Annotated in this window: 29 protein-coding genes and 2 pseudogenes; 26 read left to right on the plus strand and 5 right to left on the minus strand. The window is 46.3% G+C overall.

Features of this window, described 5'->3' with window-relative positions; translation table 11 throughout:
• The first annotated feature begins 374 nt into the window (after positions 1-374).
• Both ACEW9J_RS08445 and ACEW9J_RS08450 read left to right on the plus strand, forming a co-directional pair.
• Positions 375-569 (plus strand): hypothetical protein, encoded by a 195-nt coding sequence (locus ACEW9J_RS08445; RefSeq protein WP_373544694.1) that lies wholly within the window; start codon positions 375-377, stop codon positions 567-569.
• 5 nt (positions 570-574) lie between these two features.
• Positions 575-5,560, plus strand: coding sequence for a choice-of-anchor I family protein (locus ACEW9J_RS08450; protein ID WP_373544695.1), 4,986 nt, complete (start codon positions 575-577; stop codon positions 5,558-5,560).
• Positions 5,561-5,715: 155 nt separating this feature from the next.
• On the opposite strand, the gene ACEW9J_RS08455 is transcribed toward ACEW9J_RS08450, so the two are convergent.
• Complete coding sequence (locus ACEW9J_RS08455) at positions 5,716-6,312, minus strand: hypothetical protein (RefSeq protein ID WP_373544696.1); 597 nt, start codon at positions 6,310-6,312, stop codon at positions 5,716-5,718.
• Positions 6,313-6,915: 603 nt separating this feature from the next.
• On the opposite strand from ACEW9J_RS08455, the gene ACEW9J_RS08460 reads away from it, so the two are divergent.
• The 4 genes from ACEW9J_RS08460 to ACEW9J_RS08475 all read left to right on the plus strand — a co-directional run bounded on the left by ACEW9J_RS08460 (position 6,916) and on the right by ACEW9J_RS08475 (position 17,184).
• Positions 6,916-10,302 (plus strand): alkaline phosphatase, encoded by a 3,387-nt coding sequence (locus ACEW9J_RS08460; RefSeq protein ID WP_373544697.1) that lies wholly within the window; start codon positions 6,916-6,918, stop codon positions 10,300-10,302.
• Positions 10,303-10,743: 441 nt separating this feature from the next.
• Entirely contained in the window at positions 10,744-11,409 is a 666-nt protein-coding gene (locus tag ACEW9J_RS08465; protein ID WP_373544698.1) for a MotA/TolQ/ExbB proton channel family protein, read from the plus strand.
• Positions 11,387-11,791, plus strand: a complete 405-nt coding sequence (locus ACEW9J_RS08470) for an ExbD/TolR family protein (protein WP_373544699.1) — start codon at positions 11,387-11,389, stop codon at positions 11,789-11,791. The genes ACEW9J_RS08465 and ACEW9J_RS08470 overlap by 23 nt, the downstream gene beginning before the upstream one ends.
• Positions 11,792-12,432: 641 nt before the next feature.
• Positions 12,433-17,184: an SdiA-regulated domain-containing protein gene (locus tag ACEW9J_RS08475; protein ID WP_373544700.1), complete on the plus strand. Its 4,752-nt coding sequence runs from the start codon at positions 12,433-12,435 to the stop codon at positions 17,182-17,184.
• Between the two features lie 35 nt (positions 17,185-17,219).
• On the opposite strand, the gene ACEW9J_RS08480 is transcribed toward ACEW9J_RS08475, so the two are convergent.
• The 3 genes from ACEW9J_RS08480 to ACEW9J_RS08490 all read right to left on the minus strand — a co-directional run bounded on the left by ACEW9J_RS08480 (position 17,220) and on the right by ACEW9J_RS08490 (position 21,701).
• Positions 17,220-18,392, minus strand: a complete 1,173-nt coding sequence (locus ACEW9J_RS08480) for an RNA-guided endonuclease InsQ/TnpB family protein (protein ID WP_373544701.1) — start codon at positions 18,390-18,392, stop codon at positions 17,220-17,222.
• Between the two features lie 73 nt (positions 18,393-18,465).
• Positions 18,466-19,278, minus strand: coding sequence for a WecB/TagA/CpsF family glycosyltransferase (locus ACEW9J_RS08485; RefSeq protein ID WP_373544702.1), 813 nt, complete (start codon positions 19,276-19,278; stop codon positions 18,466-18,468).
• Between the two features lie 77 nt (positions 19,279-19,355).
• On the minus strand, positions 19,356-21,701 hold the full coding sequence (locus ACEW9J_RS08490) for a GumC family protein (protein ID WP_373544703.1): 2,346 nt from the start codon (positions 21,699-21,701) through the stop codon (positions 19,356-19,358).
• 74 nt (positions 21,702-21,775) lie between these two features.
• Here ACEW9J_RS08490 and ACEW9J_RS08495 point away from each other — a divergent pair, with 74 nt between their 5' ends.
• The 20 genes and pseudogenes from ACEW9J_RS08495 (at position 21,776) to ACEW9J_RS08590 (ending at position 48,895) form a co-directional block, all read left to right on the plus strand.
• Positions 21,776-21,934 carry a hypothetical protein gene (locus ACEW9J_RS08495; protein WP_373544704.1) on the plus strand — a complete coding sequence of 53 codons (159 nt, stop codon included), beginning with the start codon at positions 21,776-21,778 and terminating at the stop codon, positions 21,932-21,934.
• A 394-nt stretch (positions 21,935-22,328) separates the two neighbouring features.
• A pseudogene (locus ACEW9J_RS08500) lies at positions 22,329-22,547 on the plus strand (hypothetical protein); the annotation flags it as partial.
• Positions 22,548-23,074: 527 nt separating this feature from the next.
• Positions 23,075-27,541 carry an NPCBM/NEW2 domain-containing protein gene (locus ACEW9J_RS08505; RefSeq protein WP_373544705.1) on the plus strand — a complete coding sequence of 1,489 codons (4,467 nt, stop codon included), beginning with the start codon at positions 23,075-23,077 and terminating at the stop codon, positions 27,539-27,541.
• Positions 27,542-27,635: 94 nt separating this feature from the next.
• A complete protein-coding gene (locus tag ACEW9J_RS08510; protein ID WP_373544706.1) occupies positions 27,636-28,562 on the plus strand; it encodes a hypothetical protein in 927 nt (308 codons plus the stop codon).
• A gap of 132 nt (positions 28,563-28,694) precedes the next feature.
• Entirely contained in the window at positions 28,695-29,615 is a 921-nt protein-coding gene (locus tag ACEW9J_RS08515; protein ID WP_373544707.1) for a glycosyltransferase, read from the plus strand.
• A 28-nt stretch (positions 29,616-29,643) separates the two neighbouring features.
• On the plus strand, positions 29,644-30,705 hold the full coding sequence (locus ACEW9J_RS08520; RefSeq protein ID WP_373544708.1) for a glycosyltransferase: 1,062 nt from the start codon (positions 29,644-29,646) through the stop codon (positions 30,703-30,705).
• A gap of 128 nt (positions 30,706-30,833) precedes the next feature.
• Positions 30,834-32,648 carry an ABC transporter ATP-binding protein gene (locus tag ACEW9J_RS08525; RefSeq protein ID WP_373544709.1) on the plus strand — a complete coding sequence of 605 codons (1,815 nt, stop codon included), beginning with the start codon at positions 30,834-30,836 and terminating at the stop codon, positions 32,646-32,648.
• Between the two features lie 41 nt (positions 32,649-32,689).
• Positions 32,690-33,853, plus strand: a complete 1,164-nt coding sequence (locus ACEW9J_RS08530) for a glycosyltransferase family 4 protein (protein ID WP_373544710.1) — start codon at positions 32,690-32,692, stop codon at positions 33,851-33,853.
• Entirely contained in the window at positions 33,850-34,905 is a 1,056-nt protein-coding gene (locus ACEW9J_RS08535) for a glycosyltransferase (protein WP_373544711.1), read from the plus strand. The genes ACEW9J_RS08530 and ACEW9J_RS08535 overlap by 4 nt, the downstream gene beginning before the upstream one ends.
• 34 nt (positions 34,906-34,939) lie before the next feature.
• A complete protein-coding gene (locus ACEW9J_RS08540) occupies positions 34,940-36,043 on the plus strand; it encodes an acyltransferase family protein (RefSeq protein WP_373544712.1) in 1,104 nt (367 codons plus the stop codon).
• 3 nt (positions 36,044-36,046) lie between these two features.
• Positions 36,047-37,249, plus strand: coding sequence for a glycosyltransferase (locus ACEW9J_RS08545; protein WP_373544713.1), 1,203 nt, complete (start codon positions 36,047-36,049; stop codon positions 37,247-37,249).
• A 54-nt stretch (positions 37,250-37,303) separates the two neighbouring features.
• Positions 37,304-38,617 carry a DegT/DnrJ/EryC1/StrS family aminotransferase gene (locus ACEW9J_RS08550; protein WP_373544714.1) on the plus strand — a complete coding sequence of 438 codons (1,314 nt, stop codon included), beginning with the start codon at positions 37,304-37,306 and terminating at the stop codon, positions 38,615-38,617.
• 82 nt (positions 38,618-38,699) lie between these two features.
• Positions 38,700-39,755: an acyltransferase family protein gene (locus ACEW9J_RS08555; RefSeq protein WP_373544721.1), complete on the plus strand. Its 1,056-nt coding sequence runs from the start codon at positions 38,700-38,702 to the stop codon at positions 39,753-39,755.
• Positions 39,756-39,812: 57 nt separating this feature from the next.
• Complete coding sequence (locus tag ACEW9J_RS08560) at positions 39,813-41,477, plus strand: GMC oxidoreductase (RefSeq protein WP_373544715.1); 1,665 nt, start codon at positions 39,813-39,815, stop codon at positions 41,475-41,477.
• A gap of 11 nt (positions 41,478-41,488) precedes the next feature.
• The gene (locus ACEW9J_RS08565; protein WP_373544716.1) at positions 41,489-42,295 is read left to right on the plus strand and encodes a family 2 glycosyl transferase; all 807 of its coding nucleotides are present in this window, start codon (positions 41,489-41,491) and stop codon (positions 42,293-42,295) included.
• The gene (locus ACEW9J_RS08570; RefSeq protein ID WP_373544717.1) at positions 42,295-43,434 is read left to right on the plus strand and encodes a glycosyltransferase family 4 protein; all 1,140 of its coding nucleotides are present in this window, start codon (positions 42,295-42,297) and stop codon (positions 43,432-43,434) included. Before ACEW9J_RS08565 ends, ACEW9J_RS08570 begins: the two co-directional genes overlap by 1 nt.
• 508 nt (positions 43,435-43,942) lie before the next feature.
• The gene (locus ACEW9J_RS08575; protein ID WP_373544722.1) at positions 43,943-45,181 is read left to right on the plus strand and encodes a glycosyltransferase family 4 protein; all 1,239 of its coding nucleotides are present in this window, start codon (positions 43,943-43,945) and stop codon (positions 45,179-45,181) included.
• A gap of 14 nt (positions 45,182-45,195) precedes the next feature.
• Positions 45,196-46,323 (plus strand): glycosyltransferase family 4 protein, encoded by a 1,128-nt coding sequence (locus ACEW9J_RS08580; RefSeq protein ID WP_373544718.1) that lies wholly within the window; start codon positions 45,196-45,198, stop codon positions 46,321-46,323.
• Positions 46,324-47,652 (plus strand): hypothetical protein, encoded by a 1,329-nt coding sequence (locus ACEW9J_RS08585; protein WP_373544719.1) that lies wholly within the window; start codon positions 46,324-46,326, stop codon positions 47,650-47,652. It abuts the gene before it with no gap.
• Positions 47,653-48,013: 361 nt separating this feature from the next.
• Positions 48,014-48,895, plus strand: a complete 882-nt coding sequence (locus ACEW9J_RS08590) for a class I SAM-dependent methyltransferase (RefSeq protein WP_373544720.1) — start codon at positions 48,014-48,016, stop codon at positions 48,893-48,895.
• Between the two features lie 85 nt (positions 48,896-48,980).
• Here ACEW9J_RS08590 and ACEW9J_RS08595 read toward each other — a convergent pair.
• A pseudogene (locus tag ACEW9J_RS08595) lies at positions 48,981-49,287 on the minus strand (IS4 family transposase); the annotation flags it as partial.
• Positions 49,288-49,428 lie beyond the last annotated feature (141 nt).

Raw genomic sequence — 49,428 nt, forward strand, 5'->3', positions numbered from 1 at the left:
CAAAACTATCCGTAAACCCAATGTTAAGTTGATTATTGCCCCTTTTCCTGAACACAGGCATCCTGACGACCCGTTTTTCTTCCAACCAGCTTCTCAAACTCTCTTGACAGTTAGCTTACAGGCTTAACTTGTCACTGATGCACTACGGGCGTTTATCTCTCGGCGATCGGTACGGCTCCAGATAATCGAATAACGCTCAGAGTCGCTAGCTACCGATCGCGCTCAGATTTTCTAATCGATCGCTCCGAAAAAGGGGATGCGATCGGAAAATTCTCTTTTCATTAGTAACGTTACCTATTAGCACATCTTCTCTAAGTTTAACTCTCATCGATCGTCCAAAAATCTAGCGGTTTCTATCCTTTTGGGAACATCTTGTGACATTATTTACTCCGATCCGCTCTGCTGAAGTGATATATCTCTTACAAGCGATGTTTTTAGATCGAGCAAACAGCGATACGTTCGATGCTGCTGATGCTTCAAGCCGATCGGCTTCCGGCGGTGCGGGTGACGATACCTTTTCTCTCTATACGTTTACTGAAAAAATCCAGATTTTCAACCAAATAATTTAAGACTTATGAATGTCGAACCCTTACAAAGAATTGGCAGTATCACCAGTACCAACGGAGCCGAAATCCCCGCCTTTGATGCCGCAAGCGATCGATTATTTGTGGTAGCTGGGTCGATTATCGAAATTCAGCAAATTAGCAGTACTGGGGCAGTTACCGCCAGTGGTTCCCTCATCGCCGGATTTACACTAACAGCGGGTACCCAAGCACTTCCCAACAGTGTCGCTACCAAGAATGGGATCGTGGCGGTAGCCTACGCCATTCAAAACACCACTACCAACGCGCAACAACCAGGTCGAGTTAGTTTTTATAATGCGGCAACTGGCTCATTTATTAACTCGGTGGTCGTCGGCGCACTGCCCGATATGTTGACATTTACGCCCGATGGTACCAAAGTTTTGGTTGCCAATGAAGGCGAACCCAATAGCTACGGACAACCAACATCCTTCGATCCTGAAGGTTCGGTGAGTATCATTAATATTGCTGGTGGCGTGGCTGCGGCGACAGTCCAGACGGCAGATTTTACTAGTTTCAATAGTCAGGCGGCAGCACTAAAAGCTGCCGGAGTACGGATTTTTGGGCCAGGAGCGACACTCGCTCAAGATCTAGAGCCGGAATACATCGCTGTTTCGCCTGATGGTTTGACTGCCTGGGTAACGCTCCAAGAAAATAACGCGATCGCGATTTTGGATATTGCGACTGGGAAGATTACCAGCATCGCCCCACTGGGAGCGAAAAATTACAATTTACCAGGGAATGGCATCGATGCTAGCGATCGCGATTTAACTGCCTCAACTGGTAAGATTGACATCAAAAATCAGCCCGCATTTGGACTCTATCAACCCGATGCGATCGCGAGTTTTAGCATTGCGGGTAAGGCTTATTATATTACTGCAAATGAAGGTGATGCTCGCGACTACACGGGATTTTCGGAAGAGGCGCGAGTCGGTGCGACCAGCTATGTTCTCGATCCTGTCAAATTTCCCACCGCTGCAACACTCAAACAAAATGCTAACTTGGGCAGGTTGACAGTAAGTACTGCCACAGGAGATACCGACGGTGATGGCGATTTCGATCGCATCGAGTCGTTTGGAGCGCGTTCGTTCTCGATTTGGGATGGGACTGGGAAGCAAATCTTTGATAGTGGCGAACAGCTAGAACAAATTACAGCGGCTCAAGCTCCGACTCTGTTTAATTCTGATGGCACGGCGGCTACTTTTGATACTCGCAGTGACAATAAAGGGCCAGAACCAGAAGGTGTCGTGGTTGGGGTAATTAATAATCGCACTTACGCTTTTATCGGTCTAGAGCGGACGGGTGACGTGATTGTCTATGATGTCACCACGCCTACTCAGCCTCAATTTGTCCAATACCTAAATACGCCTGAAGATCTTGGGGTAGAGGGATTGACGTTTGTATCGGCGGCGGATAGTCCGACTGGAAAACCACTATTGATTACAGCGGCGGAAGTTAGTAAGACAATCAGTGTATTTGAGATATCCTTGGGAGATCGATCCACATTTAGCGCGAGTTTTATCGGTCAAAAGACGTTCCTGACGGGACTAGTACCCACAGGTGCGGCAGGTAAAATCGATGGTGTCGATGTGCCGTTAGGCGGTCTATCTGGGGTGGCTTACGATCCTACTAGCAAGAGCTACTACGCGATTTCTGACGATCGATCTCAATTTGGCGCAGCACGGTTCTACAACTTCACCCTCGATCCGAACACACTCACGACTACCGGAGTCACCTTTAATAGCGTCACCGCGCTCAAAGACTCTACAGGTAAAACTTTCGCCCTCAATAGCCTCGATCCAGAAGGGATTGCTCTCTCTGGTAAAGGGACGATTTTTGTTTCTTCTGAAGGTGAAGTCCGACCCGATCTCGGTGCGAGTCGGGTGACGAATCCGTTTATTAAGGAATTTTCAATTGCTACTGGACAGGAAATTCGTTCCCTGACGATTCCGACTAAATTCTTGCCCAAAGTAGCGGACACGAATGGCAATGGTATCGTCGATACTGGCGATACGCAGACAGCAGGTGTCCGCAACAATCTCGCCTTCGAGAGTTTGACGATTTCGCCCGACCAAAAGACGCTTTATACTGCGACTGAGAGTGCTTTATTCACAGATGGCGCAACCTCGACCGTTGCGGCAGGTACGCAGGCGCGGATCGTCCAATTTAACTTGGCAACCGGACAGCCAGAAAAAGAATACTTATATAATGCTGACGCGATCGCCAAGGCTCCAAATCCGGCGACTGGCGGGGCTGATAGTGGTTTGGTCGATTTACTGGCGATCGACGATAGCGGTACCTTCTTGGCTCTAGAACGCTCCTTTGCGGTCGGTCAAGGCAACACGATTAAGATCTATGAAGTCAAGCTCCAAGGCGCGACCGATATCAGCAAGATCGAATCGCTCAATAGTTTGACTGCGGCGCAATTACAAGCAATCGCCCCCGCGCAAAAACGCCTGCTGATAAATCTAGATGGGCTAAATCTACCCAACAGCGATGGCAATCATCCCACAGGCACAGACAATATCGAAGGGATCGCCTTCGGCCCCAAACTCGCCGACGGTCGCCAATCGATCGTCTTAGTCAGCGACAACAACTTCAGTGCCACCCAGTTCACCCAAATCCTGACCCTGGGCACCGACTTATTACCGACAATTCCGCCTCAAGCGATCGTGCAATCGGCATTCCCAAATGGGGTAGCCAGTGGCGATACCACCCAGACATCCACCGTCCTGTGGACGCTAGCAAATGCGACTGGGACTGTCACCTTTGAATACTCCACCAAGGCTGATTTTAGTTCGATCGCGGGTACCAAGACCGCCACAGCTACCAATCCCCTCCAACCTGTCAAAGTCGATGTCACCGGATTGAGTGCTGACACCAACTACTTCTACCGCGTCACCGATGCCAACGGCATTAAAACTAACGGTAAATTTAGTACGGCAGCGGCACTGGGTCAACAGGCAGGCTTGAAGTTTGGTGTAGCAGGCGACTGGCGCGGTGAATTGACACCGTATCCAGCAATTAGCAATGCTGATACAGCCAACCTCAAATTCTTCATCGAACTCGGCGATACGATCTACGGCGACGTAGCTTCTCCCGCTGTCAAAAATCCTGATGGCACTGAGAAAGCTCAAGTCACCACTTTGGCAGAGTATCGCGCCAAACATGCCGAAGTTTACGGCAGTCGCTTTGGACAGAACACTTGGGGCGATCTACGCGCCGCAACCTCGGTCTTCGCAACCATTGATGACCATGAAGTCACCAACGACTTTGCTGGCGGTCAGAATCTCAATACTTCATCCGCCGCAGCTCAGGCTCTATACGGTGCAACTTCTGGGTTAATCAATGATTCGCCGCTGTATGAAAATGGTCTGCAAGCCTTCCAAGAATTCAATCCAATTCGGGATCTGACTTACAGCACTCCTGGCGATGCCCGTACCGATGGCGAACGCAAGCTCTATCGCGCCAATACCTTCGGTAACGATGCTGCCACCTTCGTCCTCGATGCCCGTTCCTTCCGCGATGTCGAACTACCGGATGTTACCAATCTTGCCGACCAAGCGCAAGTAGGTAAATTCCTGGTCGATTCCTTCGATCCCAAACGGACGATGCTCGGCAAACAACAGGTAGACGACCTCAAACGGGATCTGCTCCAATCCCAACAAGATGGCGTGACCTGGAAATTTATCATGGTGCCCGAACCGATTCAAAATATCGGCGTATTGGCAGCAGCCGATCGATTTGAAGGTTATGCCGCCGAGCGGACAGAAATCCTCAAATACATCAACAACAACAAAATTGAGAACGTGGTGTTCGTTGCCGCCGACATCCACGGCACCTTAGTCAACAACCTGACTTATCAAAACGGTCCAGGTCAGGCTCAAATTGCTACTAGTGCCTTTGAAATCACCACTGGTTCTGTCGCTTACTCCCAACCCTTCGGTCAGACTGTCGCGCAATTAGGCGCAGCTCTGGGCGTAATTACACCCCAACAGAAAGCGTTCTACGACTCATTACCGACGGCAGGTAAAGACACATTCATCAAAGGCGTAGTTGATAACGGTTTGCAACCATTAGGTTACGACCCACTCGGCTTAGACAAAAACCTCTCCCAAGCTAACGGCTTGATTAACGCTAAACTGCTGCAAGGTGATTATGTCGCCACTCACGTCTACGGCTGGACTGAGTTTAATATCGACAAACAAACCCAAAAGCTCACAGCCACCACATATGGCATCGATCCTTACACTCGTGCCGAACTCGAAGCCAATCCCGAAGCAATTATCAACCGTCAGCCCAAGATCGTCAGCCAGTTTGAAGTCACCCCAAATAATGTGACACCACAATTAGTATCGGGTACCGCAGGTGCTGACGACTTAGTTGCTGGGATGACACCAGGATTCGATGGTTTCAACGACTCAGTGTTCACAGGTGCGGGTAACGATCGCGTGGACGTACCGATTTCTGGTGCGAGTGCTGGTAACAACCGGATCGATACTGGCAGTGGTAATGACACCGTTTTTGTAGCTAATGGCGATCGATCCTTCGGCAGCACAGGCGACGATACCTTCGAGGCTAACGATGCTAAAGACTATCGGATCTCGGCTGGTGCTGGTAACGATACCCTGTTCCTCGGTGCCAACGGTCGCGCTTTAGGTGGCGATGGTAACGACAGGTTCTTTGTCGGTGCTGGCGGCGGTAATCTCCTCTCTGGTGGTGCTGGCGCAGACCAATTCTGGATCGCTAATGCCGAAATTCCTAGTGCTGCGAATACGATTTTAGACTTCCAAATCGGTACCGATGTTATCGGCATCCAAGGTGCTAAGAGTTTGGGCATCAGTGCTACCACGCTGAAATTGAATCAAATCGGTGCAGATACTAATATCGACTTTGGCGGTAAAACTTTGGCTGTGTTAACGGGTATTCAAGCTAGTAGCTTGACTTTAGGTAATTCCAGTCAGTTCGTGTTTGCCTAAAACTACAAAGTCCGCTTTCCTGTGTAAATAGACTAGGCACGATCGATAAATGACATTATCGATCGTGCCTAGTTTTTATCTTTGCGTGGAAAGTTTTACCCGACCCAAAATTTAGCGGGAAAAGCTTAGAAACTTACCGATGAGTCACTAGTAACTCACTGGCTTAATATCCACTTGAGGATACCGAAAATTCTCTGTACGGGTGTCACTAGATAATTAGTAGGATCGATCGTTACATCGCTGCTTTCTAATTTAAGAAACTGCCACAGCATACCACTAGTTACACAACCATAGACGGCTGAAATATTTCTATTTTTAAGCTGATTATAGCTTTGAGCAGCCACCATCTCAGCTACACATTGACCCAATCCAGTCTCCAGTTCACCTCGTTTAGCCTCAACTAGCATTAATACCGGAGCATCGATCGTAAATTGATTTTCAGACTTGCTGAAGAGAAAATCACAGAAGCCATTCAAACCCTTTTCATGGTCTACATTAAATTCCTCGCCAGAAAACAATTGAACTTGCCGATCTACCAATCTTCTTGCCTGAACTAAAATTGGGCTAACCAGCAACTCAGACTTAGCTTTTTCAGACTTTGCAACTTCAGCCAGAGAAAATGATTCATCAAAAATAGTTAAGAATTCTGATTGAGGCTCAGAAAGGGGGAAAAGTTCACAAAATCGATTATTCACTAGCTTTAGATCGAATCGGTCTTTTACTAACTCCAAATTAAAATTATTATATGCCATTTCTTTGACCTAAAATTAGCTTAACTCATTCAGTAACTCAACAATAGCTCGCTAATTACATCACTTTGTTAGTCACTATTAGCTCGATCGAATGTAAATAAATTGCTCGATTGCTAACAGTTTATAATCAAAATAATAGACAACTATTACTAACTAAGTATGTAAGTACAATTATTTATAAGATAGATTATACCTGAAACCTAGCTGGTGGGCAGTGCCCACCCTACGCGAGATCTTATATTTAATTACTATTACTAACTAAATACCATCATCTAACCCTGAGTTTTTCAAGAGTTTGGGGCTATTAATTTATAGCCTGTCCTAGATTGAGCTTGGTCGAGTAAACACAATGCAACTCATTAGTAAAATTAATATAACTGTTCAGTTTTACTAATCAAACAGATTGAGATTACTAATCTTTTTATTTTGTTAACCCATATATTAATGATTCTTAACCTTGGTGTGTAATTATAGTTACTGAGATAAAGAATCATTATCGTTCTGTACAAAAACATCGACATATACGAGCAGAAAACTGCTTTTGAACCGCTTGTGACTGAGTCCCATAACATTATTCACTAAATTACACAAATTTGGATCGTCATGCAAACTGGAAATCACGTCATTTTCATTCACCCCGATGGGACTAGCCCATCTCACTATGGGGCAGCGCGTTTTGTTGAAGTTGGTCCCGATGGACGACTAAACTGGGACAAGCTCGACAAATCGGGTGTCTATCTCGGTCACATGGAAGACCAACTGGGCGGTACATCCAACGGTGGTGCTGTAACTCACGCGACAGGCGCAAAAGTCTTTGCCGAATCCTTCGGTTTTGAGAAAGATAATACCGACGTCAAATCGCTGTCTGGCACTAATAAAACGATCGTCGAAGAAGCCAGAGATGCAAATAAAGTAACTGCACTAGTCCAATCAGGTGCCATTTATGAGCCTGGTACAGCCGCGTTTGTTGCTAAAACCAAGGATATTACTAATCCAGATGGTACCAAGACTGTTCCCCGCTCTCAACTAACAGAAATCGCCAAGCAGGTGATTAATTCTGGGGTGAACTTTATCATGGGCGGTGGCGAACTGAACATGATTCCCATCGGTCAGGCGGGTTTTCATGGCACGGCGGCTGAGTACAATACGCTGAGTACGAATACGCTCGTTCGTCCCACTGTAAACTTAATCGATGTGGCGAAGGGATTAGGTTACACTGTAGTTTACAACGAACAACAGCTCCGCGACCTGCTCGATCCGGCGAAGACTCCCGTAACACCTACTAAAGTATTAGGCGTATTCGCACCGATTCATACTTTCAACGATCGACCGGAAGAAGTTTTAGCCGCAGCGAATCTCCCACTGTACAAGGAATCTGCACCGACAATCGGTGAGATGTTGGAACTCACCCAGAAGTTGATGGAGAAACACCCCAACTTCAAAAATGGTTCGATTACGATCGTTGAAGAAGAGGGTGCGGATAACTTTGGGAATAATAATAACGCCGCTGGCACGATCGAAGGTACGCTCCGTGCGGACAAAGCGATCGGCGTAGCTGTGGATTTCATCAATCGCTATCCCAACACTCTACTCATCACCGCCGCCGACAGCGATGCGGGTGGCTTGCAGGTAGTTGATGTCGCCAGTGCCACTACACCTGTAGGCACGGTCAATAACAACCCCACAACTGTCGCCCGTCCCATCCCACTAGATGGTAGAAATGGTGCAGGTACCCTCCCATTCCTCTCCGCTCCCGATGCGAATGGTGATGTATTACCCTTTGCAGTTGGCTGGGCTAGTTTGCCTGATTTTAGTGGTTCGATCGTCTCCAAAGCGCACGGTCTCAACTCGAATAAATTGCCTGCGACGTTAGACAATACGGTCATCTACGAGTTGATGTATGAGACATTATTCGAGAAGGAACTAACCGCGCGCAATCCTGTCCCCACCAAGGCTCCAGCAGCTACCAAAAGTACTGGTAACGTTATCTTTATCCATCCCGATGGTACCAGCCCTTCCCACTACATGGCGTTGCGGAACATCGACAAGGGGCCAGATGGTCGCTTGAACTGGGACAATCTCTCCAACGCGGGGGTCTACCTGGGACACATGGAAAACCAGTTGACGGGTACCTCCAATGCCGCAGCGGTGACTCATGCGACTGGGAAGAAGGTATTCAATGAATCATTTGGGTTTGAAGAGAATAACTCGGTGGTTAATCCGGCTTCTGGTAATACAGGTAAAACTATTCTCCAAGAAGCGATCGAAGCTGGTAAAGCTACTGCGCTGATTCAGTCGGGACACCTTGCCGAGCCTGGTTCTGCTGCTTTTGCTGCCAAAACTACCAATCGCGATGGTAACGACATTCGGGCGCGAGACAAATTCGCCGAAATCATCGAACAGGTGATTCGTTCTGGTACTAATGTGATTTTTGGTGGTGGGGAGCTATATATGCTGCCCAAAGGTACCACCGGATTCCACGTTACTGCGGCGATCGATGCCTCTGAAAGCCGCGCCGAACGCCGTCCGACTACCAACCTGATCGATTTAGCAAAGTCGCTCGGATACACCGTAGTGTACACCGAAGACCAAATGAACCAGGTGGTAAATGGTGCCAATCCTCCCAGCAAGATTCTGGGTGTATTTGCGGCGATTCATACCTTTGACGATCGCACCGAAGAAGCACTCGGCTTGAATACAGCCAGTCCTCGCCCCTTGTATGTCGCGACGGCTCCAACTGTCGGCGAAATGCTAGAAGCATCGCTGAAAATACTCAAACGCGATCCCGACGGCTTCTTTGTTGCCCTCGAAGAAGAAGGTACCGACAACTTCGCCAATAATAATAACGCTGCTGGGACAGTTGAAGCCCTCCGCCGCGCCGATGCTGCGATCGGTGTTGCCAAAAACTATATCGATACCCAAGATGCCAATACCTTGCTAATTACGGCAGCAGATAGCGATGCAGGTGGTCTACAAGTATTCCAGTATGCTCCATACGTTCGCCCTAGTACCCCTACTGGTAACTTTACTACTTCACCCACGCTTCAAAATAGCGAGCCAGTAGTTCCATTCTTTGGCGTTAACCCAACAACTACCAATACCAACCGCGCCTTTTTTGATGGTGCCACTGGTAGTACCGCAAGCGCAGAGTTCCCTTGGACACCATTTGCTGCCAAAAACAGCATTGATGGCCCGATGGGCAACTTTGTAGTAAATTGGGTGGGTACGCCGGATTTCCCTGGTAGTATCGTCTCCAAAGCCTATGGGATGAACGCCGATATGTTGCCCAGCACGGTTGACAACACCGAGATTTACAAAATCATGTACCAAACCATGTTTGGCACTGAGAGCCGCCAAACCCTAGTATCTGGAACTGCGGGTGCTGATGACTTAATTGCTGCCGTGACACCTGGATTCGATGGCGTAAATGACCTGGTATTTACCGGATCTGGTAACGATAAAGTGGATGTGCCAATCGCCGGAACGATCGCTGGGAAAAACCGGATCGATCTCGGTAGCGGTAATGATATTGTCTACGTTGCTAACGGCGATCGCGCTTTTGGTAGTGCTGGCGATGATACCCTCGACGCGACCGATGCCAAAGATTACCGAATTTCTGGTGGTGCTGGTAACGATACCTTGTTCCTGGGTACCAATGGTCGCGCTCTAGGTGGCGATGGTAACGATAAGTTATTTGTCGGAACTGGTGGCGGTAATCTCCTCTCTGGTGGTGCTGGTGCCGACCAATTCTGGATTGCCAATGCTGAACTTCCTACTGCTGCGAATACAATTCTGGATTTCCAAATCGGTACCGATGTTATCGGGATTCAAGGTGCCAAAAGTTTAGGAATTAGTGCCACCACGATTAAATTGACTCAAGTTGGTGCGGATACTTCGATTAACTTTGGCTCTCAAACCTTGGCAATCCTAACCGGAATTCAAGCGAGTAGCTTGACTCCTGGTAGTGCTGGCCAATTTGTCTTTGCCTAACCGCAAAGAAACTTTCCTGTATAAATCTACCAGGCAAAATAAGTAACTAACGTTATTTATTTTGCCTGTTTTTTGATGTTCGATCGTCTTGACCGATTCCTGCTGTTAGGCACAGTGTTAGACTATAAGGAAGTTTGCTCGTGGATACAACAGTCGAGCAAATCTTTACCATTGAGAATGGTTCGTTGGCACAGCCCCTCTGCAAGAGGATCGCTCTTGATGAAATTGGCAAAACTGAAACAATCCCATTGAAAAAAATTATTGAGAATCTTTATCATCTGTGTGATATATTTATTAACTAATTCAATGTGCGATAGATGTCTCGCTTGTTCGATGGAGATAGGCTTCGATGGCTGCTTCACAGAAGATCGAGGCTTGCGGAATGTAAGTCGCACACCGCGTTCGCTAATTTTTAGTCGCTTGATTATTAAGGAGAGATAAATGGGAACAGGTGGAATCCTGGGCATATTTGAAGCAGGTGGCATTGTCATGTATCCCCTGCTCATCTGTTCGGTTTTGGCAGTCACATTAGCGACCGAGCGGACAATTTTTTGGTTAAAAATCTATAAGCGTCAGCGACGGGTTGCTATGGATGTTTTAAACCTATACGAGTCAAATAATATCGTTAGTGCTTTAGAAACACTGAAGAAAAATATCGATTTACCGATCGCCCGAATTTTCTATTTTGCTTTGAAGTTTGACGATCTCACGCCAGAAGAGTTTCGGTTGGCATTGGAAACTGAATCTAAAGTTGAAATCCCGCTGCTGAAGCGATTCAATCATATCTTTGATACGATCGTCGGACTTGCTCCCTTGCTTGGACTACAAGGAACCATCTTTGGATTGATTAAGACTTTTTCATCAATCCAAATTGGAAATCTTGGTGCTACCAATAAAGCAGGTTTGACTGAGGGTATCAGTGAAGATTTAATCGCAACTTCGTTTGGATTGATAGTCGGTATTATGACCATCACACTTGCGAGTATTTTTCGAGGATTATATCAGCGTGAGATCGGCAGGATCGAGGAATATGGCGGATACTTAGAATTATTCCACCGTCGTCATCAACAATCAAAGCAAAACTATGAATTTACCGAAAGATCCTGAAATTCCGGCGCAAATTAACATCGTGCCCTTACTTGATGTGATATTCACGCTGTTGACGTTCTTTATTCTGGCAAGCTTATTTTTAACTAATGCTGAAGGATTACCAGTGAATCTGCCCCAAGCAAGTGCTGGAAAAAAAACAATCGAGCCAGAGCGATTGACAGTCATAATCGATGCTCAAAGTCAGTTGAGTCTAAACCGCAAACCAACAACGCTTGATGCTTTGACCGAGCAAATTCGTGCCTCAGTCAATCAGAAAAAAACCGTCTTAGTCGTGATTAATGCTGATGAAAAAGCAAATATGGGTTCAGCCGTTGCGGTGATGGATCGGGTGCAACAAATTCCGGGTGCAAAAATCGCAATCGCAACTCGTAAAAAGTAGATCGTTATCAATGATATCCGCAAGGTATCGCATCAATAAAAGAAGACATGAATATCCGAACAGGGGAGAGATGAAATCGATCGAAAGACATCAGTAAAATAACCCCCTACTTTTGTCAGCACAGACTGATGCCCGCCATTTCCAATTGCGTTCGCGCAGCGTTGCGCCAGCAAATCGTTACTTTGCGATCGCTTTGTTGCCATTAAGCCAGCGATCGCGGGCAAATATTCTGACGATCTCTAGATTTGTTAATTTGTTCTTAATCTATCGATCGAGCAAGCTTAATATTAGATTATCTCAGTAGTGCTATCATTTTGGTAAGAAATTATTAGCTAAATAAAAATTGATAATGTATAGCAACTTAATGGCGATCGAACTATCTATTTAACATTATTTTGCAACAAAAACGTCAGGGAGAGCTTGGGTGCAAGGTTTCAGAGCTGCTCTCAATATTTTCAAATAGCAAATATAGCACAGATAAATTTAGTTTATCTAGTTAGAAGTTGCTCCGATCGTAAATTACGACACTCTATTTAGAGCAAAGTCGTGGTTTAAGTTGACATGCAATTTTTAAGTTTTCGATCTGCCCTCATCTTTACAGCCGATCGCAGTTTCTAACCTTTATTCACATTACCTAAATTATGGCGATCCGGATTACTGAATATTCCTATACTGCCGCTAATGGCGAATTTTTTGAGCTAACCAATACTGGTACCACCCCGATCGATCTGACGGGTTGGAGTTTTGATGACAATACCCGCACCGCTGGTTCATTTTCGTTAACTGGTTTAGGGATTTTGAATGCTGGTGTATCAGCCATCGTCGCCGAAGCTGCTGAAGCGACTTTTCGGACAGCGTGGAATATTCCTACTGTCAAAGTCCTTGGTGGCTCCAATCAACCTTTGGGACGTGCTGATGAAATTAATATTTACGATCCTAGTGGTGCATTGGTCGATCGATTGACCTACAACGATGAGACGATTGCAGGTTCGCCGCGTACCCAAAACGTCAGTGCGTGGACGGAAGTTGCCAACCTCGGCACAAATGACACGACCAAATGGAAGTTGTCTGTCGTTGGCGATATTCAAGGTTCGGTAACTGCCACTGGTGGCGATGTCGGCAACCCCGGACGTTATATTACGGCGACAACTCCCCCCGCATTAGCTGGGATTGACTTGTCTACTTATACCCGCATCGGTCGCTACGATCTGCCCGAACCGACTCGGACTACAGCACCTGCTGGTAGCTTGCTGGCGCAGGAAGTCTCCGCCGTGACTTACAACGTGGATACCGACACGTTATTCGTCGTTGGCGATGGGAGTAAATCGATCGTGCAAGTGGACAAGACGGGGAAATTAATCGACTCGATGACCTTAGCTGCGGGGGGTAGTCCCCAAGGTACGGAATTTTACGATCTCGAAGGTTTAACCTACATCGGTGGTGGTAAATTTGTGATGGTCGAAGAACGCGATCGCCAAGCTGTTTCGTTTACTTATGTCAAGGACACGACCCTCACTAGAGCCAATACCCAAACCGTCAAACTCGGTACCACGATCGGCAATATCGGCATTGAAGGGATTAGTTACGATCCGCAGACGAATGGCTACATCGCCGTTAAGGAAGAATCACCACAAGGCGTATTTCAAACCACGATTAATTTTGCAGCGGGTACTGCTAGTAATGGTGCGCCGACTACTGTTAACTCGACTAATCTCTTCGATCCAGCTTTGGCGGGGCTGTCCGACTTGGCGGATGTGTATGCCTTGTCAAATGTCACGGCTCTCAATGGCCAAGCTGATGCTGGCAACCTGCTGTTACTCAGTCAAGCCTCCGGCAAAATCGTCGAAGTCGATCGCACTGGTAAAATCTTGAGTTCGTTAACGATCGCGACAGATGCTGGTAATCCATTATCTGTTGCCGACCAGCAGCATGAAGGGCTGACTGTGGACAAAAATGGCAATCTGTACGTTGTCAGTGAAAATGGTGGCGGTAGTATCGATCGACCCCAGCTTTGGGTCTATGCACCGTCTACAGGTACTCCAAATCCAAACCCAAATCCGACACCAACACCGACCCCAACCCCAATACCAGCTCCAGCACCCAATCCAAATCTGTTCATCTCCGAGGTAACACCTTGGGCGAGTGGTAATGCTCCTTATGCTGCTGACTGGTTTGAAGTCACCAATACTGGTACCACTGCGGTGGATATCACTGGCTGGAAGGTCGATGACAACTCCAACTCCTTCGCCTCAGCGGTCGCCCTCAATGGTGTCTCTAGTATCGCACCTGGGCAATCGGTAGTATTTATTGAAGCTACCGACCTCGCCGCCGCCAAAACTGCCTTCCAGACTGCCTGGTTTGGCAACACTGTTCCTAGTGGCTTGACGATCGGGAGTTACACTGGTGCGGGCATCGGTCTGAGCACTGGCGGTGACTCGGTAAGTCTCTATAATGCCGCTGGCAGCCTAGTTACAGGTATTAGCTTCGGTGCTAGCCCAACAGCTTCCCCGTTTGCCACATTTGATAATAGGGCTGGACTCGGTGGGACTACAACCCTACCAACTATCTCTACTTTGAGTGTGGCTGGGACTAACGGTGCCGTCCTCGCTGCTGACAAAATTGAGATTGGTTCTCCAGGTTCGATCGCCAGTACAACTACACCATCTCCTACAGGTATGTTTAAACTTCAACTGCTACATTTTGCCGACCAAGAAGCGGGCGTTCCCGCCCTAGAAGATGCGCCGCGTCTGTCAGCAGTCCTGAACGCGCTCAAAAATCAAGATGGTAGTGATGCGGATACCGCGCCCGACTTTCCGAATACCCTGATCCTCTCCTCCGGTGACGCTTATATCCCTGGTGCTTTCCTCAATGCCAGCGAATTCGCCTTTGGTGGACAGGGACGGGCGGATATCCTGATTCAAAATGAACTGGGCGTACAAGCGATTACCTTTGGGAATCACGAGTTTGACTTGGGTACAACCTTGGTTGCTAATTTATTGAAACCAGGAGCGGCAATTGCCGCAACTGGAACGCTGCCCGCTTTCCCCGCCTATCCTGGTGCAGCGTTCCCCTATCTAAGTGGCAACCTCAACTTTGCCCCCGATGCTAACCTTGCCCCCCTAGTTACCGCTGACGGTCAAGAAGCCAGTAAAATTGCTGGCAAAATTGCAGGTACTACTTTTATCAGTGTTAACGGTCAAAAGATTGGGATCGTTGGTGCGACTACGCCGACACTGCGGAATATTTCTAGTCCTGGCAATGTAGCAGTTAGTCCGGCTACCTTTGGTGGTACGCCTACGGCTGGCGAACTCGATGCCTTGGCTGTAGTGATTCAGACCGATGTGGATGCGCTGCTAGCTGCCAATCCTGACATGAATAAAGTCATTGTCATGGCGCACATGCAGCAAATCTCGATCGAGACAGAGCTAGCCAAACGGTTGAAAAATGTCGATATCATCATGGCTGGCGGTTCAAATACCCGCTTATTTGACAGTAATGATATCCTCCGCGCCGGAGATACCAATCAAGGTCAGTATCCGACATTCTTGACAGGTGCTGACGGTAAATCGATCGCCTTGATTAATACTGATGGTAACTATAAATATGTCGGTCGGTTAGTGGTCGATTTTGATGATAATGGGAATATCGTTCCTACTAGCTACGATCCAATTATTAGTGGTGCTTACGCCACCGATGCTGCGGGAGTTGCTAGACTCAACGCTCAAGCACTAGTCGATCCCGAAATCCAATCGATCGTCAATAAGCTCAAAACCGTCGTCGCCTCTCAAGATGGCGCGATCTTCGGAAATACCACTGTCTTCCTCAATGGTACCCGCAATGATGTCCGCACCCAAGAAACCAACTTCGGGAATCTTAGTGCTGATGCCAATTTAGCGATCGCCAAGGCTCTAGATCCGACTGTCAGTATCTCCATCAAAAACGGTGGCGGGATTCGCGACAATATCGGGGTCATCACTTTCCCCACAGGCGGTACCAATGCCAGTGATGCCATCAAATCACCACCATCAGCCAATCCTCTAGCAAATAAAGCCGCAGGTGATATCTCCCAACTGGACATCACCAACTCCCTCCGCTTTAATAATGGCTTAACCCTAGTCACCCTGACAGCGGCACAACTCTTACAGACAATCGAACATTCGGTCGCCGGGACTGCTCCAGGTGCCACCCCCGGACAATTCGGACAGTTTGGTGGGATTAAATTCAGCTTCGATGCGACTCGTCCGGTTGGCGATCGCGTTTTATCCCTAACCGTAGAGCCAGAAACTCCAGGCGGTATCCAACAGGTAGTCGCCCAAAATAGTGAAGTCGTCGGCAATCCCAGCCGCACCTTCCGCGTTATTACCCTCAATTTCTTGGCAAGTGGCGGCGACAATTATCCCTTCCCAGCCTTCCAAACTGCCAATCCTACCCTGTTCGATCGAGTAGACCTGCTCGGCGAAACCGATACCAATAACAACGGCTTTGAGCCAATCGAAGACCTCAATGGTAACGGCAAACAAGACACGGCACTAATCGAACCCACCAGCTTCCGCAAGGCTAATTTTGCCGCCTTCGGTTCCGAACAGGATGCCCTAGCCGAATACCTCGCCAAGAATTTCCCCAATTCTGCCAAGCCATTTACCCAAGCCGATACCGCTCCCGCACTAGACGAACGGATTCAAAACCTCGCCGCGCGGAAGGATACCGTCATCGCGCCGCCGCCTGTCAATCCCACTAGCTTAGTTGCTGGTACAGCAGGTGCTGATAATTTCATTGCTGGTGTGACACCAGGATTCGACGGTATTAATGACATCGTATTCACAGGTTCCGGTAACGATAGCGTGGATATCGCGATCGCGGGTGCCCTTGCTGGTAACAATCGCGTCGATCTCGGTAGCGGTAATGACATAATTTATCTTGCTAATGGCGATTCTCTTTCAGAGACGCTCCGCGAACGAGCTTTCGGCAGTGGTGGCGATGATATTTTTGAAGCGTCGGATGCCAAAGATTACCGAATTTCTGGCGGTGCTGGTAACGATACCATCTTCCTGGGCACCAATGGTCGCGCTCTAGGTGGCGATGGTAACGACAAGTTATTTGTCGGTACTGGCGGCGGTAATCTCCTCTCTGGCGGTGCTGGTGCCGACCAATTCTGGATCGCTAATGCCGAACTGCCATCTGCTGCGAATACGATCGTTGATTTCCAAATCGGTACCGATGTTATCGGGATTCTCGGTTCCAAGAGCTTGGGCATCAGTGCTACCACGCTGAAATTAAATCAAGTTGGTGCGAATACCGACATCGATTTTGGCGGTAAAACTCTGGCCATCTTGACGGGGATTCAAGCTAGTAGCTTGAATCTAGGTAATTCCAGTCAGTTCGTGTTTTCCTAATTGAAACAATTGACTTTTAGTTGACACTCCCCTGCCTAAAGGCGAGGGGATTCTTTTCTCAGCGACGCACCTTGCCCTTTCAGGTTTGCACCAGAAGGAGTAGAGGGTATGTCTCCAGAAGCGTTTACTGTACTGGGCGGGTCACCCGACCAGCAATCGAGTACAGAAATTCCGACGTGCCCCGTCGTATTTATTGCTTTGGTCAATATATTGAGCGCGGCATTATGATGTCGATCTAGCACACAGCCACACTGACAAGCATGGGTACGAGTAGACAACGACTTTTTCACAATTACACCACAGCTAGAACATTCTTGGCTGGTATAGGCTGGATTCACTGCAATTGTTACCCGACCAAAGATTCGCCCAAAAGTTTCTAACCAAACTCTAAATTGATACCATCCCGCATCAGAGATCGATTTCGCTAAACAATGGTTCTTCACCATGTTTCTCACTCTCAAATCTTCATAGGCTACCAAGTCGTTAGACTGGATTACGCACCGCGCCAATTCAATAGCGTGATCTTTACGTTGCCGACTTATTTTAAGGTGGATTCTACCTAGCTTAATTCGAGATTTGATGCGATTACTTGAACACTGGGCGGGTCCCCCGCCCATCACTTTAACTTTGCGAGAAACCAGACGTTGCGCCCGTTTCATCTTCACTTCAACAGCACGGTAGAATTTAGGGTTTTCAACCTCTAAACCATTGGAGTCAGTGTAGAAGCTTTTCAGTCCTACATCTAATCCAATCGTGTTACCAGTGGCGGGTAAAATCTCTGTTCGGTCAACAGCGATGCAAAATTGAACGTAGTACCCATCGGCTCTTTTTACCAGCCTGACCCGTTTGATTTGGTCTGGTTGGTAGAAGCCTAGATCGCGAGTACCTTTAAGCTTTAGTCGTCCGATTCCTTTCTTATCAGTGAATGCGATCGATTTACGGTCATCACTTAAAGCCCATCCAGAAGTTTTATACTCGACTGAGCGGCAATCTTTCTGGAATTGGGGAAACCCCTTTTTGCCATCGACCTTACCTTTGCAGTTGTCGTAAAAACGTTGGATTGATGCCCAAGCACGTTCGGCTGCTGCTTGACGTGCCATCGAATTGAGTTGGTTGGCAAACGGAAACTCTTTAGCCAGCACAGCACAGTATTTGTTGAGGTCATAGCAAGACTTTGCCCTAAATAAAGTTATTAACGATCGCTGCAATAGCATCGATGTGAGTTTGAATTTTCTGTTGCTGTTGAGGAGTCATCATTCGATCGGTAGTCAGAAGACACCATTATTTTATTTTCGCCGATCCTCCAGCAATACCTGCTTTATTTTTGACAATCTGCTTCAGAGCCAGCCAGATAAAGATGGGGATAGTGCTGGCGTAACGCTTCCACAATCGTCGGGGTTCCTGAATGAGTCGAAATAACCACTCAAAACCAGCAGATCTGATAAATTTAGGAGCGTGCTTTAATGTGCCAGCATAAACAGGAAATACCGCTCCGACACCGATGGTTACGGCTTGAATCTTGTCTTGATATTGTGCCATCCACAATTCTTGTTTTGGACAACCGAGTGCTACAAAGACAATCCCCGCGCCACTGGTATTGATGATTTGGATTGTATTTAGGTCTGCGGTAGGATCGATCGAACCAAAAGATGGCGAGTTTGTACCAGCGATTTTTAATCGCGGAAACTCAGTAGTCAATCGTTGGTGAATCCTACTCAGGACATCAGGCGTAGAGCCTAATAGAAAAATACTTATTTGAGCTTGAGCTGCGCGTTCGCAAGTCGCCAGCAAAATATCCATCCCAGCAACTCGCTGCGCTTGTTCGGCTCCCGTCAATTTCAACATCCACACCAGTGGGATACCATCTGGTGTGACGAGCGCGGCGTGTCTCAATACCTTCGCAAAGTCGGAGTTTTGCCAAGCTTCAATTAGCATATGGACATTAGCGACACAAACCATCTTACTCTGGCGATCTTTTGCCCAGTTGACGATTGTGTCAATTTGCTCATTAAATGATAAGCAGCAGACTGGAGTACCAACGATCTCTTGAGTCGGAATATTATCCCGATCCATTGAATTAATAATAGTTAACATATGCGATCGAATATTTTGTGTTGTGACAAACAACTCCATCTCAATTAATAGAGATGGTTAAGCTATTTTTTTGAAATTTAAACTTCTACTACTTGTTGAACACGATCGACTCTTAGAGACTGACTGTTGCTCGTCATATTGACGACCAGACCCAAAACAGCAACTTTAGATACCTCCAATGTTCTCAATGAGTTTCGTAACACATCACGGTTAGTTTTACCAAGTCTAGTTACCATTAATAATCCATCTGTCTGGGGAATTAATAATAGTGAGTCAGCGAAACTGAGCGGTACAGTATCATAAATAACTAGATCGAAATTGCGCCGACAATCTCGCATCAGTGACTGCATCTTTTTTGAACTCAGAATACTGGTCGGGTCGAGTGCGATCGAACCTGATAAGAGTACATACAAGTTTTCTCCACCTGGCAACTGTTGAACTGTATCCATCAATTGGGCTTTTCCAGCAATGATGTCAGTCAAACCATTAATTAAATTATTATGCTGTAGATCGACTAGATTTTGTAAGCTAGGCTTTCGTAAGTCAGTATTGACCAACAATACCCGCTGACCCATTGCTGCCGCCGCTTGAGCTAGTTGAATCGCAATCGTGGTTTTGCCTTCATCTGGTAGTGACGAACCGATAACTAGCGATCGAATCGGTAGATCTGGACTCAATAGCCGGATTTGCGAGTTTAGGGCGCGAAAAGCCTCGATAAATGGTGAAAATAGATAGCGATTGTGCCCATGAGGATGGTATTCTTCACCTTCCTCATGTGTCAATGAATAAGCTATTTTCTCATACTGGATATTTTTAGATCTATCGACTGATTTATATTCATCATCGCGATTGGGAATCATCCCCAAAATTGGTAAATTAACTTCTTCAGATAAATCTTTTAATGAATAAATAACATCATTCATTTTTTCTAACATTAACACGGTACCCACACCCAATAATAAGCCCACTACCGAACCCAATACTAGATCGCTGACTAAACTAGCTGATGACACCTTTTTGACCGTAGGTGGTGCGATTAGCTCCCACAGTACCTCTTGCCGAGCGGCATCGATCGTCAATTCTTCGCGTTTTTGCAAGAACTTACTCAGTTGTTCGGTGGCAATTTTCAACTGTCGTTGGAGATTTTCATATTGACGGGTGACGATCGGGAGTTCGCCTGTTTGACCTGCTAAGTTTTGGGTGGCTCCATTGAGTTCCTTGAGCTTTGCTTCTAGTACTTGGACTTGGGTTTGGGCCGCCAAAAACTGCTTGTTAAGGTCTTGTCGTAAGGAATTTTGGTAGGGTAAAGATTGGGCGTTGGGAATGCTCCCCGATAAGTTAGTACCCAGGGCATCATTGGCTTTTTGCTGGATTAGTGGTAAAAGCTTGCTCCTCTTCTCTCGCAGCGTAATAATTTTGGGATGCTCATCTGTCAGCTCGGCAGAGAGGGTCTGTAGCTCTACATCCAGCTCTTGCAGTTGCTTGAGCAATTGCTGATACCCAGGTGCATCGCTGAGTACAGAAGCTGCTTCGGCACCTTTGGGTTGGAGCTGAATCTGCTGGGCGAGAGAGCGATAGAGTTGTTTTGCTTTGGCTAATTCTACTTGAGTTGTGAGTTGCTCTTGCTGAGTATTGCTCATGCGATTGCCTATTTGCGATCCCATTATCGTCGGATCGATTAGTTGATGCTGCTCCCGAAATGTCTGTAATGCCAATTCTAGATCGCGGACTTGCGTTTTGACTTTGGGTAGTTGGGCATCGACAAATTTTACTGCTCGGCGGACGTTTGTTTGTCGTTCGCTCAAACTGTATTTGATATAAGTATTCGACACCAGATCCAGTACCTGTTTGGTCTGAGCTTCGGAAGCCGAACGATAACGAACTTCCAGAATTTTTGTTTCTGTTTGTTCTTTAAAGCGACTGATAGTTAAAGATTCTTTGAGGAGTTCGTAAGAAAGTGTTGGATAGATAGGTTGCAGTTGCGCGACTACTGGGAGCAGTAATTTATCACTTAGTAAGAGCTGAATTTGAGTTGGATAATCCATAGTAGTTTTTGAGGATTGAGCGTTCCCCAAATCTTGCGATTCGACACTGGTTTGGTTGCCCTTGAGCGAGGACACTACTTGACTTTCGGCGGTAACAGGCTCGACCAAAATTCTGAAGCTACCATCATAAGCTGGTGGTCGAGTCCGGTTCCAAGCGATCGTCGCACCCAATACAATCGGGACGATCGCCGCCACGATCCACAGTCGTCGCTGGATCGTACCGAGTACTCGACCGAGATCGAGACCGCCTTCATCAGCACTGTTGCCGAGTGTGACTGCGGCATTTGCCGTAGTCACACTCGGCAATCGCTGTTTCGGATTATCTATTTGCAGATCGGTTTGGTCAGAATTGGCGTCTTGCTTGATAATAATGTTCATCGATCGCTATTTTTTAAAAATTCTCAGCAGGTTAAAATACTTGACAGGATTTATGCGCTTGTTGCTAGTTGGCAATGTTCCTAACTCAAACAATGAGCCGATCGTCGAGGCTGTTAGTTGAAGATGGCATTCTCATCGCCGATCGAGCCTACCTGCACCGCTGTTTTAAGATCGATCGATTACTAGTCCTACCACTATACCAACCACTTCAAAAACGTGACTCAGCACAATGACTAATTTCTGTATCTGCTATGATGGCTGTTCATTACCTGGTATGCCGATCGCGGCTTGTTGTCCTCAAACCATTGCTATTAAGCCAAAAATAGCTAAAAAATCTAACAGCAATAGATTTTAGGATCGATCCCTCGCCAGCTATCACTCTGAGCGCAAATCAGCATACTAAGTAATGAACAGCCATCAGCGATCGTATGGCTAGACTCGATTGAGTTTAGCCTCAAGCCAAGATCGTGAACTTTTAGGTAAACTACAGCGGTTTGCAGGTTGGTGCGGGACAGCTATTCTTCAAAGCTTTTTTAGAGATTAGGTTCAATATTTAAAGTGTCCCCCACATGCTTGCAAACCGCTGTACTATGAACTCGATGCCCAGTCGCGCCGAATTCTTGACAGACGCCAAAACATTGTTCTTGGCTCAATCAAATCGAGATCTGGTTTAGTATTTTGGTAGCGTGGCGGGTCACCCGCCCAGCGCGGAAACTGTTGCTACGGGGAAACTTTGTTAGTAAAGACGATCTTAAACAACGAATTCTAGACTTTGTTGAATACTTCAATCTCACGATGGCGAAGCCGTTTAAATGGACTTACAAGGGTAAACCGTTGGCGGCTTAAACAGTACCTCTATTTAAGCCGCTCAGTACTAGTGAATCGATCGCCCGATCTTCACATCGTTATAATTTTTTACGTCGTTCTACGTATTTACATTTAAGAGTCTTTGATACGATAGTTAGGTCACAGCACATTCGCAAGATGCAGGTGAACAGTCATGGCATAAGCCTCGATCGAGCCTCAAGTTAGACGATCGGTTAAGTGCAACTTTACTACTTCGATCGTTTGATTTACTTCAGTCTAGCTATGTTGTCACTCTAGTTGTAAAGATAATTTGCATCGACACAATTTAGCGATCTCCTCCACATTAAATTTAGCAGCGATATTGATGTCGATCGTAATTTACTTCTCGATCGGAGATTCGTCTCTTGCTACCGACAATATCTTTTTAGAAAGTGGCGATCGTTAGACCATAAGCTGTCAAACATCTAATTAACATTTATCCATACACTATACCTCTCTAAAAAATCTTAGATGCGATCTAAAGATCGAGGCAGCTTACATTTATCCCAAACAACATAGAAAGTGTTATGAACTCAGATAATTATTTTGCGAACCAGACAGTTGAATCGCTCCTAACACCGCAGCAATTCGCCAACCCGTTAGCATTGCCACCAATTTCTGGGCGTAACTTAATTAGTCCGCACACAATTGCGTTTGTCGATCCTAGTATTGATGATGCCAGATCGGTAATGGCAAACCTCAAGTCGGATGTCAAAATCTTCTTAGATCCCACCCGTGACGGGATAACCCAAATCACTGAAGCTCTCAAAAACTATCGGGGATTATCAGGCATTGATATTATCTCCCACGGAAGTGTTGCCAATCTGCAACTGGGAAACAGTTCGCTCAACGCCAACTCCCTATCACAATATACCCACGATCTCCAGCAGTGGAAAACAGCTCTCAGCTCAGAAGCAGATATCCTGATTTACGGCTGTAATGTTGCTGCGGGAGCATCTGGACAAGCCTTCATCGACAAGATCGGTAATTTAACAGGTGCCGACGTGGCCGCATCTAGAGATCTGACTGGTAATGCTGCTAGAGGCGGTAACTGGAATCTAGAGTACGCCACAGGCTCGATCGAAACACAAAGTCCATTCTCATCATCTTTCATCAACACATACAGCGGACTATTAGCCACCATATTCCTGAGCGATTTAACCGCAACCGCCGCTACCAATGGTTGGGGCGCGATCGAACGAGATAAATCCAACGGCGAACAAGGTGCCACTGATGGTAACACCTTAACGCTCAATGGTGTAACTTATGCCAAAGGATTGGGAGTCCATGCAAGTTCTGATACCACCTACGCACTAGGTGGCAACTATACTCGGTTCATCTCTGATATCGGCGTAGACGATGAAGTCGGCAATAACGGTTCGGTTGTCTTCCAAGTATTGGCCGATGGTGTCCAGATTTATGATAGTGGCTTGATGACAGGTGCGACGGCGACCAAAACCTTAGACTTAGATGTCACGGGCAAACAAAACCTCAGATTGATCGTTACCGATGGTGGCAATGGGGTCGCCTCCGATCATGCTGACTGGGCGAATGCCCGCTTAGAGAGTGGACCACCCGCACCAGATACCACCGCACCTACTGCCACTCTCACAGCCAACCCTTTTACCACCACACCCAATAGCACGACTCCTTATACCTTCACCGTCACTTACAGCGACAACGCGGCAGTGAATGTAAGTACTCTTGATTCGACTGACCTATTAGTGACTGGGCCAAATAGCTACTCTCAACTCGCCACCTTTATCAGTGCGACTCCCACTACTAATGGTTCGCCAGTGACGGCAACATATAGGATTGCACCACCAGGTGGCGGCTGGGATGCCAATGAAGCTGGGACTTATACCGTAGCAGCGCAAAGTAACCAAGTTAGGGACACTAGCACTAATCCGCTGGCTGCGGCTACTTTAGGCACTTTCTCTGTAGCGGTGAGCAATACTACCACCACATTCCTGAGTGACTTAACCGCAACCGCCGCAACTAATGGATATGGAGCGATCGAACGAGATAAATCCAACGGCGAACAAGGTGCCACTGACGGCAACACCTTGACGCTAAATGGTGTGACTTATGCCAAAGGATTGGGAGTTCACGCTGGCTCGGATACGACTTACGCCTTGGGCGGAAATTACAATCGGTTTAGATCCGATATTGGCGTAGATGATGAAGTCGGCAATAATGGCTCGGTGGTGTTTCAAGTATTGGCTGATGGTGTCCAGATTTATGATAGTGGCCTGATGACAGGTGCAACGGCGACCAAAACCGTCGATGTGGATGTTACTGGTAAGCAAAACCTCAGATTGATCGTAACGGATGGGGGGAATGGCATTGCCTCCGATCATGGTGACTGGGCGAATGCGCGATTGACATCAGCACCAGTAGGCCCCGATAATAGCCCCCCAACACCGACCTTAACTGCCGCAACAATTAATACCAGCATTTCTGCCCCTTATACCTTTAGTGTGGTCTATACAGATGCCACTGCGGTCAATGTCAGTACTATTAATGGCACCACGTCCAGCAGCGATATCCGGGTGACTGGGCCAAATGGATTTTCCCAACTCGCCCAACTAGTCAGCGTCACGCCCAACACGAACAATCCATCGGTAACAGCTACGTATCAGATTACAGCACCCGATGGCATCTGGAATTGGAACGATCGAGGCACCTACACCGCGACTCTATTTGCGGGGGAAGTGCGAGATACACTTGGTAACACCACAACGGCTGACACCCTACTCGGCACCTTTCAAAACACGGTAGAATCGATCTTCGTAGTTGGTAACAATAGCTCTCAGGTGACAGAAGGTGGGATTGTCAACATTCTCATTAATCGACAGGGCGATACAACTGGCACAGCAACGCTCGAGTATTTTACTGGCGGTAACTCAACTGCCGTTCCTAATGTCAATTATGTACCGTTGCCGCTAGCTACCTTGACCTTCGCACCGGGCGAAACCCAAAAAACGATCGCCGTCCAGACTCTCAACGATAATACGCCCAACACGGATAAAACGGTCAGTCTGTTGATCCAGAATCCGACAGGTGCCGATCTTGGCCCCTCGCGGACTGCCTCAATTGCCATTAAAGATAATGCTGGGCCAGTCTTAACCTATCTGAGCGATCTGCCTTTTGCCACGTCAACCAATGGCTGGGGGCCAGTCGAACGCGATAAAAGCAACGGCGAACAAGCCGCAGGCGATGGTGCCACCCTATCACTGGGTGGGGTCTCCTATGCCAAAGGTGTCGGTGTCCACGCCAACTCGCAGATTACCTACAATCTCGGCGGAGCTTATAATAGCTTCTTTGCCTATGTTGGGGTCGATGATGAAGTTGGTGTCAACGGCTCCATCGTCTTCCAAATTTTGGCAGATGGGTTGTTACTATTCGACAGTGGAGTCATGACAGGCCTCAGTAATACGCAGTTGGCAAATGTCGATGTCACAGGCAAACAAACTTTGACACTAATCGTTAATGATAGCGGCAATGGTGGGGGTTCCGATCACGGTGACTGGGCATCAGCCCAACTAGTAGTGGGCGCATACACGCCCCCACCTCCTCCATTAGTCGCATTACCACGGGAGCAGGTTGTGGGTGGATTGAACCAGCCCACTAACTTTGATTGGTCGCCAGATGGTCGATTAATGTTCGTCGCCGAACAAAGTGGCGTAGTCAGAACTGTTGTTCAGACTCCTATCAACATTACCCCAGTACCATTACCGTTGAGTCCAGGGCTGAGGTCTACACCCTTTATCGATATCTCCAGTCAGGTCAATAATGTCGCAGATCGCGGACTGCTAGGGCTGGCTGTCGATCCGTCCTTTGGCAAAAATCAAGGTCGAGATTATGTTTATCTCCTGTTCACCTACGATCCCCCACAAACTCAGGGGCAGACTGGTTTAGCCGCTCCCGATGGCAGTGGCAATCGCCCCGCCCGCCTGATTCGGGTCACTGCTGACCCATCCACAAACTACACCACAGCATTAGCCAACAGTGAAGTGGTATTGCTAGGCAAGAATAGTCTTTGGCAGTACACGAGCCGTCCCGACGTGGATAGTAATATTGACTTTAGTACCCTCCCCTCTGGGATTGCTAATGGTTCGACGATTACTCCGCTAGCTAGCCTGATTGAAGACCCAGATGATAGCAACATTGGTCGGGATTATTCTGCCACTGATACTAACTTTGAGAACAACAATAATATCCGTGACTACTTGGCCGGAGATAGTACCAGCCATAGTGTCGGGCAGCTAAAATTTGGGTTAGACGGATCTTTGTTTGTGACAGTTGGGGATGGAACTTCATACAATGGAGTGGACTGGCGGTCAACTCGCGTTCAGGATGTCGATAATTTATCTGGCAAACTGTTACGGATTAATCCCCTTACCGGAGAAGGCTATGCGGACAATCCGTTTACCAATGGTAATCTCGACAGCAATCGATCGAAAGTTTGGAGTCTAGGTCTGCGGAATCCCTTCCGTTTTACCATCAACCCCACTACAGGTACTCCCTATCTTGGCGATGTCGGTTGGAATACTTGGGAGGAGATCGATGTCGCCACGAAAGGAGCTAACTTTGGTTGGCCTTACTTTGAAGGCCCATCCCAAAATTTGGGATATAGCACTCTACCTCAAGCTCAAGCCTTTTACAACAGCGGACAAACGGTTACAGGGCCATTATTGACTCGCAACCACGCTGCTAGTCAGAACGCGGACGGACGAGCTACTACAGCCCTAATCATGGGTGATTTCTATACTGGGAACACCTTACCATCAATTTATAATGGCGCACTGTTCTATAACGATGTGGGATTGGGTACTGTATATACAACATTCTTTAATCCAAATGGCACTGTCAAATCTACTCAAGTATTTGACAACTTGCCCTATATCGTGAAGATGCAGACTGGCCCTGATGGCAATCTCTACTACGCTAGCCTCTACGGTGGTGACATCGGTCGGTGGAAACCAGCCTAATCTGAGCTAATTGAGCGAGCATCAAGATTCGACACATAGAGTCTTGATGCTCTAGTACAGTGATTCCAAAATTATGTATTTCAGGCAAGAACGTATGAATGCAATTATTACGGCAGCTACAGGCTATACCCAATCAGATATCCAGATTTTTCTTTGGTCGGTCGAGAAAAATTGCCCTAATACTACGGTTTTTCTGATTGTCTATCGGCGAGATCGCCAGTCGATCGAAAAAATCCGAGCTAAGTATCCGTTTGTCTGTCCGATCTATATCAATGCAGCCATCCGCAAACAGTTTTCGAGATTGGCTAATTATCGCACCCGCCCTACCTACACTTGGTTGGCGCAACAGTTGAGTAAAAGTAGCTACTCATCGATGTTTGTGCCATTGAGATCGATCGGTCAATTAGCAGTGCGAATCGTTCACGAGCGGTTTTTTATTGCTCTCCAAGTCTTGAAATCTCACTCCAATATTTTTGAAAATGTCTTACTCACAGATTGTCGGGATGTAGTGATTCAACAAAACCCATTTAGGCTGGTGGATGAGCAATTAATTTCTGGAATCGAGCCAGAAATTATCAAAAATGAACGCTATACATCCAAGTGGATCGAGGCGGCTTATGGTCGAGATGTTTTGCAGAGAGTTGCAGATAATCCAGTTGTCTGTGCTGGTGTGACACTGGGAACGGCAGCAAAAATTGAGGATTATTTGACCGCACTGTGCGATGAGATGTGGAGACATCTCCCACAAATGATCTTTCAAGATTTTGGCTACGATCAAGCTGCCCATATTTACTTAATTTTTGAAAAAGAACTCGAACTCGAACTAACTTCTAATCAGCAGGGAATTATTACTACAGTTAGCCTTGAAGATGCTGCTGGACTAGAGATTGATTATCGCCAAGAGTTAGTAAAGGTCGGGAATCGATATCCAGCAGTAATCCATCAATACGACCGACACCCTAAGTTACTCAATTTTTTTACAGAATTGGCGACTAAAGCTCCCGCAGAATTATTATCTTGAACACACATAATTTAAAACTGGCAGTCAATCGACGATGAACACGATCCTCTTATCTTATAATTATTTATTCGATCGCGATCTCCGAGGTTGTATATGCGGTCATGGCTACTCGATTCATCGGAGGCAGTGTAAATGAAACCTGTTTTGAGTGTAATTATCTGCACACACAATCCCAGAATTGAATATTTCGATCGAGTCCTCTCAGCGTTGAAATCGCAGACGTTGCCGATGACAGAGTGGGAATTATTAATCGTCGATAATGCCAGCACTCAAACACTTTGCGGGCGTGTCGATCTCAGTTGGCATCCTCATGCTCGTCACGTTCGAGAGGAGCGACTGGGGCTGACACCAGCTCGTCTGTGTGGCATTCAAGCAGCACAAGCTGACACCTTAGTATTTGTAGATGATGACAACGTTTTGGACTCAGACTATTTAGAAATTGCCCACCAGATCGGTACTAAATGGCCGATTCTGGGAGCTTGGGGCGGGCAAGCTGTGGCTGAATTTGAGGAGCCGCCGCCAGCCTGGACGCAGCCGTTTTGGTGCAAATTGGCAATCAGGGAGTTCGACGAGGATAAATGGTCGAATTTAATCCATCAGGATGAGACAACCCCTTATGGTGCGGGTTTCTGTGTGCGTAAGACTGTTGCCCAGAAGTACGCTCATCTAATTGAGACAGATCCGCGCCGCGCTAAATTAGGTCGGACGGGTAAAACGCTCGCAGCTTGCGAAGATATCGATTTGGCATATACAGCTTGCGATCTGGGTTTTGGGACGGGGATATTTTCGGCACTGAAATTAACACATCTGATTCCACCAAATCGCTTACAAGAAGAGTATCTATTAAAGTTGATTGAAGGGCTATCTTACTCTGTCGCCATCCTAGAGTCGTTTCGGGGCAAGTACCCAATCAACCATACTCCGAAGGCCAAACTTTTAAATTATGTGCGACGGTGGCTATTAGATCCTCGCGAACGTCGATTTAAAGATGCACATGTGCGCGGACTAAATTTAGCGATTCAAGAAATTCAAGTTGTTAGCACCAAATCATAACCGATTGTTACTGTCGATCGTGTCTCCTATGTCTCAAAACTTACCACCAATTTATTTTTATTTCCCGCACATTCAACTAGGTGTCAGTAGCTTGCCGCAAACTGCTAGCTCCTATTGGCAGTGGCAATGTTCCCAGCCTTCGATCTCACCGATGCAGAGCGGTGGCTGTTTTTGGACATTGCAAACCTATCTTTATCTCAACGATGCTGGGTTTCCCTGCCAGTTGGTGGCCGAAATGCCAAATGAAGGGATCGTGGTGACGCATCGCGACTACTTGGTAGATACCTTTGAGCCTGGAGCTAAATTATTGCTGGTGTGTTTGCGGGCAGATGTGGACAGACATCCCGCCGCACAGCTTCATGTCGTCCAAAATCCCCATCAAGCTATACCGAGACGGGCGTTGGAACTGTGGGAGAGCCATTTTATACCACATTGGCCGCAACCGTCGATTATCCCCCGCGATTCCCAGCGGGGGGATACCTTTGAAAATGTGACCTTTTTAGGTAATGAGGTAAACTTAGTCCCTGAGTTTCGATCGTCAGCTTGGTACGATCGACTTACGGATTTAGGCTTAAAATTTCAGAAAAAACTCAACCATGATGAATGGCACGACTATAGTAGCACCGATGTAATTTTGGCAATTCGGAGCATGGGGCGTGAAAATGATTGGCGCGGCAAGCCTGCTTCTAAACTTTATAGTGCTTGGCATTCAGGCGTACCGGCAATTTTGGGACATGAGTCAGCATTTCAGGCTGAAAGGAGTAGCGATCTAGATTATTTAGAGGCAACTTCGCTAGAAGAAGTAATTGCGGCCCTCTCCAGACTAAAAGCCGATCCTCAATTACGCGATCGAATGGCTGAAAATGGGTGGCAACGTGCCCAAGAAACTCAGCCAGAGGTTATGGTGGAAAGATGGCAAGATTTTTTATTAAATAGTGCAGTGCCAGCTTACCAAGAATGGTGTAGTATGACAAATTTGCAACGACAGCTTTTTCGACAGGCTCGACGAGCATTTATTTCAATGCGTCCTAGTATCTACTCACTCAGATCTAGAATATCGAGCTTAACTAAAAAGTCAATAGTGGGCTAATTTATTAGCAGTAATAATTACTTTTTTGACGATCGCCAATCCAGTTCACTCCAAATTTACAAAACCAAATTTAACAAACTTTCCGATCGAGGTGAGAGTTGATATTGATGACCAGGAAGTTATGACAAATGATTAAATTGATATCTAAGCTTTTATTTCTGACCCAGGGACATCATCGATCGCTAGTCATCATAATTTTTACATTTATTTCTATTTCTGGGCTGGAAGTTTTGGGTACTGGGATCATCGGTCCTTTCATTGCGATCGCGACCAATCCAGATTTGATTAGGAGTAATAGCTGGTTAAGTCTAGCTTATACAAAATTCAACTTCAACTCAGACTCGCAATTTCTACTAGCTTTGGGATTGATAGTGATTGCGGCTTTCTATGTGAAAGCATTTTTGAGCTTTCACGCTCAAAAATCAGTTTTTCAATTTGGATACAAATTAAAAGGCGATTTGTCTTGCAAGTTGATGAAAGCTTATTTGGCAGCTCCATATAGCTTTCACTTAAACATGAATTCCGCAATACTCATTCAGAATATCACTACTACCACTGATAATGTCTGTATCGGCGTAGTCATGGGAATGCTCACATCGGTCTCAAATTTGCTAGTAACATTTGCATTAATGGCTCTGTTGGTTCAGACCAACGCCATGGCATTAATTCTGATTGCGATGCTAGCGATCGTGATGTTTGCGCTGTCCAGAGCGATGAAGCAGTCCTTAGCTCGATGGAGTCAAGACGGCTGGCAAGCTTCTGGTGAGATGATTCGGATTCTCAATCACGGTTTGGGTGGCTTGAAAGAAACTCGCGTCATTGGCTGCGAATCTTATTTCGATCGCCAAATGGAGCAGCAAGCAGCGAAATTTGCGACCAATGCCACTCTAGCTCAGGGCTACGGAAATCTGCCACGTTATGCGATTGAAGCATTTATGCTGACATTTTTGGTGGGTTTTATCCTGTTGTTTGTAAGCCTAAACAACAGCGGTCAAAATCTCAGTGGTGTCTTGGGCATTTTCGGGCTGGCATCGATCCGGCTGCTCCCAGCCTCTGGCAATTTGGTTTCCAGCTTGAATATGGTGAGATCTAATACCTTTGCCGTTGATAAGTTATTCTTCGATCTCAAAAACTTAGAACAGGCACGTGAGTCAGCTCGTGTCGATCGGGGCAGATCTCATCAAAAATTATTAAGCTCCGACCGTGACGATCGATCGATGTCGTTTGAACATCAAATTATTCTGAACAAGCTCACATTTGCATATCCCAACACCGCTCGTCAGGCATTAGATGATATCTCTTTCGCAATTCGTAAAGGTCAATCGATCGGGATTATTGGTAAATCTGGATCTGGAAAAACAACCTTGGTAGATGTAATTTTAGGTCTGTTCGAGCCGCACTCGGGAGATATTGAGGTTGATGGGATTTCGGTCTATGAAGATCTCCGAGCTTGGCAAAATATCTTAGGTTATGTACCTCAGACAATTTTTCTGACTGATGACACTCTAGAACGCAATATTGCATTCGGAGTGCCAGACCATTTAATCGATCGAGATCGACTAGTCAAAGCCATCGAAATGTCCCAGTTGCAAGATGTTGTCGCACAATTACCCGATGGTCTGGGGACACTTGTTGGCGAACGCGGTGTACTCTTGTCGGGCGGACAAAGGCAGCGGGTAGGAATTGCGCGCGTACTCTATCATCAACGCCAAATCTTGGTATTTGATGAAGCCACAGCAGCACTAGATACTGAAACCGAGCAGATGGTGACAGAGGCAACGAAGGCTTTAAGTGGCAGTAATACAGTTATTATCATTGCTCATCGGCTTTCGACGATCGAACATTGCGATCGCATTTATCAAATTGAGCAGGGAAAAATCATTAAAGCGGGCAGCTACAAAGAAGTTGTATTGGGGCAAGATCGATCGACAAACTCAATGTAATTTCATAATGTAATTTCATCCTGAAAATTAAGTAAATTATCATGAATTTAGCTTATGTGACCACCTATGATGCTAGTAGACTTAATGGCTCGAATGAGTGGTCGGGAACGGGTTACTACATTGCACAGGCACTTAAAAATCAATCAATTACCTTAGACTATCTCAGTCCCCTCATCGAGCCACTAGGCTTAAATGGCATCCTCAAGATAAAACGGATCTATCACAAATTAGTCGATCGCAAAAACTACCAAACCGATCCAAATCCAGTGCGACTGAGATCCTATGCCGATCAACTTCGTGACAAGATCGATCGATCGCGGACACCGTTGGACATAGTGTTTAGTGCGACAGTCAATCCGATTGCTTATCTCGAATGTAGTCAGCCGATCGTTTTTTGGGCTGATGCAACTTTTGCCAATATCAAAGATTTCTACCCGATCTATTCCAATCTCAGCAACTCGACGATTCGCGACTGGCATCAGATGGAAACTCTGGCATTGCGAAAATCACAGTTAGCGATTTATTCTTCCGACTGGGCGGCTGAGTCGGCAATTCGCGACTATGGTGCTGACCCAGCAAAGGTCAAGGTGGTCTCCTTTGGCTCCAATATCAATAGTCCTTTTACTTCTAAAACAATCCAAAATGAGATCGCCACACGACCCAGAGATCGCTGTAAGCTTCTATTTCTCGGCGTAGATTGGGTCAGAAAAGGTGGCAATATCGCTTATGAAATAGCCAAACAATTGAACCAATTGGGATTGCCGACTGAATTAACGATCGTTGGTTGCGACCCAGCCATCGATACCCCGATCCCCGATTTTGTGAAGCCTTTAGGCTTTATCAGTAAAGCTACCCCCGCCGGACAAGATCGAATCAGCCAACTACTGCTCGAATCTCATTTTCTGATTTTACCAACTTTAGCAGACTGCACCCCGATCGTCTTTAGTGAAGCAAATGCCCTCGGAGTACCCTGTTTATCGACGACGGTAGGTGGTGTCCCGACGATCGTTCGCAATGGTGCCAATGGTCGGTTATTCGCCCCAGATAGCCAGATTTCTGAGTACTGTGATTACATTACCAATTTATTTGGAGATTATGCAGACTACCAAGCACTCGCTCTGTCTGCTTTTAATGAATATGAGTCGCGACTAAATTGGCGAGTTGCCGGACTACATGTTAAAAATTTGCTGGAGACAATCCTGTGAACCCAACTCTAACTGTCAGTATTATTATTAATAACTATAACTACGATCGCTTTCTGAAAGAGGCGATCGATAGTGCTTTAAATCAGACCTATAAACAGATCCAAGTAATTGTCGTTGATGATGGTTCTACGGATAAATCCCGTGAAATTATTGCTGGTTACGGCAGTCGCATCAAATCGATCCTCCAGCCAAATGGCAAACAGGCAGCAGCTTTTAATAGTGGTTTTGCGAGTAGTAAGGGCGATATTATCATCTTCTTAGATTCAGATGATTATCTCTTGCCGCACGCGGTCGAGCGCATTGTCTCTGTGTGGAGTCTCGAACTTGCCAAGGTGCATTATCGGTTGATGGTGGTAGATACAGTTGGTAAATCGTTGGGATACTCATCCCCGCAGGGTACATCACCATTGGCTCAAGGTGAGGTGTGGAAGGGTATTTTGGAGAAAGGTGGCTATGTGAGTACGCCAACCAGTGGTAATGCTCTAAATCGTCATGCACTGGAGAAACTGTTTCCGATCCCTGACGAATACAAGCTCACGGCTGATGATTATCTGTCATATCAGGTGCCTTTTTATGGCAAGGTGGCGGCGATCGATAAGCCGTTGGGTGCCTACCGAATTCATGATTCCAATCAGTGGGCATTATCGACGGTCACAGCCGCCAAATTTCAGCGGTTTGTGCGACACGATCTTCAAAACTTTGACCTGATCGTTCACAAAGCTAAAGAATTTGGTTATCAATATCCCGCCGATTTGGAACAGAGATCGATCGGTCGGTTATGGTCGCGAATTATCTCATTACGGCTCGATCCGATCGCACACCCGATTCCTGAAGATCGCGCTGTAAATTTAATTTATTGCGGCATTCGATCGCTCTGGAAGTATTCAGATTTTAACTGGCAAAAGCGATTATTTTATAGTATTTGGTTTATTTGGGTTGGTTTACTACCATTACCTTTGGCTACACCAGCGATTACCTGGTTATATGCACCACAAGCTCGACCAAAATTCATCGATTGGACTGTTAATAAAATCAGAGCGATTACTAAATAAATCTACTTGAAAATATTATTCTAGATTCTGGAAGATGAAACAACCAAAGTTGTTAGGGATCGAACTCGTCCGAGGATTATCAACTTATGCCGTAATTCTAGTACATTCAGGCGACCAAACTTGGGGGCTGCCGATCAATCCTGCGGCAATCGAATTTCGGCTATTTTTTTATTTTGCCGTACCATTTTTTCTGGCGACAGCTTTCTATTTTTTGACGGCTAAACCAGATGTGATTTATTCTGCTAGGTTTTGGCGATCGAAGGTGGAACGGATTTTAATTCCTTATGTAGTGTGGAGCATGATATTTTTTACTTTTAGAGCCTTTATTTTTAGTTTAGCTCACAAACCTGAACGGCTACAACTATTACTCCAAGATCCTTTATCGATTATTTTCTTTGGTGGAGCTTCTTATCATCTCTATTTTTTACCGCTATTATTGACTGGAACTTTGTGGGTACTAGTAATCCCACTGTTGGTAAGATGGAGAATTAATACTTTTGGGCTGATATCGATCGCGGTAGTTAGTACTATTTCATACAGTTTACTTGAGGTTTCTAAAAATGGGTTTCAACTACAAGATTTTAGCATTGCTTTTGGAAGCTTAACGACTTATTTGAAGATCGATATCGAAAAATACCCGATCGTAAGGTTTAGCGCGATCGAGACTGCCTGGGCGATCCGATGTTTGGCTTATTTTTCGATCGCACTGCTGCTGAACAAACTACATCTCACTCAAAAACTATTTAAGTCTAAAGCCACTGTGGTAGTGGCTTTGGCAGTTTTATTTATTTTGAGTAACACACTCGGAAAAAGATTCCTGCCGGGAGGCTTGTCTGAGCTAATTGTAGCATTTATGTTACTCTGTTTCGGTATTTCAATATCTGGCTACTTTAGTAATCATAAGATTGCCGATCTGATTAGCAGTATCGGCTCGTGTTCGTTTGGAATCTATTTGCTACATCCATTTGTGATGTATGCAGTTAAACCCATCCTCAGCAAAGTTATCCCCCAACTCACTGAATCAGTCTCGATTTTTTCGATGTTGACGCTTTCAGTAAGTTGTTTTGCGATTAGTTGGGTGATGGTTGCATATCTAACGCAAACTAAGCTAAAAACTAACTATTTATTTGGAGTTTAGACGATGACAGCGCAGCACTCGATCGATTTATCTGTAGTTCCAAGCGCATCTCCTCGCGATCTCAGGGTGCTGTTTATTAGTCATGCTTACGTCGTGGGAGTCAATCAAGGCAAGCTAGCTGCGGTTGCCCAAGTTGCTGGCGTGACAGTTGGACTACTCGCCCCCAGCAACTGGAAAGCACTAGAGTGGGGACGGTTGCTGCCACTAGAATCCCCCTATCCTCAGCTTCAACTCTATTCTGCTCCTGTGACATTTAGCGGTAGAGTTGGGGCATATTTTTATGCGCCGTGGGTACTCTGGCAAGTCATGCGAGACTTCAAACCGGATCTGATCCAAGTTGAAACTGAAGTCTTCTCGCTGTGTGCTTTTGAGGCGGCGATCTTGGGGCGGGTGAGGGGGACACCGATGGTACTATTTGGCTGGGAAAATCAACCGCGCCAATTATCCCGAACGCGGTGGCAGATTTGTCAATTTGTTCTCAATACCGCAAAGGCAATTATCGCAGGCAATCAAGACGGAGCAAAAGTCATGCAGGAATGGGACTATCATGGCTTACTGGAAGTGATGCCCCAAATGGGAGTAGATCCCCAGTTTTTTGCACCAGCACCGACTAATTCAGCCATTTTTCGGATTGGCTTTCTGGGTCGGTTGGCGCATAGTAAAGGTATCGATCTAATTTTTACGGCTGTAGCTAAATTACGAGATCGGGGGATCGCTAGTCAAATTATCCTCTGCGGTTCTGGCCCTGAAGAAGCAGCTTTAAGGCAACTTGCGGCGGATCTCCATATCACCGAACTTGTCACCTGGCGCGGTGCAGTGCCGCACAGCCAAGCTCCCACAGAACTGAGTCAATTTGATGTATTGGTATTACCGTCTCGATCGACTGCCACCTGGAAGGAGCAATTCGGACATGTGTTGATTGAAGCGATGTCGATGGGAATTCCAGTCATCGGCTCAGATTCTGGCGAGATTCCTAATGTTATCGGTCGGAACGATCTGGTATTTCCAGAGGAAGATGTCAGTGTACTTACTGATATTTTGGCACGACTGATTACAGATTCTCAATGGCGACAGGAGGCGGGACACCATGGCCTGATGCGAGTACACCAACTTTACAGTCACGATCGGATTGCCCAGCGATTAATTGCGCTGTGGCAGAAAGTTCTCGACAACAGTGAAACACCGATCGATCTCCCCCAGCTCTAACCCGCTGTTACAGCTCAAAATATCAACAAAAGATTTACTGGAGAAAATAGCTAGATGTTGAATTTTGGCCCCAATCCTAAGAACCGACTTTACACGAATCTCAACAGTTATCTGATGTTCTTGGGCTATTTGCTCGGGGGACGATTCCGGCAAGATCGATCGGCGAATGAGACATTCGAGCGGGCACTGAGAGAGCGATTTGGTACCGATGAGGCCGTCTGTGTTTATCAATGTCGGCTGGGCATCTACCTCGCTGTCAAAGCCACGATCTCACCTGGGCAAGAAGTGATCCTATCACCTTATACTATTGGCGATGTCATCAACATGGTGATATTTGCTGGCGGACGGCCAGTATTTGCCGATGTCGAAGCTCACACATGTAATATCGCGGCGGCTGAGGTAGAGCGGCTAATTACCCCCAATACTGGGGCAATTTTGATTACTCATCTCCACGGACTTGCCGCTGATGCACATCGGATTAAGGAAATCTGCGATCGGGCGAATGTGCCGATGATTGAAGATGCTGCCCAATCATTTGGAGTTGCCGAACACGGCAAACCCGTCGGGACGATTGGCGATCTTGGTGTATTTAGTTTTGAAATGCACAAAAATATGCCGACGTGGTTGGGCGGAGTGGTAGTTTCCAATCGAGCCGATCTCATGGCAAAGATTCGGGCGGAGTTGCGCGATTTTTCGCATCCGCCGCTGCCAGGGATTGCCCAGAAAGTCAAGAAAGGAGCAATCCATGACATTGCTAGTTTACCCGTGCTGTTTCAACTGTTGACTTATCCAATTCTCCGATTTAGTTATCTTAACGACTTGGAATTTATCAACAAGAGAGTGCGCCGCAAGCCTCAGGAAAGTCAACCTGCGGCAAGTTTGCCAGAGGTATACAAATCTCAGTACACGCCATTCCAGGCGCGACTGGGGTTGTTACAGATGCACAATGTCGATCGCGATATTCAGACCAGAATCGAATACGCACAGCTTTATTATGAGGGACTAAAAGAGTTTGACGAGCTGATCTTACCGCCACTACGACTCGATCGATCTCATACTTACCTGTGGTTTCCCATTCTCTATGCTCACCGCGCCGAACTACTTCAGTTTATGTTCGAGCAGGGGCGAGATATTGCAGCGGGACATTTTACCAATACTGCTGACTCACCACAGTTCGGCGAATTTTATCGCGATTGTCCCAATTCACAACAAGTCGAGCGAGAGTTAATTTATTTACCAACTTATCCAAGCTACTCGCGCCATGAAGTAGAGCGAAATATTGTAGTAATCGGGCAATATTTTGCAACCAAAGTAACTCCTACTACTGCCAATATTACCCAAACATCAACTGATGTTGCTAGAGTCTGAGCGATCGATCTATCCACTATCCACCATTCACACTTCCTGACTTCTTGCCCAAGTCATTGCCGCTATGTCTGCCACAAAATCGATTCGGCTCAATTCACTGGACGCTTTTCGCGGCATTACGATCGCGGGGATGCTGCTCGTCAATACAGCGAGTCTCGCGCCATCGATTCATCCCTGGTTAGCCCATGCCGATTGGAATGGTTGTACCTTGGCTGATGAGGTATTTCCCTGCTTCTTATTTATCGTCGGGGTAGCGATGGCTTTTTCACTGGCAAAATATACCCAAGCTCGTCAGCCCAGGAGATGGTTATATTGGCGATTGCTGCGGCGGGCGGGGATCTTGTTTGGCTTAGGGCTGCTACTCAATGGTTTTTGGACTTATGAGTGGGGCACATTTGGGCTGACAGGGGTACTAGAGCGGATTAGTTTGGCTTATCTGGCGACGGCGGCGATCGTGCTCACATTGCCACGGAGAGTACAGTGGCTAGTCGCCGCAATGTTATTAATCGGTTATTGGGCCGCTTATACTGCCTTTCCACTCCCTGCATCTCAAGCTGATGCAGCGCGGGGCGAGATCGGCACATTTGGCATCATGAGTAGCTTTGGGATGATGAGTACGATCGCGATCGTGCTGTTCGGTTACTTTACTGGAGCTTGGCTTCAGACAGAAATAGTCACCACCAAAATTCGGAGTTCCCATCAGAGTATGACGCTGGTATTATCTGGGCTAGCTAGTAGCGGACTGGGGCAACTCTGGAGTCTTTGGCTGCCATTTAACAAAAAGCTGTGGACTAGCTCCTATGCAATGTTTACAGTAGGACTGGCGTTACTTTTACTCGCAGCTTGTTATGAGTTAATTGAAGTACGCGGTTATCGTCGGTGGAGCGATCCAGTACGAGTCTTAGGTTTAAATTCTATTTTTGTGTTTGTTGGCTCAGAATTAATGATTCAATTGTTGGAAAAAACCCACGTGGGCAGTGGGACTCAAGCACCATCAACCTATCATTGGCTGTACGAGCATTTTTTCTCAAACTGGGCATCGGATCCCACTAGAGGATTTTTGTTTGCAGTGGGCACTCTTGTGTTGTGGTGGTTAGCGATCTACTATTTTCATCGCCGACACTGGTCGTCCATTTAGATTGCTAGTATCATACTCAATCGAACTATATATTAACTTACAGGCACAATTACAGTAATGTTTATCGATGCTGAAACTCTCGACGATCGGACTACGATCGCATCAGACTTGGCGATCGTTGGATCGGGGCCAGCCGGAATTGTGCTGGCATTAGAATTGGCAAAGGCTGGCTTTGAAGTCGTGCTGATCGAAAGCGGACGGTTGAATTTTTCGGAAGCAATTCAAGATCTTGGTAGAGCGAGTTATTGCGATCCCCAGCGACATGCGCCGATGTCAGAATGCACCCGCAGACAATTGGGGGGGACATCGATTATTTGGGGCGGACGTTGTTTGCCATACGATCGGGTGGATTTCGATCGGCGAGACTATATTCCACATTCGGATTGGCCGATCGTGTATGAGGAAATCGCTGATTATTTTCAAAGGGCATGTGACTATTTCTTTTGTGGCAAGTCAGCATTTGAGATCGAGCAGATTCCAAATATCGAGCAGAAATCGATCGTACCTGGATTGCCAGACGCCGAGGTACTTACCTCTACTCTAGAGCGATGGTCGCTCCCAACCAACTTTGGGAAAGAATACTTCAACGAGTTGAAACAATCCGATCGGATCAAACTAGTCTACGGCTTAACTTGTACCGAAATTGCTACAAACGAAACCGGAGATCGAGTTGAATTACTTTCCGCCCAGACCTTGGGCAGGAAGACAATTGAGGTGAAATGCCAAAAATATGTCCTCGCCGGAGGCGGCTTGAATACCACCCGATTGCTACTGGCATCCGATCGTCGGCATCCTGGGGGCATTGGCAACCAGAGTGGACTGTTGGGTCGATTCTATATGGGACATCTCTCAGGCGACATCGCTGTCGCACATTTTACGACACCGCCCCAAGCTACGGTATTTGGATTCGATCGAGATGCAGACAACATCTATCTCCGTCGTCGATTCTCCTTTACCCGCGAGTTTCTCCACGAGCAGCAACTCTCCAACACTGTTGCTTGGTTGGGATCTCCCAAATTTGGCGATCCTTCTCATCAAAATGGCATCCTATCTGCTGCGTATTTAGCTTTAAATATGCCGATCTTGAAAAATTATTTGACATCCAAAACGATGCGAACGGCGGCGACTGGTACTGAAGGTCGGCAGATCGAGCGGGCGCATCTGCGGAATGTGTTCAAGGACTTCCAGCAAACAATGAGCTTTCTACCCCAGTTTGGTTACGAGCGATATATCGCCAAACGCAAAATTCCGGCATTATTTGTCTATAATGCTGCCAATGAATACCCGCTCCACTACCACAGCGAACAGATCCCCAACCCGAATAGCACAGTGAGTCTATCCGACGAGCGCGATGAACTAGGCATGTTGCGGCTAAAGATCGATCTTCAGTTTGCCCAGCAAGACATCGACAGCGTGGTAAGCGCGCACCAACATTGGGATCGACATCTGAGAAAAAATAACTGTGGTTATTTAAAGTATCTAACCGAAGATCCCGCCGCTAGTGTCTGGGAGCAAGCCGGAGATGGATTTCATCAGATTGGCACTACTCGGATGTCCGCCGAGCCGAGTATGGGTGTCGTCGGCACAGACTGTCAGGTGCATGGGATTGATAATTTGTTTGTTGCCAGTAGTTCGGTATTCGTAACTTCTGGGCAAGCTAATTCAACGTTGACGATCGTCGCGTTTGCGTTGAGATTAGCCGACCATTTACAGAAAATATAAGAGTAAATCAAATGTCTAACAACCAGCCCGATCGTCAGCCAGAAGTAGCGGCGATCGTCACAGCGATGACTGATGCCGAGCAACCATTTGTGCGTGATACTGTTGAGGCCATCCTCGCAGATCCGGGCATCGGTCAAGTTGTCTTGTGCATCGAACAGCAGAATACTTGGATCGAGGCTGTACTCGGCGATCTGATCTCCGATCCGAGATTAGAACGGCTGCAAATTCCCCTCATGCCGTTAGGTGCTGTCCGCAATCAGGCGTTACAACAAGTGCGGCTGCCGTGGGTAGCATACTGTGATGGTGATGATGTCTGGTGTCAGGGCAAGACACTGACACAACTCAATTATGCCAAAATAACTGGGTGTGACTTTGTGGGGGCTGACAACTACCTCACTAACGAGCAGGGCAAAATCAGGGCATTTGCAATGTCATTATATCTACCCATGCCTTCAGCCTGGATGGTCAAAACAGCAGTGATGAGAGCGCATCCATTTAATCAAGTCCCTTTTTCCGTCCAAGAAGAGGCTGGCGAATGGTGGATTCGTACCAGTGGCCACGTCAGTAAAGCCAGATGCCCAAAAATGCTGTTACGCTATCGAGTGCGATCGAGTAGCCTTAGTGAAAAAACCCCTTCGATGCGGCGCAAGACGCAAATTGTTAATCTAGCAAATATTCCTGGACTGGGAGCAGTCATCTTTGCGGTCACTTGGTGCATATGGCTATTTACTCGTAAAAATACATTCATCTGGAATGAAGGCTGGGGCGAGCAGTCCGTACATAATGTCGATAATGTCGATCTAGAAATAAAAAATTAATGCGCGTAACGATCGTTCGACGAGTCCCCGGTGCTACATTTAGCCTGGATGTCTATGCTGACAACCTCGTGGCTGCCCTCAAAATAGTCCGCCCTAAGTGGGAAATTACTGAAATTGCCCCCATTCCCTGGAACAGCCCTGACAAGCTCTGGAATTCGGGCAGCGGCATCAAAAAGTATTACGAAACTTTTTGGCGGCATCCGCGCGCTGTCGCCCGCTTGGAGGCTGATATTTTTCATGTCATCGACCAATGCGAAAGTCATATCGTCTACAGGCTACATCAAGCTAATAAGCCTGTAGTTGCCACCTGTCACGATCTAGTTCAGTTTGTCTATCCAGAAATTCTTCGAGATCAATCTCGGTTGCCAGCACTGAGTATGGCTACTTGGAAGTATTCAGTTAGGGGGATGGCAAAAGCCGATCGCCTGATTGCGGTTTCGACAAATACGGCCCAAGATCTCACCCACTTCCTGGCGATCGATTCAGCACGCACGACCGTGATTCCCAATGGTTTAAATACCGAATTTCGCGTGCTCCCAAGTGTGGAAGTTACCGAGATTCGCCGCCAATATATGCCATCTCCCGCTACTTTTTGCTTGCTAAATGTCGGTAGTACGCATCTGCGTAAAAATATCTTGACAGTGCTCAAAGCCTTAAAGATGCTCAAAGATAAGGGTGTCCCTGTTTGTTTATGGCGAACGGGTGACAAATTTACCAAGGAGCAGCAAGCTTTTATTCAAGCGCACGATCTAGAGTCAGATATCCTCGATCTGGGCAGTCCAGACACAGCTCGTCTGATCCAAATTTATAATGCCGCCGATGTCCTGATTGCACCCTCCTTATATGAAGGGTTTGGCTTGACAATTATCGAAGCGATGGCCTGTGGCACTCCAGTAATTACGTCAAATGTCTCATCTCTACCAGAAGTAGTCGATGATGCCGCAATTTTAGTCGATCCTGTGGATGTGGAAGCGATTGTCGCCGCAGTCTGCCAACTTCAGCAAGATCCCAGTTATTATCGCCAGCTAGTAGCGAAGGGGTTATTGAGATCTCAGTTTTTTAGCTGGCAACAGACCGCCGAGCAGGTGGCTAGAGTATACGAACAGGTCTTGAGTACGCGCGGTTTGAGCGACACTTGATGAGATCGAACTATGCTCACCATCGGGCAGTGAGCATAGTGTGGGCTTTGCCCAATCTCCACTAAGCCTAATTGTTGGCCATAGGAGTTAGTAGTGCTGATTGCTACAACTAGTGTAATGGCGGATGTAGATCGACTCGATTGTACATATGATAAATAAATGGATTGTTACTGGTCTTCATATTTCTTCAAGTCTACTTACACAACCCAACTGGCACAATTTAAATATTCGATCGGCGCATAGCTTTGAATTGTTAATATTCCGGCATCTACACGATAAATACCTCTTAGTCCGGTTCGGTTAGTCAGCAATTGAAACCGCCGCCAGACTAAAACTCAAGCAAATATGGTGGAACCGAACCGGATGGAAACACGGGTAATTTGACTAGTTCGATCCCCATTGGGGATCGAACTTATGCTACATCGATTGCCAAATGCGTTTGCTAAATGTCAGCTATGCTCGATCGTACTCAACTAAATATGTCTCGATTTATTGGAGACCTGGAAATATGAAAATTCTGATGTCTGCCTATTCTTGTGAGCCGGGGGTGGGATCGGAACGTGGCGTTGGTTGGAATGTGGCTATCGAAGCTGCTAAATACCATCAGGTTTGGGTGTTGACCCGTCCAGATGAAAGCAAACAAGCAATCGAAGCTCAATTAGCAGCTCACCCGATCGCAAATTTACATTTTGTCTATTTTACACTGCCATTTTGGCAAGATAGTATGCGCTGGGGTCAGTCAGGTGCAATGCAAATTCACTACTATCTATGGCAAATTCAGGCATATTTCATCGCTCGCAAGTTACATCGCGAGATCGATTTTGACATCGTGCATCATGTCACTTTTGTCAAGTATTCTAGCCCCAGTTTTCTGTCTTTCTTACCGATTCCCTTTGTGTGGGGGCCAGTCGGCGGGGGTGAATCAGCACCACTGCCATTTTGGAGTGACTTTAGCCTCAAAAACAAACTCTATGAAACACTCCGCTGGCTGTGGCGGGCGTGGGGAGAATTAGATCCCTTTGCACGCAAAACCGCGCAGTTGAGTACAGTCGCTTATGCCACCACCGAAGATACTGCTATTCGGGTGCGGCAAATGGGCGCACCGCATGTTGAGATTACGACAGGCATTGCCCTATCGCAATCAGACATCGAACGACTAGCACAATCCCCCCCACCCACCCAGTCAACGGTGCGGTTTATCAGTATTGCGCGATTATTGCACTGGAAAGGTTTCCACTTGGGGCTACGAGCATTTGCCCAAGCCAAGTTGGTCGATGCCGAATATTGGATTTTGGGAGAAGGTCCAGAGCAACAGCGGCTTGAGGCACTAGCAGTACATTTAGGCATCTCCCATCAAGTCAAAATCTGGGGGCTACAATCCCGCAGCGAAGTACTCACCAAACTGGGACAATGTTCGGCTTTGGTGCATCCGAGTTTACATGATTCTGGTGGGTTTGTCTGTCTTGAGGCAATGGCCGCCGGGAGACCGGTAATTTGCCTAGATTTGGGTGGTCCCGCGCAACAAGTCACCGCTGCTACTGGTTTTAAAATTTCGGCTAAAAATCCCGTCCAAACGGTTGCAGACTTGGCCGAGGCAATGCAAAAGGTTGCCGCCAGTCAGGATTTGCGATTGCAAATGGGCAAGATCGGGCAGGCTCGGGTCAAAACTCACTATACCTGGGAAGCTAGGGGCAAGTATTTAGCTAAAACTTACGAAGCCTTAAAATCTGATTGTCAATTTAGCTAGGTTATTTAATTACTATGCACATTCTCATTGTTGCTTTACATCGAGCTGATAAACCGACCGGAGTTTGCCGACACGCGGCTAATTTGGCTAGGTGTCTAGCGGAAACCGATGAAGTCACCAAAATTACTTTGGTGACTGGTGCTTGGCAGCAGCATTACTTCAAGACTGCCTTTTTATTGAATTCTGATAAAATTCAGCCCTTAGCTATTGACATCAACAATACCTCAATTGCCAGAAATGCTTGGTTCTTACTAGGTTTACCCAAGCTAGTCAAAAAACTTCAACCAGATCTGGTACATCTATCTTTTCCGTTACCGTTTTTACGAGCATATATTTCCTGCCCTGTTGTCGTCACAGTCCACGACCTATATCCTTATAAGATTCCAGAAAATTTTGGGTACAAACAAGCTTTGTTCAATCGGTTGTTTTTACAACAATGCCTCAAAAATAGTGATGCGATTATCTGTGTTTCTCAGGCAACCTTAGAAGATTTAGAATATTATTTTCCTGAGATCGCCTCCCGCCATCAAAAAGCAAAAGTAATTTATAATATTGTTGACTTTACTCTAGTTAATGCAAAGCCACTAAAAGTTTTGGCAGATAAGAGCAGTAGTCCGTTTATTCTGTGCGTGGGTCAACATCGTAAGAATAAGAATATCGATCTATTAATTAAATCCTACGCTTTACTTAGGCACGAGCGCAAGCTCAATGACAACACCAGGTTGATCGTGGTGGGGAGTGTCGGCCCTGAAACCGAGAACTTGGTACGCTCGATCGAGCAACTTTCCCTAATTGATTCAGTATCGATCCTCTCAGAAATTGATGATAGTGAACTGTGCTGGCTCTATCAAAACTGTGAACTATTTGTAATTCCATCATCCCTGGAGGGATTCTGTATCCCGTTAGTAGAAGCCTTATATTTCTCATGTAAGGTTGTTTGTTCTGATATCCCCATCTTCAGGGAAATTGGTTCATCTAATTGTACTTATTTTGACTTGATGGGCGATCCGGTCGGGAATATGTCACAGTCGATCGCTCAATCATTAACAGCAGAATTGCCGCTTGGATATGATGACTGTGCTCGGTTTGAAATTAAAGAAATTGCCACCCAATATTTGAATTACTATTCGGAATTGATTTAAATGCAAAAAAATGATAAAAAAGCATACTTAAATAACTCAACTCTAATTTTATTAGCGTTTGCTGTAGTTTTCTATGCGCGAATTGTTGCATCAACGATTCATTTATCTTTACTAAATTTATTACATTTTATTATAGTTCCGGCTGTGTGTGCAATTGCCATAACGACGACTCGAACTAAAGATCCAAAACAAATTGCAATTTGCTATTCATTTATTATAGGTCTATCAATATTATTTGGAGTGACGATTGCTAGTGCCCTCCTAAATCATGCTGGCTTAATCAATGCGATCGTCAGTTTTATGATGCTGGCTGAACCTTTTATATTTCTGCTGGCAATTAGTTGTATTTCCATGTCACTCAAATCATTTATCAAAGTTAGAAACTTTTTGTACTGGGGAGTGGGAATCAATTTTTTGCTAGCAGCAATTCAGAAGCCAGCGATCGATGCTGGTCGGATCTATGCTGGTGGGTTAAATGGCACCGATGGCTGCGGGGGCGTATTCTTTGTTTCTGGAGCTGGTAATTATGTTTCGGCGACGGTATCGGTTGTCTTCGCGCTTTACTTCTTTAACCGCCGTGAGGATAGTTTGTACGTAAAACTTGCAGTTGCCAGTGCGGCACTTTGGCATATTCTATTTTCTGATTCCAAGCAAATTGTGCTGGCCTATGGACTTGCTTGGATGCTACTAATCGTGTTAAGTATTGAAGATATCGTCAAGACCCTAAAACTTTTGGCGGCATTAATCTCATTAGGATCGATCGGTCTGTGGTGTGTCCAAAATGTTGAAGCATTTAAGGCATATACTTCCTGGGCTAGACCCGAACTCTATGGTGCGGATGGTCTAGCTTGGTATGCTAAATTCTATTCAATTCGATCGATTTTAGGCTATTATCAATCCCCACTAAATTGGCTGCTGGGTCTCGGTCCCGGACACACGGTGAGTCGATTGGGCGCGTGGTTTCTGAGGGATTTTGCTGCTATTCTCGGACCATTGGGATCGACCAGAACTACCATTGGGGCTGACGCTATGGATTTTGTCGCCAACTTCTGGCTCACGAGCGGATCGAGTCTGTTCAGCCCGATTTTTGGATGGGCTGGAATTTGGGGAGACTTGGGGCTACTGGGACTAGGATCGTATTTATATCTAGGCTATTTGGCTTGGAAGCACTTTGGATTAGATAACAGTCTCAAAGTAACTTTACTGAGTATCTTTATTATGGGTTTGATTTTCACTCAAATGGAAGAGCCTGGTTATATGCTTTCAATTGCCTATATATTGGGTTTGTCATGGCAAGAACAGCGATTAAATCAAGCTAAGTTTATTTAAGCTAAGTATTAATAATTAATTAGTATTATAGTTAACAATTTAAATGTAGGTAGTCTTTTATGATGGAGTAAGATTAGTTAATATTTCCATAGTATTTAGTCAGAGTTAAGGGAGCATCTCACTTTTTAAAATCCTAACAGATAAAAATAACCTCGATCGCTGAACTGCCTGATGAGTAGTTCTTGATACATTATTCTACGCAAGAGCAATAAAAAGTGGGATGCTCCAAGAGTTAAGATGTCTGAATTATCGAGATCGGCAATAAATATTTCACAAAGATAGCTAAGTCATATCACCTAATTCAACAATCTTAAGTACTTTTGTATTGAGAGGATAGATCGTGAAAACAGCTAATAATTCAATGTTAATATCCATTTTAAATCCCTACCTAGATCCAGATGCCAAGGTCTTTCTCGATCGAGAACAGCTGCCGACTTGTGAGATTCCGCACTTGAGTGAGAGGATGAAAGCTAATAGCTACTTTTTTGGGCATCCCATTTGGGGTAAAGAATATTTTGAGACCAGTCATCGCCATGATATATTTCGAGACCGCTGGCTAGCTGCGACCGGGACTTGGGATCGAAAAGTTGTCGTCGATATCGGTTGTGGCCCTGGGAATCTCTATGCAACCATTGGTGGATCGCCTCAAGTTTTAATTGGGGTGGATATCTCACCAGGAGCTTTGAAGATGGCTCGGCAAATTGGCTACACGCCCTTGCTGGCCGACGCGCAACATCTACCCCTGGCAGATGGATGTGCCGATTTAGTGGTTGCCAATGCCACTATTCATCATTGCGATGACATGGCAAAAGTGTTGGCAGAAGCTGCCAGATTGGTCAAACCTGGCGGCTTGCTGGTAACAGATAAAGATGCTCAAAGTGGTGCCCTGCATCTGCGCGGTTTCGGGCTATTTTTACGGGAGATCCGATTTTTCTTTTACTGGTCGATGAGAAGTAAGTACTATCTTTCGGAAGAATATCGAAATGCCCGACAGGCAACAGAAACCCATAACCAAAATCCTGGAGATGGAATTACGCCCGAAGTATATTATCAAATCCTCGAGCCGCTGGGGTTTGAAGTGAAACTGTTCCCCCACAATCACGATCTAGGAATTGAAGTACTAGCAGGGCAAATTGGCAGAATGTCTTGGAAAAGACGTCTGGTGCAAAGATTGTCCGGTATCGACCCAGATACACCAGCGGCGGCACAATCAATTATGTGTGTTGCCAAACGCACTGTTTAGAGCAGTCTTTGACACTCCCCCAGCTCGGTGAGGTTTCGCTCTCGCTCACTCTCACCACTGGGCGGTTTCCCCGATTCGTGACAAGTTAAGGCGCAAGTGCAGTTGTCAAGCAGGGTTGAGCAGATGGCTCAAAGAAAAATGGCCCTTCCCTACTCGCTTGCTCAGGGAAGGGGTCAATAATCAATTTCTTGAATGGTTTACGAATAGATTTAACAATTCCCAGATCTTTATTTTCAGGATCGGTAGCTAAACTCTTGTGATGAGCGACATAGAAATGATAAAGACCACGATAAATCATCTCTAAAGAAATGCGGTCGAAAGGAAGATATACATGCGTCGGCGATCGCATCACCGAGATCGACTAAAACAGCATAAAATAGCCAAGTCCCCCACTGGACGGGTCTCCCGATGCGTGACAAGTTAAGAAAAGTCGAGGTTTGTCAAGAGGGGAAAGAAAAGATGTCAAACTCAGACTAGCACAGAGTTAGAACTGAGTTTGACCAATGCCCAAAAAGCGGAAAACAAATCGCGAC

The sequence above is a fragment of the Chamaesiphon sp. genome, assembly GCF_041737865.1.
Lineage (GTDB): Bacteria > Cyanobacteriota > Cyanobacteriia > Cyanobacteriales > Chamaesiphonaceae > Chamaesiphon.

Excerpts from the sequence above, each read along its gene's own strand:
- ACEW9J_RS08450 (WP_373544695.1), top strand. The coding sequence starts at position 575 with ATGAATGTCGAACCCTTACAAAGAATTGGCAGTATCACCAGTACCAAC.
- ACEW9J_RS08455 (WP_373544696.1), bottom strand. The coding sequence starts at position 6,312 with ATGGCATATAATAATTTTAATTTGGAGTTAGTAAAAGACCGATTCGAT.
- ACEW9J_RS08460 (WP_373544697.1), top strand. The coding sequence starts at position 6,916 with ATGCAAACTGGAAATCACGTCATTTTCATTCACCCCGATGGGACTAGC.
- ACEW9J_RS08465 (WP_373544698.1), top strand. The coding sequence starts at position 10,744 with ATGGGAACAGGTGGAATCCTGGGCATATTTGAAGCAGGTGGCATTGTC.
- ACEW9J_RS08470 (WP_373544699.1), top strand. The coding sequence starts at position 11,387 with ATGAATTTACCGAAAGATCCTGAAATTCCGGCGCAAATTAACATCGTG.
- ACEW9J_RS08475 (WP_373544700.1), top strand. The coding sequence starts at position 12,433 with ATGGCGATCCGGATTACTGAATATTCCTATACTGCCGCTAATGGCGAA.
- ACEW9J_RS08485 (WP_373544702.1), bottom strand. The coding sequence starts at position 19,278 with ATGTTAACTATTATTAATTCAATGGATCGGGATAATATTCCGACTCAA.
- ACEW9J_RS08490 (WP_373544703.1), bottom strand. The coding sequence starts at position 21,701 with ATGAACATTATTATCAAGCAAGACGCCAATTCTGACCAAACCGATCTG.
- ACEW9J_RS08495 (WP_373544704.1), top strand. The coding sequence starts at position 21,776 with ATGTTCCTAACTCAAACAATGAGCCGATCGTCGAGGCTGTTAGTTGAA.
- ACEW9J_RS08505 (WP_373544705.1), top strand. The coding sequence starts at position 23,075 with ATGAACTCAGATAATTATTTTGCGAACCAGACAGTTGAATCGCTCCTA.
- ACEW9J_RS08510 (WP_373544706.1), top strand. The coding sequence starts at position 27,636 with ATGAATGCAATTATTACGGCAGCTACAGGCTATACCCAATCAGATATC.
- ACEW9J_RS08515 (WP_373544707.1), top strand. The coding sequence starts at position 28,695 with ATGAAACCTGTTTTGAGTGTAATTATCTGCACACACAATCCCAGAATT.
- ACEW9J_RS08520 (WP_373544708.1), top strand. The coding sequence starts at position 29,644 with ATGTCTCAAAACTTACCACCAATTTATTTTTATTTCCCGCACATTCAA.
- ACEW9J_RS08525 (WP_373544709.1), top strand. The coding sequence starts at position 30,834 with ATGATTAAATTGATATCTAAGCTTTTATTTCTGACCCAGGGACATCAT.
- ACEW9J_RS08530 (WP_373544710.1), top strand. The coding sequence starts at position 32,690 with ATGAATTTAGCTTATGTGACCACCTATGATGCTAGTAGACTTAATGGC.
- ACEW9J_RS08540 (WP_373544712.1), top strand. The coding sequence starts at position 34,940 with ATGAAACAACCAAAGTTGTTAGGGATCGAACTCGTCCGAGGATTATCA.
- ACEW9J_RS08545 (WP_373544713.1), top strand. The coding sequence starts at position 36,047 with ATGACAGCGCAGCACTCGATCGATTTATCTGTAGTTCCAAGCGCATCT.
- ACEW9J_RS08550 (WP_373544714.1), top strand. The coding sequence starts at position 37,304 with ATGTTGAATTTTGGCCCCAATCCTAAGAACCGACTTTACACGAATCTC.
- ACEW9J_RS08560 (WP_373544715.1), top strand. The coding sequence starts at position 39,813 with ATGTTTATCGATGCTGAAACTCTCGACGATCGGACTACGATCGCATCA.
- ACEW9J_RS08565 (WP_373544716.1), top strand. The coding sequence starts at position 41,489 with ATGTCTAACAACCAGCCCGATCGTCAGCCAGAAGTAGCGGCGATCGTC.
- ACEW9J_RS08570 (WP_373544717.1), top strand. The coding sequence starts at position 42,295 with ATGCGCGTAACGATCGTTCGACGAGTCCCCGGTGCTACATTTAGCCTG.
- ACEW9J_RS08575 (WP_373544722.1), top strand. The coding sequence starts at position 43,943 with ATGAAAATTCTGATGTCTGCCTATTCTTGTGAGCCGGGGGTGGGATCG.
- ACEW9J_RS08580 (WP_373544718.1), top strand. The coding sequence starts at position 45,196 with ATGCACATTCTCATTGTTGCTTTACATCGAGCTGATAAACCGACCGGA.
- ACEW9J_RS08585 (WP_373544719.1), top strand. The coding sequence starts at position 46,324 with ATGCAAAAAAATGATAAAAAAGCATACTTAAATAACTCAACTCTAATT.
- ACEW9J_RS08590 (WP_373544720.1), top strand. The coding sequence starts at position 48,014 with ATGTTAATATCCATTTTAAATCCCTACCTAGATCCAGATGCCAAGGTC.